The sequence below is a fragment of the Citrobacter sp. C13 genome (assembly GCF_014596815.2).
In the GTDB taxonomy this organism is placed as follows: Bacteria; Pseudomonadota; Gammaproteobacteria; order Enterobacterales; family Enterobacteriaceae; genus Citrobacter; species Citrobacter portucalensis.
On the sequence record NZ_CP115024.1, the window covers coordinates 1,319,825 to 1,377,495 of the forward strand.

Annotated in this window: 47 protein-coding genes and 1 pseudogene (1 of these 48 cut by a window edge); 31 read left to right on the forward strand and 17 right to left on the reverse strand. The window is 53.2% G+C overall.

What is annotated here, in order from left to right; translation table 11 throughout:
* Nucleotides 1–216: 216 nt before the first annotated feature.
* The 6 genes from IB222_RS06205 to IB222_RS06230 form a co-directional block, all read right to left on the reverse strand.
* Entirely contained in the window at nt 217–822 is a 606-nt protein-coding gene (locus IB222_RS06205; RefSeq protein ID WP_149384795.1) for an SIS domain-containing protein, read from the reverse strand.
* Nucleotides 819–2,456 carry an FGGY-family carbohydrate kinase gene (locus IB222_RS06210; RefSeq protein ID WP_003835250.1) on the reverse strand — a complete coding sequence of 546 codons (1,638 nt, stop codon included), beginning with the start codon at nt 2,454–2,456 and terminating at the stop codon, nt 819–821. The genes IB222_RS06205 and IB222_RS06210 overlap by 4 nt, the downstream gene beginning before the upstream one ends.
* 17 nt (nt 2,457–2,473) lie before the next feature.
* Nucleotides 2,474–3,427, reverse strand: coding sequence for an ABC transporter permease (locus tag IB222_RS06215; RefSeq protein ID WP_003835248.1), 954 nt, complete (start codon nt 3,425–3,427; stop codon nt 2,474–2,476).
* Nucleotide 3,428: 1 nt separating this feature from the next.
* The gene (locus tag IB222_RS06220; protein ID WP_071446845.1) at nt 3,429–4,418 is read right to left on the reverse strand and encodes an ABC transporter permease; all 990 of its coding nucleotides are present in this window, start codon (nt 4,416–4,418) and stop codon (nt 3,429–3,431) included.
* Nucleotides 4,411–5,919, reverse strand: coding sequence for a sugar ABC transporter ATP-binding protein (locus IB222_RS06225; protein ID WP_008785466.1), 1,509 nt, complete (start codon nt 5,917–5,919; stop codon nt 4,411–4,413). Before IB222_RS06225 ends, IB222_RS06220 begins: the two co-directional genes overlap by 8 nt.
* 103 nt (nt 5,920–6,022) lie before the next feature.
* The gene (locus tag IB222_RS06230) at nt 6,023–7,006 is read right to left on the reverse strand and encodes an autoinducer 2 ABC transporter substrate-binding protein (protein WP_003037665.1); all 984 of its coding nucleotides are present in this window, start codon (nt 7,004–7,006) and stop codon (nt 6,023–6,025) included.
* A 420-nt stretch (nt 7,007–7,426) separates the two neighbouring features.
* Between IB222_RS06230 and IB222_RS06235 the strand changes: the two genes are divergently transcribed.
* Nucleotides 7,427–8,065 (forward strand): DUF1007 family protein, encoded by a 639-nt coding sequence (locus tag IB222_RS06235; protein WP_032944224.1) that lies wholly within the window; start codon nt 7,427–7,429, stop codon nt 8,063–8,065.
* Nucleotides 8,056–9,036 carry a nickel/cobalt transporter gene (locus IB222_RS06240; protein WP_149384794.1) on the forward strand — a complete coding sequence of 327 codons (981 nt, stop codon included), beginning with the start codon at nt 8,056–8,058 and terminating at the stop codon, nt 9,034–9,036. Before IB222_RS06235 ends, IB222_RS06240 begins: the two co-directional genes overlap by 10 nt.
* A 106-nt stretch (nt 9,037–9,142) precedes the next feature.
* Here IB222_RS06240 and suhB read toward each other — a convergent pair whose 3' ends face one another.
* Nucleotides 9,143–9,946, reverse strand: a complete 804-nt coding sequence (gene suhB, locus IB222_RS06245; protein WP_003835237.1) for an inositol-1-monophosphatase — start codon at nt 9,944–9,946, stop codon at nt 9,143–9,145.
* A 118-nt stretch (nt 9,947–10,064) separates the two neighbouring features.
* Between suhB and trmJ the strand changes: the two genes are divergently transcribed.
* From trmJ to sseB, 11 genes are all read left to right on the forward strand, one after another.
* Complete coding sequence (trmJ, locus tag IB222_RS06250; RefSeq protein ID WP_079939502.1) at nt 10,065–10,796, forward strand: tRNA (cytosine(32)/uridine(32)-2'-O)-methyltransferase TrmJ; 732 nt, start codon at nt 10,065–10,067, stop codon at nt 10,794–10,796.
* A 239-nt stretch (nt 10,797–11,035) separates the two neighbouring features.
* Nucleotides 11,036–11,527 carry a Fe-S cluster assembly transcriptional regulator IscR gene (gene iscR / locus IB222_RS06255; RefSeq protein WP_003037674.1) on the forward strand — a complete coding sequence of 164 codons (492 nt, stop codon included), beginning with the start codon at nt 11,036–11,038 and terminating at the stop codon, nt 11,525–11,527.
* 112 nt (nt 11,528–11,639) lie between these two features.
* On the forward strand, nt 11,640–12,854 hold the full coding sequence (gene iscS / locus IB222_RS06260) for a cysteine desulfurase (RefSeq protein WP_003835233.1): 1,215 nt from the start codon (nt 11,640–11,642) through the stop codon (nt 12,852–12,854).
* A gap of 25 nt (nt 12,855–12,879) precedes the next feature.
* Nucleotides 12,880–13,266 carry a Fe-S cluster assembly scaffold IscU gene (gene iscU, locus IB222_RS06265; RefSeq protein ID WP_002913991.1) on the forward strand — a complete coding sequence of 129 codons (387 nt, stop codon included), beginning with the start codon at nt 12,880–12,882 and terminating at the stop codon, nt 13,264–13,266.
* 20 nt (nt 13,267–13,286) lie between these two features.
* Nucleotides 13,287–13,610: an iron-sulfur cluster assembly protein IscA gene (gene iscA / locus IB222_RS06270; protein WP_003835203.1), complete on the forward strand. Its 324-nt coding sequence runs from the start codon at nt 13,287–13,289 to the stop codon at nt 13,608–13,610.
* A gap of 108 nt (nt 13,611–13,718) precedes the next feature.
* A complete protein-coding gene (gene hscB / locus IB222_RS06275) occupies nt 13,719–14,234 on the forward strand; it encodes a co-chaperone HscB (protein ID WP_003835201.1) in 516 nt (171 codons plus the stop codon).
* Nucleotides 14,235–14,249: 15 nt separating this feature from the next.
* On the forward strand, nt 14,250–16,100 hold the full coding sequence (gene hscA, locus IB222_RS06280; protein ID WP_003838439.1) for a Fe-S protein assembly chaperone HscA: 1,851 nt from the start codon (nt 14,250–14,252) through the stop codon (nt 16,098–16,100).
* Between the two features lies 1 nt (nt 16,101).
* On the forward strand, nt 16,102–16,437 hold the full coding sequence (gene fdx, locus IB222_RS06285) for an ISC system 2Fe-2S type ferredoxin (RefSeq protein ID WP_003037690.1): 336 nt from the start codon (nt 16,102–16,104) through the stop codon (nt 16,435–16,437).
* 11 nt (nt 16,438–16,448) lie between these two features.
* Entirely contained in the window at nt 16,449–16,649 is a 201-nt protein-coding gene (iscX, locus tag IB222_RS06290; protein ID WP_003037694.1) for a Fe-S cluster assembly protein IscX, read from the forward strand.
* Nucleotides 16,650–16,710: 61 nt separating this feature from the next.
* Nucleotides 16,711–17,994, forward strand: coding sequence for an aminopeptidase PepB (pepB, locus tag IB222_RS06295; RefSeq protein WP_008785461.1), 1,284 nt, complete (start codon nt 16,711–16,713; stop codon nt 17,992–17,994).
* 70 nt (nt 17,995–18,064) lie between these two features.
* Complete coding sequence (sseB, locus tag IB222_RS06300) at nt 18,065–18,841, forward strand: enhanced serine sensitivity protein SseB (protein ID WP_149384793.1); 777 nt, start codon at nt 18,065–18,067, stop codon at nt 18,839–18,841.
* A 43-nt stretch (nt 18,842–18,884) separates the two neighbouring features.
* Here sseB and sseA read toward each other — a convergent pair whose 3' ends face one another.
* Nucleotides 18,885–19,730 (reverse strand): 3-mercaptopyruvate sulfurtransferase, encoded by an 846-nt coding sequence (sseA, locus tag IB222_RS06305; RefSeq protein ID WP_063941712.1) that lies wholly within the window; start codon nt 19,728–19,730, stop codon nt 18,885–18,887.
* Between the two features lie 206 nt (nt 19,731–19,936).
* Between sseA and IB222_RS06310 the strand changes: the two genes are divergently transcribed.
* From IB222_RS06310 to IB222_RS06370, 13 genes and pseudogenes are all read left to right on the forward strand, one after another.
* Entirely contained in the window at nt 19,937–24,871 is a 4,935-nt protein-coding gene (locus IB222_RS06310; protein ID WP_149384792.1) for an alpha-2-macroglobulin, read from the forward strand.
* A complete protein-coding gene (pbpC, locus tag IB222_RS06315; RefSeq protein ID WP_149384791.1) occupies nt 24,872–27,184 on the forward strand; it encodes a peptidoglycan glycosyltransferase PbpC in 2,313 nt (770 codons plus the stop codon).
* 148 nt (nt 27,185–27,332) lie between these two features.
* The gene (ndk, locus tag IB222_RS06320) at nt 27,333–27,764 is read left to right on the forward strand and encodes a nucleoside-diphosphate kinase (protein ID WP_003037710.1); all 432 of its coding nucleotides are present in this window, start codon (nt 27,333–27,335) and stop codon (nt 27,762–27,764) included.
* A 251-nt stretch (nt 27,765–28,015) separates the two neighbouring features.
* Nucleotides 28,016–29,182 carry a bifunctional tRNA (adenosine(37)-C2)-methyltransferase TrmG/ribosomal RNA large subunit methyltransferase RlmN gene (locus IB222_RS06325; RefSeq protein ID WP_003037713.1) on the forward strand — a complete coding sequence of 389 codons (1,167 nt, stop codon included), beginning with the start codon at nt 28,016–28,018 and terminating at the stop codon, nt 29,180–29,182.
* Nucleotides 29,183–29,465: 283 nt separating this feature from the next.
* Entirely contained in the window at nt 29,466–30,452 is a 987-nt protein-coding gene (gene rodZ, locus IB222_RS06330) for a cytoskeleton protein RodZ (protein ID WP_149281452.1), read from the forward strand.
* Between the two features lie 26 nt (nt 30,453–30,478).
* On the forward strand, nt 30,479–31,597 hold the full coding sequence (gene ispG, locus IB222_RS06335) for a flavodoxin-dependent (E)-4-hydroxy-3-methylbut-2-enyl-diphosphate synthase (RefSeq protein ID WP_003037720.1): 1,119 nt from the start codon (nt 30,479–30,481) through the stop codon (nt 31,595–31,597).
* A 110-nt stretch (nt 31,598–31,707) separates the two neighbouring features.
* A complete protein-coding gene (gene hisS, locus IB222_RS06340) occupies nt 31,708–32,982 on the forward strand; it encodes a histidine--tRNA ligase (protein ID WP_003835173.1) in 1,275 nt (424 codons plus the stop codon).
* A 13-nt stretch (nt 32,983–32,995) separates the two neighbouring features.
* Nucleotides 32,996–33,616, forward strand: a complete 621-nt coding sequence (locus IB222_RS06345; protein WP_003835172.1) for a YfgM family protein — start codon at nt 32,996–32,998, stop codon at nt 33,614–33,616.
* Between the two features lie 10 nt (nt 33,617–33,626).
* Nucleotides 33,627–34,805 carry an outer membrane protein assembly factor BamB gene (gene bamB / locus IB222_RS06350; RefSeq protein WP_149384790.1) on the forward strand — a complete coding sequence of 393 codons (1,179 nt, stop codon included), beginning with the start codon at nt 33,627–33,629 and terminating at the stop codon, nt 34,803–34,805.
* Between the two features lie 118 nt (nt 34,806–34,923).
* Nucleotides 34,924–36,396 (forward strand): ribosome biogenesis GTPase Der, encoded by a 1,473-nt coding sequence (gene der / locus IB222_RS06355; protein WP_003835168.1) that lies wholly within the window; start codon nt 34,924–34,926, stop codon nt 36,394–36,396.
* 299 nt (nt 36,397–36,695) lie between these two features.
* Nucleotides 36,696–38,237, forward strand: coding sequence for a peptide MFS transporter (locus tag IB222_RS06360; protein ID WP_003835166.1), 1,542 nt, complete (start codon nt 36,696–36,698; stop codon nt 38,235–38,237).
* A 63-nt stretch (nt 38,238–38,300) separates the two neighbouring features.
* Nucleotides 38,301–39,382 (forward strand): annotated as a pseudogene (locus tag IB222_RS06365) (Gfo/Idh/MocA family oxidoreductase).
* A 52-nt stretch (nt 39,383–39,434) separates the two neighbouring features.
* A complete protein-coding gene (locus IB222_RS06370) occupies nt 39,435–39,650 on the forward strand; it encodes a zinc ribbon domain-containing protein (protein ID WP_003835160.1) in 216 nt (71 codons plus the stop codon).
* Here the strand turns inward: IB222_RS06370 and xseA are convergent.
* Nucleotides 39,647–41,020 carry an exodeoxyribonuclease VII large subunit gene (gene xseA, locus IB222_RS06375; protein ID WP_149384789.1) on the reverse strand — a complete coding sequence of 458 codons (1,374 nt, stop codon included), beginning with the start codon at nt 41,018–41,020 and terminating at the stop codon, nt 39,647–39,649. The genes IB222_RS06370 and xseA overlap by 4 nt on opposite strands.
* 160 nt (nt 41,021–41,180) lie before the next feature.
* On the opposite strand from xseA, the gene guaB reads away from it, so the two are divergent.
* Together guaB and guaA are read left to right on the forward strand one after the other, a co-directional pair.
* Complete coding sequence (gene guaB, locus IB222_RS06380; protein WP_149384788.1) at nt 41,181–42,647, forward strand: IMP dehydrogenase; 1,467 nt, start codon at nt 41,181–41,183, stop codon at nt 42,645–42,647.
* Nucleotides 42,648–42,710: 63 nt separating this feature from the next.
* Nucleotides 42,711–44,288, forward strand: coding sequence for a glutamine-hydrolyzing GMP synthase (gene guaA, locus IB222_RS06385; protein ID WP_003835152.1), 1,578 nt, complete (start codon nt 42,711–42,713; stop codon nt 44,286–44,288).
* Between the two features lie 96 nt (nt 44,289–44,384).
* Here the strand turns inward: guaA and IB222_RS06390 are convergent, their stop codons facing one another.
* The 4 genes from IB222_RS06390 to IB222_RS06405 all read right to left on the reverse strand — a co-directional run bounded on the left by IB222_RS06390 (nt 44,385) and on the right by IB222_RS06405 (nt 47,186).
* Entirely contained in the window at nt 44,385–44,924 is a 540-nt protein-coding gene (locus IB222_RS06390) for a DUF5384 family protein (protein WP_126317567.1), read from the reverse strand.
* A 15-nt stretch (nt 44,925–44,939) separates the two neighbouring features.
* A complete protein-coding gene (locus IB222_RS06395) occupies nt 44,940–45,455 on the reverse strand; it encodes a glycine zipper 2TM domain-containing protein (RefSeq protein ID WP_126317568.1) in 516 nt (171 codons plus the stop codon).
* Between the two features lie 282 nt (nt 45,456–45,737).
* A complete protein-coding gene (gene mscS, locus IB222_RS06400; protein WP_148361654.1) occupies nt 45,738–46,616 on the reverse strand; it encodes a small-conductance mechanosensitive channel MscS in 879 nt (292 codons plus the stop codon).
* Between the two features lie 366 nt (nt 46,617–46,982).
* The gene (locus IB222_RS06405; protein WP_079939517.1) at nt 46,983–47,186 is read right to left on the reverse strand and encodes a YfgG family protein; all 204 of its coding nucleotides are present in this window, start codon (nt 47,184–47,186) and stop codon (nt 46,983–46,985) included.
* A gap of 350 nt (nt 47,187–47,536) precedes the next feature.
* On the opposite strand from IB222_RS06405, the gene IB222_RS06410 reads away from it, so the two are divergent.
* Nucleotides 47,537–49,807: a sensor domain-containing phosphodiesterase gene (locus tag IB222_RS06410; RefSeq protein WP_149384787.1), complete on the forward strand. Its 2,271-nt coding sequence runs from the start codon at nt 47,537–47,539 to the stop codon at nt 49,805–49,807.
* Here IB222_RS06410 and ppx read toward each other — a convergent pair.
* From ppx to purM, 4 genes are all read right to left on the reverse strand, one after another.
* Nucleotides 49,787–51,328: an exopolyphosphatase gene (ppx, locus tag IB222_RS06415; RefSeq protein WP_003835121.1), complete on the reverse strand. Its 1,542-nt coding sequence runs from the start codon at nt 51,326–51,328 to the stop codon at nt 49,787–49,789. The two genes, IB222_RS06410 and ppx, sit on opposite strands and share 21 nt — an antisense overlap.
* Before the next feature lie 4 nt (nt 51,329–51,332).
* A complete protein-coding gene (gene ppk1 / locus IB222_RS06420) occupies nt 51,333–53,399 on the reverse strand; it encodes a polyphosphate kinase 1 (RefSeq protein ID WP_149384786.1) in 2,067 nt (688 codons plus the stop codon).
* A gap of 214 nt (nt 53,400–53,613) precedes the next feature.
* Nucleotides 53,614–54,255: a phosphoribosylglycinamide formyltransferase gene (purN, locus tag IB222_RS06425; protein ID WP_126317573.1), complete on the reverse strand. Its 642-nt coding sequence runs from the start codon at nt 54,253–54,255 to the stop codon at nt 53,614–53,616.
* Nucleotides 54,252–55,289, reverse strand: coding sequence for a phosphoribosylformylglycinamidine cyclo-ligase (gene purM, locus IB222_RS06430; protein ID WP_020996702.1), 1,038 nt, complete (start codon nt 55,287–55,289; stop codon nt 54,252–54,254). The genes purN and purM overlap by 4 nt, the downstream gene beginning before the upstream one ends.
* Before the next feature lie 295 nt (nt 55,290–55,584).
* Here purM and IB222_RS06435 point away from each other — a divergent pair, with 295 nt between their 5' ends.
* Both IB222_RS06435 and upp read left to right on the forward strand, forming a co-directional pair.
* The gene (locus IB222_RS06435; protein WP_149384785.1) at nt 55,585–57,015 is read left to right on the forward strand and encodes a 6-phospho-beta-glucosidase; all 1,431 of its coding nucleotides are present in this window, start codon (nt 55,585–55,587) and stop codon (nt 57,013–57,015) included.
* 183 nt (nt 57,016–57,198) lie between these two features.
* Nucleotides 57,199–57,671 carry the 5' portion of a uracil phosphoribosyltransferase gene (gene upp, locus IB222_RS06440; RefSeq protein ID WP_003835110.1) on the forward strand. It continues 154 nt past the right edge of the window, so the window shows 473 of its 627 coding nt (coding positions 1–473); it begins with the start codon at nt 57,199–57,201; its stop codon lies beyond the right edge, outside the window.

Genomic DNA, 57,671 nt, shown 5'->3' on the forward strand with positions numbered 1-57,671 from the left:
GAAGGAATAAGCGGAGGGTATTGCGCAGCAACAATTTTCCCGCCGGGAGCCGGGATTGTTAAGGGTACGGCGATAGTACCCTTAACACGTTCACGGGTACTGTTATTTCAGAGAAGTGAAAAACATAAGGTGAACGTAGCAATACGCTGGAGGTAAAAAATTCAATGTCTACGGATGCTCCACTCTCAGTTATTACTATGATCAGTCTCCTTTAACTTACGGCATTTGCTCACGGCTCAACGTTAATCCCACGTCACCGCCAGGATGCACAGACAACAACGTCTCCTTTGAGTAACCGCTTTCGCTCATCAGACAGGCGCAGGCGGCGTCAAAGATAGCCAGCACCAGTAAAATAGAGGTGGTGGCTAACATGTTCAGCGGGTCGGCCTCACGCTGGACGCCGGTGGAAATCACCAATCTCGACGCTTTAGCAATGGCTGAATCGGCGTTTTCAGTCACGCTCAGAATCGGCACATTCCTCGCAGCCAGCCCGGGCAGTAGCCGGGTGAGTTCGTCCGAATTCCCCCCACGCGACAGCATAATCACCAGGTCGTTGTCGCGTAAAAAACCGAGATCGCCATGCGCCGCGTCCGTCGCGTTGAGGTAGATCGCCGGGCGTTCCACGCACGCAAGCATATGCGCCACTTTACGCGCCGCAATGCCGGAGGTACCGACGCCAGTGACAACGATTTTGCCCCGGCAACCGCGCAGCTCCGCCATTAGCGACTGCCAGAGCGGTTCATTCAGATGCTGCCCCAGACCCGCCAGGGCATCGCTATAGAGCTGAAATACGCCGGTAGCCTGAGACCAGGAGTTACTCATGCTTCCTCCTGCATCAACTGGCGATATTTCATATGATCCTGATACATCTCGTGGAATACCCGATATTTGCGATCGTAGTACTGCTTAATGCGATTTGTTTGCGGGGTAACCGTTTTACCAATCCGACTCATCGCCGACATCGCTTCCGGGAAGGTTTCGAATACGCCCGCGGCGATAGTTCCCATCATGGCGCCACCCAGCAGCATGGCCTCGCTCTCTTCAGGCAGCAGCATGGCGCAGCCGGTGGCGTTGGCATGTTCCTGAACGAAGATCGGGTTTTTCGTCCCGCCGCCGCTGGCCATTATCGTATCGATGGTGTAGCCGCTTTGATTCATCGTTTCAATGATATGGCGGGTTCCCAGCGCAATGGCCTGGATGGTCGCAAGGTACTGTAGCGCCATATCTTCCGGCGTACGTGACAGCTTCAGTCCGGTGATTGCGCCCGTGAGCGTTGGGTTAGCGCGCGGCGAGCGGTTGCCGTGGAAATAGGGCAGGATGTGCATGTCGCGGGTTAAAAACGCGATATCTTCCGGCTCACCGGCCATTTTACGCAACAGCGCATTCAGCACTTCGTAAATGGTTTGCCCCTGAGATTTAGCCTGCGCCAGCAGGGTTTCGTAGCAAGGATGCGACTGAATAACGTGGTCGATTAACGCCCCGGTTGCCGACTGCCCACCTTCGTTAAGCCAGTATTCTGGCAGTACGGCTGAGTAGTAAGGACCCCAGACGCCGCCGATAAAACGTGGCTCTTTGGAAATTGCCATGTGTCCGGTAGAGGTGCCGCCAATCAGCGCGATACGACGGTCAAAATCCGCCACCTCGCCGGAAACACCGCTTGCCCCGAGCGTGCCGAGGGTACCGGCGTGGGCATCGATGATCGAGACGCTGACAGCTGTCCCCGGAATCAGCCCCATTTCGCTGGCGGCGCGCGCAGACAGCCCGTGACCGAGCGGTTCGCCCATGGTTTTCACGTAGCGACCAATTTTGGCAGCATCATGCTCCAGCAAATCTTCCAGCCCAATCTGGCGGAAATAGCTGGCATCCCATTTGTCTTCATGGCCCATATAGGTCCATTTACACACCGTCGAACACAATGAGCGCGTGTCATCGCCCGTTGCGCGCCAGGTCAGGAAATCGGGCAGGTCAAAATAGTAGCCCGCATTAGCCCATGTATTGGGCATATGCTGCTTCAGCCACAGCAGTTTTGGCGTCTGCATTTCCGGGGAGATAATGCCGCCAACGTAGTCCAGCACCCGATGATGCAGGGCGTTGATGCGCTCGGCCTGAGTAATGGCGCGGTGATCCATCCACACAATGATGTTCTGTTCGCTGCGCCCGGACGGGCTGATGGTCAGCGGTTTACCTTCTTTATCCAGCACCACCAGTGAACAGGTCGCGTCAAAGCCGAGACCTTTCACCTGTATAGGGTTGATATCCGACTGGTTAATCGCATCGCGAACCGCGTTACACACCGCCTGCCAGATGTTATCGGAAGACTGCTCAACAAAATCGGCCTGCGGGCGGTAAATCTCGATGGCCCGACTGGCCTGACCGACCATTCTGCCGTTGAGATCAAACACGCCAGCACGGGCGCTTCCGGTTCCGACATCCACACCAATAAAGTAACTTGCCATAATTTTTTCTCCTGAAATCAGGCTTTACGATTCTGTAATGCGATAAAGAGGATCAGCACCGCGCCCCACAGCGCCATCGTCAGATAGCTGCTGACCCCCAGCAAGTTAAGGCCGCTTTCCAGCATTTGCAGCACAATCAGTGCCAGCACCAGGCCGATAATGCGCCCGAAGCCGCCATCCGGGTTGATACCGCCGAGGACGGAGGCAAGGATGGTGACCAGCAGGTAGGATTCACCGTATCCGGCTTTAGCTGAGTTGAATTTCGCCATCATCAAAATGGCGGCGACCCAGCCGAGCAGGGCAGAAATCACGTACACCGAAATTTGTACCCTCACGGTATTCACGCCGCTGTAGCGGGTAGCCTGTTCATTGGAACCAACGAGATACAGGCTGCGCCCAAGCGTGGTGTGTTCCAGCAGTACCCACAGCAGGATTGCCACCAGGAAAAAGAGCAGTAGCGCCACCGGAACACCGGCAATCGTGGCGTTACCAAGGTACTGAATGGCGGTCGGGAAACCGGAAATCACCGTCCCGTTGGAAAGCAGAATATTCAGCCCGGAGATAAGCGTCATCGTGCCGAGCGTGGCGAGAATAGGCGAGACCCCGACCCAGGCAATCAGCGCACCGTTGAGCGTGCCGATAGCCACCGCCACGGCAGCGCCTGCCAGCAGCGCCAGCACCAGAAACAGCGGGTTATCCGGATGGGTGACGATAATCGCCGCCATCACCAGCGAGCAGGCGTTCGCCCCGGCAATAATCGACAGGTTAATGCCGCCGGTCAGCATGGTCATGCCCATCCCGAGGGCCAGCATGCCGAGGATTGGTAGCTGTGAGCCAATCGACTGGAAGTTAGCGACGCTGAAAAAACGGCTGCCGAGCAGGGCCGAGAAGACCAGGGCGACGACCACAATAATCACGCATTGCAGACGAATGATGGCATCACCGGGTAAAAATCTGGCGATTGTTTTCATCTCAAAGCTCCCTTGCCAGTTTGCGTTTTTCGTTCCAGGCCGTGGCGCTAATGCTGACCAGGATAATGGCGCCGCTGAACACGGTGTGCCAGTAAGAGGAGACGCTGAGCAGCGTCAGTCCATTTTGTAAGAAGGCCAGCAGAACCACGCCGAGCAGGGTTCCGGTCAACGTACCGCGCCCGCCGCTCATGCTGGTTCCGCCGAGTACTACCGCCGCCAGCACCGTCAGCTCAAAGCCGAGCAGCGAATTGGGCGCAACTGACTGGGTGATTTGCGCCTGAACCACGGCGGCAACGCCTGCCAGAATGCCCATGTAGCCATAGACGTAAAAATGCAGCTTCAGCAGATTCAGCCCCAGGCGCGAGGCCGCGTCGCGGTTGCCGCCCATGGCGTAAACCTGACGGCCAAGACGGGTATAGTTCATCAGCACGGCGGTAAAGATGATCACCGCCGCCAGGCACAGCAGGGGCAGGGTCAAACCGTAGTCGTAGCCATCCGCCGCGGTGAACGAGAACCAGTTAATGCCGTTCATAAACCAGTCCGGGAAGCCATACAGCCAGGTGCCTTTGGTGGCGTAAACCAGCAGGCCGTAGTAGACGTTCAGCGTCGCGATGGTAATGATGATTGCCGGGACGCGCAGCCAGTAAACCAGAAAACCGTTGATCAGCCCCAGCAGCAGGCCTACCGCAATGGCAATGATTAACGCCAGCGCGAAGTTGCCGCCGTGACCGATAACCCAACTGGCCATTGCATACTGGGCTATCGCGGTCATCGCCGGAAATGAGATGTCGATCCCGCCGGAAATCAGCACCACAAAAAGTCCACAGGCCAGGATGCCGAGAATCGCGTAGCTGGTGGCCACATCCGTCAGGTTCCCCAAAGACAAGAACTCGTCGGTGCTGACGCTCAGCCCAACGGCAAGGGCTACAACCAGCAGGCCCAGCCAGAACTCATGTTGCCCGATTAAACGGGAGAGATGCATCTTATTCATTGATTACCTCGACCACTTCAGCAATCTCCTCTTCACGGCATTGATGAGGATTAAATTCCGCCACCAGCTTGCCGCGACGCATTACCAGCACGCGGTGGCTGTTGTAATACGCTTCCGGGATTTCATCGCAAATCATCAGCACCGCCATACCCTGTTCCGCCAAATCGCGGGCTATCTGGTAAATGCCCTCTTTGTTGGCGATATCCACGCCGACGGTAGGCGAGTCGAGGATCAGGATACGGGGATTGGTCGCCACCCATTTGGCAATGGCGATACGTTGGGCATTACCGCCGGAAAGGGTTTTGACCGGCAAGTGCGGATCGGACACTTTGATATTCAGTTCGCGGATTAAATCGGCGACCAACTTTTGCGCTTTACGGTGATCGAGCAGGCCGCTACCGGTGTGCAGTTGATCAAACACAGTGACGATGGTGTTGTCGTAGATCGACTGCTCCATGATCAGCCCCTGCGTCAGGCGATCTTCTGAGACATAGCCGATCCCGTGTTGGATGGCGTCATGGTTATTGCGCAGAGTAACCGGCTGACCGTTAATGCGAATCTCGCCGCTTTCCGGGTGCGTCATACCAAACAGGCTCAGACAAAGCTCAGTGCGCCCGGCACCCAGCAGACCAACAATGGAGACGATCTCGCCGCCGTGCAGCGACAGATTAATGTTCTGGTATTTACCTCTGCGGCTGAGATTGCGCAGCTCAAGCAGCGGCTCTTGCTCAATCGCGGGCCTTTCCGGCAACGGGCTGTAGTGGAAGCGTTGTCCGGTCATCAGGAAGGCCAGCTCGTGGCTGTCGAGTTCGCTGGCAGGGTATGTGCCCACCAGTTTACCGTCGCGCATTACGCTGATGCGGTCAGCCACTTCCATCACCTCATCCAGACGATGGCTGACAAACACGACGCAAATTCCGGCCGCTTTCAGTTCATTAACTACCCGCAGCAGGCCATTAACCTCCTGGCGGGTTAGCGAGGCGGTGGGCTCGTCCATAATCACCAGACGCGCATCGGCGGCAATCGCCCGGCAAATGGCGACCAGCTGTCGATCCGCAATTGAGAGTTTTTCAACTTTTTTATCGGGATCGATATTCACCCCGATACGTTTCATGGCTGCCAGCGCCTGCTGTTTCATGGCGCCACGACGCACCCAGATATCGCCACCAGGCAGATAGCGGTTGACCGCGATATTTTCTGCGACGCTAAAATTGGGGAACAACGACAGGTCCTGATAAATAACCTGAATGCCATAATGAGAAGAGAGCTGCGGCGTCAGGTGATGGAACAATTTTCCGTCGAGTAAAATCTGCGCGCCTTTTTCAGGGTGATAAACCCCGGAGATCACTTTAATAATGGTACTTTTACCACAGCCGTTTTGACCCGCCAGACAGTGAACTTCGCCTTTTCTCAGCGTCAGATTCACGTTATCCAGCGCCAGCACGCCCGGGAATTGTTTGCTGATATTCTCAAGAGTGATAAATGCGGTGGTGTCTGCCATGGACAATACCCCTGCGCACGTCCGGGGGGACGCTGAGTGTTAGTTTGGTTGATAGCGCCGACCAGACGGTCGGCGTTAAGGTTCCCTGGTGTTGGCTAAAGCCTTAGAAACCAAGTGATTGTGCGTTGTCTTTGGTGACTTCGAGGATCTTGTTAAAGCGGATCACTTTCTTCTCCGTGTCGATATCGGCTTTCCCTAAACCATCGATACTCAGATCGGCGTTCACTTCTTTGCCCTGCAACAGCTGATCGGCAACGGTGACCAGCGCGTAGCCCGCGTCTTTTGGATCCCACAGCAGCGCTTTTTTGATATCACCGCGCATCAGGTAAGGTGCTGCCTGCGCTGGCATAGCGATCCCGACGACGGCGATCTTATCTTTGGCGCGTTTTTTCTGCACAGCCTGACCCGCACCGATTGGACCCAGCGAGCCGAAGCCGATAATGCCCTTCATCTGCGGGTAGGTTTTCATCAGATCCAGCGTTGTGGCGTAGGATTTATCGATGCTTTCCGCGACCGGCAGACGTGAAGTGACCTCGAACATTTCCGGATATTTTTCTTTCTGGTACTTAATTGCATAATCCGCCCACGCGTTATGCAGTGGGACCGTCAGCGAACCAACATAGATGGCATACCCGCCTTTGCCGCCCATATTTTTCGCTAACTCATCGACGTTGGCCTGGGCGTATTTTTCACTGTCGATGGTTTCGATATCCCACTGGCCAATTTGCTCATCCGGGGATTCGTGCGTCAGCACCACGATGCCTTTATCGCGCGCTTTTTTCAGTACCGGCTCAAGGACCTTGGCATCATTCGGCACCACGATGATCGCATTAACGTTTTTGGCGATCAGATCCTCAATCACTTTCACCTGCTGCGCCGGGTCCGGCGTTGAAGGCCCGGTCTGGTAAGCATTCACATCCAGTTTTTTTGCTGCTTCATTTACGCCGGTTTCCATCCGGTTAAACCATGGGATCCCGGTGACTTTGGCAACCACAGCAATTTCATATTTTTCCGCCGCAAAGGACGTGCCGGACAACATGCATGCAGAAACCAGGGTTGCACTGAGTAATGCGAGTTTGAATTTCATAGTTGTACCTTTCGTAGGGGGCAGGACATGTCACGGCGTGAAGTTAACAATGAATGGAAGAGGGAATGAATCATAAGTTTAATGAATGTGATCTATGCCCATTATTGTGAATTTATAGAAATAAAATGGTTAATAATTAGTTAATTTTGCATGTTTTTACATTCAGATGCTCAAGTTTATTGTTAATAAAATATTAAAATGAAACTATAAATTAACAATTTATTATCATTTGACTTAGGTTGTGACGCCGAAAAGGTATTTGGGCGGAATTTCCTGAAGAAGAAATTATCGAAATTGAGAACTGAATCGATACCGGAAAAGGGTGCTCAATATTTTTTCGTTCAATGGTATCCTCAGCACTCTTTCGCCAAACCCGGCATCATTATTTGTGGCGGTGTGGATTTTCATCGTGGAGAACTCATGCAAGGCGTTAAACGTATCATTATCACGTTGTTTCTCGCTGTCCTGTCCTTTGGCGCAGGGGCGCATCCCCACAGCTTTATCCATCTGAAAACTGAGATAGTGAGCGAGAATGACCAGTTCGTCGCGCTGAAAATGCGCTGGACGATGGATGAAATTACCTCTGCGGATCTGCTTTACGATGCGGGGAATGCCAAACCTGGTGATGAGATCTGGAAGAAACTGGCGGCGGAAGTGATGGCCAACGTTCTCGGGCAGCACTATTTCACCGAAGTGTGGCACGACGGGAAAAAGGTAAAGTTTAAAAACAGGCCGACGGAATATGGCATGGCGCGGGAGGAACACCAGGCAGTGCTGACGTTCGTTTTGCCGCTGGCCGAAGCTCAGCCGCTGAGTGGTCAAAAATATACCATTTCAACCTTCGACCCGACCTACTACGTTGATATGAGCTATGACAAAGACAGCGACGCCAGGCTGGGGCAGGCCATAAGCCAGAAATGCCGGATTTCAGTACATACGCCGACGCCCAATGAACAAACGCTGAGCTTTGCGCAGTCGCTGGATAAAGAAGACGCACCGCCGGAGGATATGGAGTTGGGTAAACAGTTTGCACAGACGGTGACGCTGCAATGTCAGTAGTTTATCAACAACGTGCAGCCAGACGTCGCTGGCTGACGCTATGGCCGTTGGCTGTCTTTTTGCTGTTGGCGGCAGGCGGCATACTGTGGCTATGGCAGGCCTGGCCGCAGGTGATGATGAAAAGTGTCGTCTGGCAGCGCGACGTTAACCAACAGATGAGCGGGTTGATGAAAGCAGTTGCCGCCAATCCGGCCCAGGCCGGGGGATCGCTGCTGCTGTTTAGTTTTCTCTACGGCGTTCTGCACGCGCTGGGGCCGGGACATGGAAAAGTCGTCATTACCACCTGGCTCGCAACGCACCCCTCGAAGCTGAAGTCGAGTATTGGCCTGACGCTGGCCTCATCTTTATTACAGGGGCTGGTCGCCATCGGACTGGTGGTTGTGGTGCTTACCATCTTGCAGTTGCCCGCACGACAGCTACATATGAGTAGTTTCTGGCTGGAGAAAGGGAGTTATGCTCTGGTTGGCGTGTTGGGTGTTTTATTGTGCGTCCGTGCGCTGAAGAAATTGCGCCAGCTGCTGCGCCGCCCAAAATTCACTGCCTTCACGCCGCATCATGTGCATCACGAGGGTTGCGGCTGCGGGCATCAGCATTTGCCCGATCCTGAACAGTTGCGAAGCGGGGATGACTGGCGCGCCCGGCTGATGATCGTGCTGTCTATGGGGATGCGCCCGTGCTCGGGGGCAATCATGGTCTTACTGTTTAGCAAAGTGATTGGCGTGTTTAGCTGGGGTATGGCGTCAGCGCTGGCGATGGCGGCAGGAACCTCTTTGACGATTACGTCACTGGCTCTGCTGGTACACAGTTTCCGCTCGCTGGCGGTGAAACTTAGCGGGCATAAAGCGCCGGTATTGTGGCGACAGATTGGCTGGACGACGCTGGCATTAGCCGGTGGTGCGGTGCTGATCGCTGCTGCGGTAGTGATGTGGATGAGTGCGGTGCCGGTGGGGCGGGGGATAAGACCGTTTTAGCACTGTTGTAGGATGAATGCCTGATGGCGCTTCGCTTATCAGGCCTACGGGGAACTTCCCTGGTAGGCCGGATAAGGCGCTAGCCGCCATCCGGCACCACAGCAGATTAACGCTTCAGCGCGTCGCTCAGTTCGTCACGCATGTTCGCCAGCATGGCTTTCACTACGCGTGGGTTACCTGCAACGATGTTGCCGGTCGCCATGTAGTTATGACCGCCGGTGAAGTCGCAAACCAGTGCGCCAGCTTCACGAGCAATCAGTTCGCCTGCAGCGAAATCCCACGGGCGCAGGCCAATTTCGAAATACCCGTCAACTCGGGCTGCGGCAACGTAGGCCAGATCCAGTGCAGCAGAACCGGTGCGGCGGAAGTCCGCGCATTCGGTAAACATGTTGCCAAGAATTTTCATGTAAGAAGCGGCGTGCTGTTTGGCTTTGAACGGGAAACCGGTGGCGATGATGGTGCCATCCAGATCGCGGGCGGTGCTGCCACGCAGACGGTAGCCGTTCAGCTGTGCGCCCTGGCCACGGGTTGCGGTGAACAGTTCGTTACGCATTGGATCGTAAACAACGGCGACTTCAGTACGGCCTTTGATGCGTACTGCGATGGATACCGCGAAGTGCGGCAGACGTTTTACGAAGTTGGTGGTGCCATCCAGTGGATCGATAACCCATTGAACATCCAAATCTTCACCAACATGTTCACCGCTTTCTTCGGTGATGATGGTGTGCTGTGGGTAAGATTTGCGAATCGTTTCGATAATAATCGCTTCGGCGGCTTTATCGACGTTAGTCACGAAATCATTGCTGCCTTTCTGGCTGGTTTCTACAGAGTCTGGGGTTTCGTAGTGTTTGGCAATTACATTACCCGCCTTGCGCGCTGCGCGCACGGCGATGGTCAGCATCGGATGCATCGGTCTCTCTCACTGGATGTTAAAGAACGGGAAAACGGCGCAGAGTATAGCAGCGAGTTCGGAATATGTCTTCGTTTTATGATAATATGCCCGAATAATCTTTAGCCGAAGAAATACAATGCTGCAAAATATTCGAATCGTGCTGGTGGAAACCTCTCACACTGGCAACATGGGCTCTGTAGCCCGCGCAATGAAAACCATGGGTTTAACCAATCTGTGGCTGGTAAATCCACTGGTTAAACCGGACTCCCAGGCCATCGCCCTGGCAGCGGGTGCCAGTGATGTGATCGGCAGCGCGCAGATCGTCGATACGCTCGATGAAGCGCTGGCGGGCTGTAGCCTGGTGGTAGGCACCAGCGCGCGCTCCCGCACGCTGCCGTGGCCGATGCTGGATCCGCGTGAATGCGGTTTAAAAAGTGTCTCTGAAGCGACGAACTCGCCGGTGGCGCTGGTCTTTGGTCGTGAACGTGTTGGTCTGACCAACGAAGAGCTGCAGAAGTGCCATTATCACGTCGCCATTGCCGCGAACCCGGAATACAGTTCGCTCAACCTGGCGATGGCAGTGCAGGTCATCTCTTATGAAGTGCGCATGGCCTGGCTGGCAACGCAGGAAAGCGACAAGGCAGCAGAATACGAAGAAGCTGAGTATCCGCTGGTCGATGATTTAGAGCGTTTTTACGGTCATCTGGAGCAAACGCTGCTGTCGACCGGGTTTATCCGTGAAGGGCACCCGGGACAGGTGATGAATAAGCTGCGCCGTTTGTTTACCCGTGCGCGTCCAGAAAGCCAGGAGTTGAACATCCTGCGCGGGATTTTAGCTTCAATCGAGCAGCAGAATAAAAGCAAGTAACTGTACTAATGCCGGATGCGCTTCGCTTATCCGGTCTACAGGCCGCACGATTCGTAGGCCGGATAAGCGAAGCGCATCCGGCAAGCGAAAATGGCACTGAAGGTTAAATACCTGACTAAATTAGTCAAGTAAATAGTTGACTGATTTAGTCGGGAATGTCAGACTTGCCCCTGCTATGCAATACCCCCATTTTACAATAAAAAACCCCGGGCAGGGGCGAGTTTGAGGCTAAGTAAGACATGAGACTGACATCAAAAGGGCGTTATGCCGTGACCGCAATGTTGGACGTTGCGCTCAACTCCGAAACGGGCCCGGTACCGTTGGCTGATATTTCTGAACGTCAGGGAATTTCCCTGTCATATCTGGAGCAGCTGTTTTCCCGTTTGCGTAAAAACGGTCTGGTTTCCAGCGTACGTGGACCAGGCGGCGGGTATCTGCTGGGTAAAGATGCCGGCAGCATCGCAGTAGGTGAAGTGATTAGCGCTGTTGACGAGTCTGTAGATGCGACCCGTTGCCAGGGCAAAGGCGGTTGTCAGGGCGGCGATAAATGCCTGACCCACGCGCTGTGGCGCGATCTGAGCGATCGTCTGACCGGTTTCCTCAACAACATTACGTTGGGCGAACTGGTAAATAATCAGGAAGTCCTGGATGTGTCTGGTCGCCAGCATACCCATGACGCTCCACGCACTAATCGTGCTCAAGACGCGATCGACGTTAAGTTACGCGCATAATAAAAGTATTTTAGAATCAGGCCGGGGTGCTACACACCCCGTTAACTCGGTCGTACATCCAGCCGGTTGCCTGATTCCTTGCATTGAAGCGATGTACGGAGTTTATAGAGCAATGAAATTACCGATCTATCTCGATTACTCCGCAACCACGCCGGTGGACCCGCGTGTTGCCGAGAAAATGATGCAGTGTCTGACCCTGGACGGAAACTTTGGTAACCCAGCGTCTCGTTCACACCGTTTTGGCTGGCAGGCTGAAGAGGCGGTAGATATCGCCCGTAACCAGATTGCCGACCTCGTGGGCGCTGACCCGCGTGAAATCGTCTTTACTTCCGGTGCGACTGAATCCGATAACCTGGCGATTAAAGGTGCAGCCAACTTTTATCAGAAAAAAGGCAAGCACATCATCACCAGCAAAACCGAACACAAAGCCGTGCTGGACACCTGTCGTCAGCTGGAGCGCGAAGGGTTCGAAGTCACCTACCTCGCCCCGCAGCGTAACGGCATTATCGACCTGAAAGAACTTGAAGCGGCAATGCGTGACGACACTATCCTCGTGTCTATCATGCACGTGAACAACGAAATCGGCGTGGTGCAGGATATCGCGACTATCGGCGAAATGTGCCGTGCTCGCGGCATCATCTATCACGTTGATGCGACCCAGAGCGTGGGCAAACTGCCTATCGATCTGAGCCAACTGAAAGTTGACCTGATGTCCTTCTCCGGCCACAAAATCTATGGTCCGAAAGGTATCGGCGCGCTGTACGTTCGTCGTAAACCGCGTATTCGTATTGAAGCGCAGATGCACGGCGGCGGTCACGAGCGCGGTATGCGTTCCGGTACGCTGCCTGTGCACCAGATCGTCGGTATGGGTGAAGCTTACCGTATCGCTAAAGAAGAGATGGAAACCGAGATGGCGCGCCTGCGCAGTCTGCGTAACCGTCTGTGGAATGGCGTGAAAGATATGGAAGAGGTGTACCTCAACGGTGACCTCGAGCAGGGCGCACCAAACATTCTCAACGTCAGCTTCAACTTTGTTGAAGGCGAGTCGCTGATTATGGCGCTGAAAGACCTGGCGGTATCCTCCGGTTCTGCATGTACTTCTGCAAGCCTGGAGCCATCCTACGTGCTGCGCGCGCTGGGGATGACCGACGAGCTGGCACACAGCTCAATTCGTTTCTCTTTAGGTCGTTTCACTACCGAAGAAGAGATTGACTACGCCATCAATCTGGTTCGCAACTCCATCGGCCGCCTGCGCGACCTTTCTCCGCTGTGGGAAATGTTCAAACAGGGCGTGGATCTGAACAGCATTGAATGGTCACATCACTAATCGGTACCGATAAGGAGAATTCAGCATGGCTTACAGCGAAAAAGTAATCGATCATTACGAGAATCCACGTAACGTGGGCTCTTTTGACAACAGCGACGAGAACGTGGGCAGCGGCATGGTGGGTGCACCGGCCTGTGGCGACGTGATGAAGTTGCAGATCAAAGTCAACAATGAGGGTATCATTGAAGACGCGCGTTTCAAGACTTACGGCTGCGGTTCCGCTATTGCTTCCAGCTCTCTGGTTACCGAATGGGTAAAAGGGAAATCTCTGGACGAAGCACAGGCGATTAAAAACACCGATATCGCCGATGAGCTTGAACTGCCACCGGTGAAAATTCACTGCTCTATTCTGGCTGAAGACGCGATTAAAGCCGCGATTGCGGATTACAAAAGCAAACGTGAAGCAAAATAATTAAGAGTTGAGGTTTTATTATGTCGATTACCTTAAGCGACAGTGCAGCAGCGCGTGTAAATACCTTCCTGGCAAACCGCGGTAAAGGGTTTGGTCTGCGTCTGGGCGTGAGAACCTCCGGCTGCTCAGGTATGGCCTATGTACTGGAATTTGTTGACGAGCCGGCGGCTGAAGATACCGTGTTTGAAGACAAAGGCGTAAAAGTCGTGATCGACGGTAAGAGCCTGCAATTCCTCGACGGTACGCAGTTAGACTTCGTCAAAGAAGGTCTGAACGAAGGGTTTAAGTTCACTAACCCGAACGTGAAAGACGAATGTGGATGCGGCGAAAGCTTCCACGTGTAACGCGCTTACTGATAACCCCACCGTGGTCGCCTGCGCGTGGGGTTTGTTTTACCTGACTCTCTGGTTTTGCCTCATCGAACAACAGAGAATCGATGCCCTGAGAATGTTATGGACTACTTCACCCTCTTTGGCTTACCGGCCCGTTATCAGCTCGATACTCAGGCGCTGAGCCTACGTTTTCAGGATCTACAACGTCAGTATCATCCTGATAAATTCGCCAGCGGTTCCCAGGCGGAACAACTTGCTGCGGTTTCGCAGTCCGCCACTATCAACCAGGCCTGGCAAACGCTGCGTCATCCTTTGATGCGCGCCGAATACTTATTGTCTTTACACGGTTTTGATATCCGCAGCGAGCAGCACACGGTGCGCGATACCGCGTTCCTGATGGAGCAACTTGAGCTGCGTGAAGAGCTGGACGAGATTGAACAGGCAAAAGACAGTCAACGTTTAGATGCGTTTATGAAACGCGTCAGCGAAATGTATAACGTTCGCCATCAACTGATGGTGGAACAGCTGGATAGCGAGACGTGGGACGCAGCGGCAGATACCGTGCGTAAGCTGCGTTTTCTCGATAAACTGCGAAGCAGTGCAGAACAACTCGAAGAAAAACTGCTCGATTTTTAATTTCCGGAAGCGAAAATGGCCTTATTACAAATTAGTGAGCCTGGTCTGAGCGCCGCGCCGCACCAGCGTCGTCTGGCGGTAGGTATCGATTTAGGCACTACCAACTCCCTGGTTGCGACCGTACGCAGCGGCCAGGCCGAAACGCTGGCAGACCATGAAGGTCGCCACCTGTTGCCGTCAGTGGTTCACTATCAGCAGCAGGGCTACTCTGTCGGTTACGATGCCCGCGCCAATGCAGCGTTGGATACGGCAAACACCGTCAGCTCGGTAAAACGCATGATGGGCCGCTCTCTGGCGGATATCCAGGCGCGTTACCCGCATCTGCCATATACGTTCCAGGCGAGCGAAAACGGTCTGCCGATGATTGAAACCGCTGCCGGTTTGCTTAATCCGGTGCGCGTCTCCGCTGATATTCTGAAAGCGCTGGCCGCGCGGGCTACCGAATCGCTGTCCGGCGAACTGGACGGCGTGGTAATCACCGTTCCGGCTTACTTTGACGATGCACAGCGTCAGGGGACCAAAGACGCCGCGCGTCTGGCGGGCCTGCACGTATTGCGTCTGCTGAACGAACCGACCGCAGCGGCGATCGCGTATGGTCTGGACTCCGGTCAGGAAGGCGTGATCGCAGTCTACGATCTTGGCGGCGGTACGTTTGATATTTCTATTCTGCGCCTGAGCCGTGGCGTGTTTGAAGTGCTGGCGACCGGCGGTGATTCCGCGCTCGGCGGCGATGATTTTGACCATCTGCTGGCCGATTACATTCGCGAGCAGGCGGGCGTGGCCGATCGCAGCGATAACCGCGTTCAGCGTGAACTGCTGGATGCCGCGATTGCAGCGAAAATCGCACTTAGCGACGCTGATTCTGTAACGGTTAACGTGGCTGGATGGCAGGGTGAAATCACCCGTGAAACCTTTAATGAACTCATTTCCGCACTGGTCAAGCGTACGCTGCTGGCCTGTCGTCGCGCGCTGAAAGATGCGGGCGTGGAGCCGCAAGATGTGCTGGAAGTTGTGATGGTTGGCGGTTCAACGCGCGTGCCTCTGGTACGTGAACGCGTCGGTGAATTTTTTGGCCGCACGCCGCTGACCTCTATTGACCCGGACAAAGTGGTCGCTATCGGTGCGGCAATTCAGGCGGATATTCTGGTCGGGAATAAGCCGGACAGCGAAATGCTGCTGCTGGACGTTATCCCGCTGTCCCTGGGACTGGAAACCATGGGCGGTCTGGTGGAGAAAGTGATCCCGCGTAACACCACTATCCCAGTGGCGCGCGCGCAGGACTTTACCACCTTTAAAGATGGCCAGACCGCGATGTCCATTCACGTGATGCAAGGCGAGCGTGAACTGGTGCAGGACTGCCGTTCCCTGGCGCGTTTTGCGCTGCGCGGCATCCCGGCATTGCCAGCAGGCGGCGCGCATATCCGCGTGACCTTCCAGGTGGATGCCGATGGGCTGCTGAGCGTCACCGCCATGGAGAAATCCACAGGCGTTGAGTCCTCAATCCAGGTTAAACCGTCCTACGGTCTGACCGACAGTGAAATCGCCTCCATGATTCAGGATTCGATGAGTTTTGCCGAGCAGGACGTAAAAGCCCGTATGCTGGCAGAACAGAAAGTCGAAGCGGCACGCGTACTGGAGAGTTTATCCGGTGCGCTGAACGCTGATGCCGCGCTGTTAAGCGCCGCAGAACGTCAGGCTATCGACACCGCCGCCGCGCACTTGAGCGAGGTTGCACAGGGTGACGATGTTGACGCGATAGAACAAGCCATTAAAAACGTAGACAAACAAACCCAGGAATTCGCCGCTCGCCGCATGGACAAATCCGTCCGTAGCGCGCTGAAAGGCCATTCCGTGGACGAGGTTTAATATGCCAAAGATTGTTATTTTGCCTCATCAGGATCTCTGTCCCGATGGCGCAGTTCTGGAAGCTGAGACCGGCGAAACCATTCTCGACGTTGCCCTGCGTAACGGGATCGAGATTGAACACGCCTGTGAAAAATCCTGTGCCTGCACTACCTGCCACTGCATCGTGCGTGAAGGTTTTGATTCTTTGCCGGAAAGCACAGAAGAAGAAGACGACATGCTGGATAAAGCCTGGGGACTGGAGCCGGAGAGCCGTTTAAGCTGTCAGGCGCGGGTAACCGAGGACGATTTAGTGGTCGAAATCCCACGTTACACAATCAATCATGCGCGTGAGCATTAACAGAGGGTAGTATGGGACTGAAGTGGACCGATAGCCGCGAAATCGGCGAGGCGCTGTATGACGCTTTCCCCGATCTCGATCCCAAGACCGTTCGTTTCACCGATCTGCACCAGTGGATCTGTGACCTGGAAGAGTTCGATGATGATCCTCAGGCATCGAACGAAAAAATCCTTGAGGCCATTTTGCTGGTCTGGCTGGACGAAGCCGAATAAGTCAACGGGCTGCCCACGGGTGGCCCGTTTTCCTGTATGCGCGAAAATAAGGATAAATAAAATGACAGAAGCCATGAAAATTACGCTTTCCACGCAACCCGCCGATGCCCGCTGGGGTGAAAAGGCGACATACAGCATTAATAATGACGGCATTACCCTGCACCTGAACGGAAAAGATGACCTCGGCCTTATCCAGCGTGCCGCGCGTAAAATCGACGGCCTGGGCATTAAACACGTTCAACTGGATGGTGAAGGCTGGGATACCGAACGTAGCTGGGCGTTCTGGCAGGGCTACAAGGGACCAAAAGGCACCCGCAAAGTTGAGTGGGCCGCTCTGGACGAAGCGCAGCGCAAAGAGCTGGATAGCCGTCTGAAGATTATTGACTGGGTGCGCGATACCATTAACGCCCCGGCAGAAGAGCTGGGCCCTGAACAGCTGGCGCAGCGCGCTGTTGATCTGCTGTGCTCCGTCGCGTGCGATAACGTCTCTTACCGCATCACCAAAGGTGAAGATCTGCGCGAGCAGAACTACATGGGTCTGCATACTGTGGGTCGCGGCTCTGAACGTCCGCCAGTGCTGTTGGCGCTGGACTACAACCCAACAGGCGACAAAGAAGCCCCGGTTTATGCCTGCCTGGTTGGTAAGGGAATTACTTTTGATTCCGGTGGTTACAGCATCAAGCAAAGCGCATTTATGGACTCAATGAAGTCCGACATGGGCGGTGCGGCAACGGTCACCGGCGCGTTGGCATTTGCCATCACCCGTGGTCTGAACAAGCGCGTGAAGCTGTATCTGTGTTGCGCGGATAACCTGATTAGCGGCAACGCCTTTAAGCTCGGCGATATCATTCACTATCGCAACGGTAAAAAAGTTGAAGTGATGAATACCGATGCCGAAGGACGTCTGGTGCTGGCCGATGGCCTGATCGATGCCAGCGCGCAGAAACCGGAGCTGATTATTGATGCTGCCACGCTGACCGGCGCGGCGAAAACCGCGCTGGGCAATGATTACCACGCGCTGTTTAGCTTTGATGATCAGCTGGCTGCTCGCCTGCTGGCAAGTGCGGCGCAAGAAAACGAACCGTTCTGGCGTCTGCCGCTGGCAGAGTTCCACCGTAGTCAGTTGCCGTCTAACTTTGCCGAACTGAATAACACCGGCAGCGCGGCTTACCCGGCTGGTGCAAGCACCGCGGCGGGCTTCCTGTCCCATTTCGTGGAAAACTACCAGCAGGGCTGGCTGCACATCGACTGCTCCGCAACCTATCGCAAAGCGCCGGTTGAGCAGTGGTCTGCGGGCGCAACCGGTCTGGGTGTACGCACGATTGCGAATCTGCTGACCGCATAATTTATTACTGTATTGCCGGATGGCGCTACGCTTATCCGGCCTACATGTATTCATCCAATTTGTGATACTTATGTCCGAAACAAAAAACGAATTAGAAACGTTGCTGGAGCAAGCGGCAACAGAGCCTGCGCATCGTCCGGCATTTTTCCGTACTTTACTGGAATCCACAGTCTGGGTGCCGGGTACTGCCGCAGAAGGCGAGGCGGTGGTTGAAGACAGCGCTCTCGACCTGCAGCACTGGGAAAAAGAAGACGGCACGACCGTGATCCCGTTCTTCACCTCTCTGGAAGCCCTGCAGCAGGCGGTGGAAGATGAGCAAGCATTTGTCGTTATGCCGGTGCGTACGTTGTTTGAAATGACGCTCGGCGAAACGCTGTTTCTCAACGCGAAACTGCCGACCGGCAAAGAGTTTATGCCGCGTGAAATCAGCCTGCTGATGGGGGAAGAGGGGAATCCGCTCAGCACCCAGGAAGTACTGGAAGGCGGTGAATCGCTGATCCTCTCTGAAGTCGCTGAACCTCCGGCGCAAATGATTGACTCGCTGACTACGCTGTTTAAAACCATTAAGCCGGTAAAACGCGCGTTTCTCTGCTCAATCAAAGAAAGCGCGGAAGCCCAGCCGAATCTGCTGATTGGTATTGAAGCAGAAGGGGATATTGAAGAGATCATCCACGCTGCTGGCAGCGTCGCGACCGATACGCTGCCGAGCGATGAACCTATTGATATCTGCCAGGTGAAGAAGGGTGAGAAGGGCGTGAGCCACTTTATCACTGAGCATATCGCACCGTTCTACGAACGCCGCTGGGGCGGTTTCCTGCGCGACTTTAAACAGAACCGGATTATCTAAATTGTAGGCCGGATAAGCGAAGCGCTATCCGGCTTTTCCAGCTTTATAATTGCGGTTCTACCGGTAAATCGTTGCGTGCTCCCCATTCGCTCCATGCGCCGTCATACAATGCGACGTCAGAAACGCCCAGCGTGGCAAGTGCCAGCACGACGACGGCAGCCGTTACGCCGGAGCCGCAGCTGGCGATAATAGGGCGGTCAAAGCTCACGCCGTGGCTGAAGAAAATAGCATCCAGCTCATCGGTGGTTTTCAGTTCGCCGTCACGAACCAGTTCTGTCCACGGTACGTTAAGCGCACCCGGCACATGACCACGTTTCAGACCAGGACGCGGCTCGTCAACTTCGCCATTAAAACGCGCAGCCGGACGGGCATCGACGATCTGCGCCGTTTTTTCATGACTGGCCAGCAGTACATCGGTAACGCGCACAACTGCGTCAGGCGTAAAGGCCACGTTAAATTCACCTTCAGGTAAATCCTCATCGCCTTCCTTGAGCATTAGCTCATCGCGCTTCCAGCCTGCCAGACCTCCTGCCAGAATGGAGACATTTTCGACGCCAAATGTCCGCAGCATCCACCATGCGCGTGGCGCGGAAAACAGATTACCGTCATCGTAGATAACCAGATGCTTATCCTGATCAACGCCCAGCTCGCGCATCGCAACGGCAAAGGCTTCGGGGCGTGGCATCATATGCGGTAGCGGTGAGGTATGATCGGAAAGCGCTTCAATATCAAAAAATACTGCGCCAGGAATATGGCCCTCACGATACTCCTCGCCAACATCGCGATCTTCCTGTCCTGGAGGTGCCATCCGGGCATCAAGAATTTGTATTTCCGGGTCGTCAATGTGTTCGGCAAGCCAGTCGGCAGCGACAAAGAAGGCGGTGGTCATAGGCATCTCCATTTTTACCAGGTTTTGGCAAATTGTCGGATGTTTACCGTAAAGCGACAAGTAAAACAGGCTGATTTGTCAGGTGAATCCACATTAATCACTTAAATTAAGACAACGTTGTTCAGTTACTGACTTCCACAGCCGGAAATCTGACGCATAATAGTTGTTCTACGTAGCTAACGGGCCACTACGGCCAGGGATGAAAAATGAAACATTTACGCGTAGCGGCCTGCATGCTGATGCTGGCACTGGTCGGGTGCGATAATAATAACGAAAAATCACCGACGGCTGCGAAACCTGATGCACCTGCGCCACAGACTGCGCCAGCAAAAGATAAAGCTCAATTACAAAAGCTGGTGCAGCAAAGCCAGGGCAAGTCGCTGACGCTGCTGGATGCCTCAGAGGTCCAGCTCGACGGTGCGGCAACGCTCGTTTTGACCTTCTCCATTCCCCTCGATCCAGAACAAGATTTTTCCCGCGTCGTGCACGTTGTTGATAAAAAAAGCGGCAAAGTGGATGGTGCCTGGGAGCTGGCGCCAAATCTGAAAGAGCTGCGCTTACGCCATCTGGAACCTAACCGGGAACTGGTGGTGACCATTGAGCGTGATTTGCTGGCGCTGAATAAAGCGACGTTCGCTATCGATTATGAAAAAAACATTACCACTCGCGACGTCCAGCCAAGCGTAGGGTTTGCCAGTCGCGGCTCGCTGCTGCCGGGAAAAGTAATTGAAGGCCTGCCGGTAATGGCCCTCAACGTTAACAGCGTGGATGTGAACTTCTTTCGCGTGAAGCCTGAATCGCTCGGCGCATTTGTCAGCCAGTGGGAATACCGCAATTCGTTGACGAACTGGGAATCTGACAATCTGCTGAAAATGGCGGAACTGGTGTATACCGGACGCTTTGATCTCAATCCTGTGCGTAACACCCGTGAGAAGCTGCTGCTGCCGTTGAGCGATATCAAGCCGTTGCAGCAAGCAGGTGTTTACATCGCGGTGATGAATCAGGCTGGACAATACAACTACAGTAATGCCGCTACGCTGTTCACGCTCAGCGATATTGGTGTGTCTGCGCACCGTTACCATAATCAACTGGATGTCTTTACACAGAGTCTGGAAAATGGCGCTGCGCAGCAGGGTATTGAGGTCACGTTACTCAACGAAAAAGGACAGACGCTGGCGCAGGCTACCAGCGACGCGCAGGGTCATGTCAAACTGGAGACTGATAAAGACGCGGCTTTATTGCTGGCCCGCAAAGACGGGCAAACCACGCTGCTGGATTTGAAACTCCCGGCGTTGGATCTGGCTGAATTTGATATTGCCGGTGCACCGGGATACAGCAAACAGTTCTTTATGTTTGGTCCCCGTGACCTCTATCGTCCTGGCGAAACGGTGATCCTCAACGGATTACTGCGTGACAGCGACGGCAAAACGTTGCCCGACCAGCCGGTGAAGCTGGAGGTCGTAAAGCCCGACGGGCAAGTGTTACGTTCGGTGGTTAGCCAGCCGGAGAACGGTCTGTACCGCTTTAGCTGGCCGCTGGACACTAACGCGCCAACCGGTATGTGGCATATTCGTGCTAATACGGGCGACAACCAGTCACGGATGTGGGATTTCCACGTCGAAGATTTTATGCCTGAGCGGATGGCGCTCAATCTCTCCGCCAATAAGATTCCGGTAGCTCCGGCTGATGAAGTGAAGTTCTCGGTAGTGGGCTACTACCTGTACGGCGCGCCCGCTAACGGCAATGCTCTGCAAGGACAGCTTTTCCTGCGCCCGCTGCGCGAAGCGGTGCAGGCATTGCCGGGGTTCCAATTTGGTAATATTGCCGAAGAAAACCTGTCCCGCAGCCTCGATGAAGTTCAGCTTACGCTGGATGAACACGGTCGCGGCGAAGTGACCACCAACAGCCAATGGCAGGAGACGCATTCTCCGTTACAGGTGATCCTGCAAGCCAGCCTGCTGGAATCTGGTGGCCGCCCGGTGACGCGTCGGGCTGAACAAGCCATCTGGCCTGCGGACACGCTGCCGGGTATTCGTCCGCAGTTTGCGGCAAAAGCCGTCTATGACTACCGCACTGATACCACTGTGAATCAGCCTATCGTTGATGAAAACAGCAACGCCGCTTTCGACATTGTTTATGCCGATGCGCAGGGCGAGAAAAAAGCGGTGTCCGGTTTGCAGGTGCGTTTGATCCGCGAGCGCCGGGATTACTACTGGAACTGGTCTGAAGGCGAGGGCTGGCAATCACAGTTCGATCAAAAGGATCTGGTTGAAGGTGAGCAGACTCTGGATCTTAAGGCCGATGAAACCGGTAAAGTCAGCTTCCCGGTTGAGTGGGGTGCCTATCGTCTGGAAGTGAAAGCCCCGAATGATGCGGTGAGCAGCGTACGCTTCTGGGCAGGTTATAGCTGGCAGGATAACAGCGATGGCAGTGGGGCTGTGCGTCCCGATCGCGTGACTCTGAAACTGGACAAACCCAGCTATCGTCCTGGCGATACCATGAAGCTGCACGTTGCCGCTCCCGCTGCTGGCAAAGGTTATGCGATGGTGGAATCCAGCGAAGGCCCGCTGTGGTGGCAAGAAATAGACGTACCGGCGGATGGTCTCGATATCTCCATCCCAATCGATAAAACCTGGAATCGCCACGATTTGTATCTCAGTGCGCTGGTGGTTCGTCCTGGCGACAAGTCCCGTTCGGCCACGCCAAAACGGGCGGTCGGTTTACTGCATTTGCCGTTAGGTGATGAAAACCGTCGTCTGGCGCTGGCGCTGGAAAACCCGGCGAAAATACGGCCAAACCAGCCGTTGACCGTCAAGATTAAAGCCAGCGTCAAAAATGGCGACGTACCAAAACAGGTTAACGTGCTGGTCTCTGCCGTTGATAGCGGAGTGTTGAACATTACCGATTACGCCACGCCAGATCCGTGGCAGGCGTTTTTCGGGCAAAAACGCTATGGCGCGGATATTTATGATATTTACGGCCAGGTGATCGAAGGGCAAGGGCGGCTGGCGGCGCTGCGCTTTGGTGGAGATGGCGATGAATTAAAACGCGGCGGTAAGCCACCGGTTAATCACGTCAATATCGTGGCGCAACAGGCGCTGCCGGTCACGCTCAACGAGCAGGGCGAAGGTACGGTGACGCTACCGATTGGTGATTTCAACGGCGAGCTACGGGTAATGGCACAGGCCTGGACGGCGGATGACTTTGGCAGCAGTGAAAGCAAGGTGATTGTTGCCGCGCCGGTAATTGCTGAACTGAATATGCCGCGTTTTCTGGCGGGAGGCGATACCTCGCGCCTGACGCTGGACGTGACTAACCTGACTGACAAACCGCAAACGCTGAATATTAAGCTCGCGTCCAATGGCTTACTGGAGCTGATGGGGCAAGATCCTGCTCCGGTAAATCTGGCACCAGGCGTACGGACTACGTTGTTTATTCCGGTGCGTGCGCGGGAGGGGTTTGGCGATGGCGAAATTCAGGCAGAAATTAGCGGTCTGACTTTACCAGGTGAAACGCTGCCAGTTCAGCATAAACAGTGGAAGATTGGCGTGCGTCCGGCGTTCCCGGCGCAAACCGTTAATAACGGTGTCGCACTTCAGCCGGGCGCAACCTGGCAGCTTCCGGGCGAAGAACTGACCAATTTCTCCCCTGCAACGATGCAGGGACAACTGCTGTTCAGCGGTAAGCCGCCGCTAAATCTGGCGCGTTATATCCGCGAACTGAAGGCTTACCCTTACGGTTGCCTGGAGCAAACGGCGAGCGGGTTGTTCCCATCCTTATACACCAATGCTGCGCAATTGAAGGCGTTAGGTATTGTGGGCGACAGCGATGAAAAACGCCGTGCGGCAGTCGATATTGGGATTTCTCGTTTAGTGCAGATGCAGCGTGATAACGGCGGTTTCGCGCTGTGGGATAAAAACGGGTCGGAAGAGTACTGGCTGACCGCGTATGTCATGGATTTCCTCGTTCGGGCAAATGAACAGGGCTACAGCGTCCCGGTAGAGGTCATTAACCGTGGCAACGAGCGGCTGCTGCGCTATTTGCAGGATCCAGGAATGTTGTCGATTCGCTATACCGACGACTCTTCAGCAAGCCGGTTTGCCGTACAAGCCTACGCCGCGTTGGTTCTGGCGCGTCAGCAAAAAGCCCCGCTCGGCGCATTGCGTGAGATCTGGGAGCGTCGTGCGCAAGCGGCCTCTGGTTTACCGCTGTTACAACTGGGAATCGCGCTGAAAAATATGGGCGATGCTAACCGCAGTGAACAGGCGTTGACGCTGGCGCTGAATACGCCGCGCCGCGATACGCAACAGTGGATGGCGGATTACGGCAGTGCGTTACGGGATAATGCGTTGATGCTGGCCTTGCTCGAAGAGAACAAGCTCAAACCTGACGTGCAGAATACGCTGCTGAACACGTTGTCAGAACAGGCCTTTGGGCAGCGCTGGCTCTCGACTCAGGAAAATAATGCGTTGTTCCTTGCTGCGCGTACGTTACAGGATTTGCCAGGCACATGGCAGGCGCAAACGTCACTCTCTGAACAACCGTTAGCCGGGGAGAAATCACAGACGCGTAATCTGGATGCCGATGCGCTGTCTACGCTGAGCGTCACCAATACCGGTAATCAACCGCTGTGGCTGCGTCTGGATGTGAGCGGTTATCCGCAAACCTCACCGACGCCTGCCAGCAACGTTCTGCATATTGAGCGTCAAATTCTGGGGCTCGACGGAAACAGCAAATCGCTGGATTCGCTGCGCAGCGGCGAGCTGGTGCTGGTCTGGCTGGAGGTGAAAGCCAGCCAGAATGTGCCGGATGCACTGGTGGTTGACTTACTGCCAGCAGGACTGGAACTGGAAAACCAGAATCTGGCCAACGGCAGCGCCAGCCTGCAGGATAGCGGCAGCGAAGTGGCGAATCTGCTTAATCAGATGCAGCAGGCAGATATCCAGCACGTTGAGTTCCGTGACGATCGCTTTGTCGCTGCGGTGGCGGTCAATGAAGGACAACCGGTTACGCTGGTGTATCTGGCGCGAGCGGTGACGCCGGGGACCTACCAGGTTCCCGTCCCGCAGGTGGAATCAATGTATGTTCCGCAGTGGCGCGCGACCGGTGCGACAGAGGGACTTTTGATTGTCAGACCGTAAATGATGCGCGGGTTGGGTAAACGCGGCTGCTGGCTCTGGCTGGCAGCCGTTGCGCTATTGATTGTGGCGGCAGTTTGGGCGGCAGATAAAATCTGGCCGCTGCCCTTGCACGAAGTCGATCCTGCGCGGGTCGTCGTGGCACATGATGGTACGCCACTCTGGCGCTTTGCCGATGCCGAAGGTATCTGGCGGTATCCGGTAACGATTGATGAGGTGTCGCCCCGCTACCTTGAGGCGCTAATTAACTACGAAGACCGCTGGTTCTGGAAGCATCCCGGCGTCAATCCGTTTTCAGTACTGCGCGCAGCATGGCAGGACCTCTCCTCTGGGCGCGTGGTTTCGGGCGGCAGTACGCTCACCATGCAGGTCGCACGATTACTCGATCCTCATCCGCGAACCTTTGGCGGCAAGTTTCGCCAGCTCTGGCGCGCATTGCAGCTGGAATGGCATCTCTCCAAACGCGACATCCTGACACTGTATCTCAACCGTGCGCCGTTTGGCGGTACGCTGCAGGGTGTGGGGGCGGCAAGCTGGGCCTATCTTGGTAAATCACCCGCGCAATTGAGTTACTCCGATGCCGCGCTGCTGGCTGTTTTGCCACAGGCACCGAGTCGCCTGCGCCCGGACCGTTGGCCGGACCGTGCTGAAGCGGCGCGTAATAAAGTGCTCGAACGTATGGCGACCCAGGGCATTTGGCCTGCCAGACAGGTACAGGAGTCGCGTGAAGAGCCAGTCTGGCTGGCGCCCCGGCAAATGCCGCAGTTAGCGCCGTTATTCTCGCGCATGATGCTGGGAAAAAGCCGGAGCGATAAAATCGTGACTACCCTTGATGCCGGATTGCAGCGTCAACTGGAAGAGCTGGCGCAGAACTGGAAGGGGCGCTTACCTGCACGCAGTTCGCTGGCAATGATTGTGGTCGATCACACCGATATGAGCGTGCGTGGTTGGGTGGGGTCGGTAGATATGAATGACGACTCCCGCTTTGGTCATGTGGATATGGTGAATGCGATCCGTTCGCCAGGCTCGGTGCTGAAGCCGTTTGTTTACGGTCTGGCGCTGGATGACGGACTCATTCATCCCGCTTCGTTGTTGCAGGATGTCCCGCGGCGAACTGGGGACTATCGACCGGGGAATTTTGACAGCGGTTTTCATGGCCCGGTGAGCATGAGCGAAGCGCTGGTAAGGTCGTTGAATTTACCCGCCGTGCAGGTGCTCGAAGCCTATGGTCCGAAGCGCTTTGCCGCATCGTTACGTAACGTCGGCTTACCGCTGTATCTGCCCGCAGGGGCTGCGCCAAATCTGTCGCTGATTTTAGGTGGCGCGGGGGCAAGGCTTGGTGATATGGCCGCAGCGTACAGCGCCTTTGCCCGCCAGGGAAAAGCGGGAAAACTGCGTCTGCAGCCGGGTGACCCACTGCTTGAACGCCCGTTGATGTCGGCGGGCGCGGCGTGGATTATTCGCCGTATTATGGCCGACGAAGCGCAACCGCTGCCGGATAGCGCACTGAGCAGAGTGGTTCCGCTGGCGTGGAAAACGGGCACCAGCTATGGCTATCGCGATGCCTGGGCGATTGGCGTTAACGCCCGTTATGTGATCGGTATCTGGACTGGCAGACCAGACGGAACGCCGGTGGTGGGCCAGTTTGGATTTGCCAGCGCCGTGCCGCTGCTCACTCAGGTCAACAATCTTTTGCTCTCTCGCGGGACAAATCAGCCGGAAGATCCACGCCCTGGTTCCGTGAGTCGCGGCGTGGTGTGCTGGCCGGGCGGGCAATCCCTTGCCCCAGGAGACAGCAACTGCCGTCGCCGTCTGGCAACCTGGTTACTGGATGGCAGTCAGCCGCCAACGTTATTATTGCCCGAGCAGGAAGGGGTTAATGGCATTCGTTTTCCTGTCTGGCTGGATGATGAAGGCAAACATGTGGCGGCGGATTGCCCGCAGGCGCACGAGCAAACGTTAATCGTCTGGCCGTTGCCGCTGGAGCCATGGCTACCGGAATCAGAACGCCGTGGGGCGAGATTACCGCCAGTTTCTGCCACGTGTCCGCCGCTGGGACAAGGCGCTTCACAGCCGTTGCAGTTGACAGGTATTCGTGATGGCGCGATTGTGAAGCGTTTACCCGGTTCTGCTCAAGCCTCATTGCCGGTGCAAACCAGTGGTGGGAGCGGTGAACGCTGGTGGTTTCTTAACGGTGAAAGGCTGGAAGAACGTGGACGTCGTCTTACGCTACGGCTGGCGACTAAAGGGGATTATCAACTGCTGGTGATGGATGACGCTGGTCAGGTAGCGACGGTGAGATTTTCGATGCAGTAGATCAGTTGGTGACTGTTTGTTGCTAAAATTCATCTTATTTTAAAGAAATGTTACCTTCATCAATAGTCAATTGCCGGGATGCTCTTTATAATCCGCGCCAGGTCGTACATCTATATAGACAACAACAGAACACATTACAGAGGTTATCATGGCTATTGAACGTACTTTTTCCATCATCAAACCAAACGCGGTGGCAAAAAACGTTATTGGGAGCATCTTTGCGCGCTTTGAAGCAGCAGGGTTCAAAATTGTCGGCACTAAAATGCTGCACCTGACCGTTGAGCAGGCACGTGGCTTCTATGCTGAGCACGATGGCAAACCGTTCTTTGACGGTCTGGTTGAATTTATGACCTCCGGTCCGATCGTTGTTTCTGTTCTGGAAAGCGAAAATGCCGTACAGCGTCATCGCGATCTGCTGGGCGCAACCAACCCGGCGAATGCGCTGGCCGGTACTCTGCGTGCAGACTATGCTGACAGCTTCACCGAGAACGGTACTCACGGTTCCGACTCCGTTGAGTCAGCGGCGCGCGAAATCGCCTATTTCTTTGGTGAAGGCGAGGTTTGCCCGCGTACGCGCTAATAAGCTCGTCCTGTAGGCCGGATAAGCGTTTGCGCATCCGGCTCTGCTTTGCCTGGTGGCGACGCTGATGCGTCTTATCAGGCCTACGATCTTCCTTTACATATTATTTTCGCTAATGCTTCGTGCAAACGTGGCATCCCTGCGCCAGACTTTGTACAATGCAACGCCCCGGAAGAGCAGATCGCTTGCCGGGGCGTTTCTTTTTAACCCTCCATGGGCCACAACGTGTAACAACGAGGCCGGAAAAAATTATGTCTGAATTAGTTAACACCTCTGAAGTCGTCATTCCTGCGGTTCCAAATAAAAATGGAAAAATTAACTTGCTGGATCTGAACCGTCAGCAAATGCGCGAATTCTTCAAAGAGATGGGCGAAAAACCGTTTCGTGCCGATCAGGTCATGAAGTGGATGTACCACTATTGCAGCGACAACTTTGATGACATGACTGACATCAACAAGGTGCTGCGTAACAAGCTGAAAGAAGTGGCTGAAATTCGCGCCCCGGAAGTGGTGGAAGAGCAGCGTTCTTCTGACGGTACGATCAAATGGGCTATCGCGGTTGGCGATCAGCGCGTTGAAACGGTGTATATCCCGGAAGACGATCGTGCGACCCTGTGTGTTTCTTCACAGGTCGGGTGCGCATTAGAGTGTAAATTCTGCTCTACGGCGCAACAGGGCTTTAACCGTAACCTACGGGTATCGGAGATCATTGGTCAGGTCTGGCGCGCGGCGAAGATCGTCGGTGCTGTGAAGGCTACGGGCGTGCGTCCTATTACCAACGTGGTGATGATGGGGATGGGCGAGCCGTTGCTCAACCTGACCAACGTGGTTCCGGCGATGGAAATCATGCTCGATGACTTCGGTTTTGGGCTGTCCAAGCGTCGCGTCACGCTCTCCACCTCAGGCGTTGTCCCTGCGCTGGATAAGCTGGGTGATATGATTGACGTCGCGCTGGCGATTTCTCTGCATGCGCCGAACGATGAAATTCGTGACGAAATTGTACCTATCAACAAAAAGTACAATATCGAAACATTCCTTGGCGCGGTTCGTCGTTATCTGGAGAAGTCCAACGCTAACCAGGGTCGTGTAACCATTGAGTATGTGATGTTAGATCACATCAATGATGGCACTGAACACGCGCATCAGCTGGCAGAACTGCTGAAAGATACGCCGTGTAAGATCAACCTGATCCCGTGGAACCCGTTCCCGGGCGCGCCGTATGGCCGTAGTTCTAACAGCCGTATCGATCGTTTCTCCAAAGTGTTGATGAGCTATGGTTTCACTACCATCGTGCGTAAAACACGTGGTGATGACATCGATGCAGCCTGCGGTCAGCTGGCGGGCGACGTTATCGACCGTACCAAGCGTACTCTGCGTAAGCGTATGCAGGGCGACGCTATCGACATTAAGACCGTTTGATGTTGGCGCACTACGGTATAATTCCTGTACCGTAGTGCAACGTAAGCCATATGAGGTTTTCTGTTGTCGTCGTCAGGTCAATAATAACGGTGCGTTTTTGTCGACTTTAAGGCAGTATGTAACGGCGTAACAAGTGTTTAGCCCTCAGGTTTACGCCGTTTTGTCATTGATAGTCTGACCGTTTTATACTGTCTGACGAAGGTTAACTGACCAGATGTTTCGCGGTGTGGGTGAGCATTGTGGCTCGCCGGCATCAGAACCCAAATTTACGCAGCTGTAGCGAATGAATACTGAAGCCACGCACGACAAAAATGAAACACTATCCACCGGCGTTCGTCTGCGCAATGCCCGTGAACAACTCGGATTCAGCCAGCAGGCAGTCGCGGAGCGACTTTGCCTGAAGGTCTCCACGGTACGCGATATTGAAGAAGATAAGGCGCCAGCCGATCTTGCTTCAACATTCCTGCGCGGGTATATCCGTTCTTATGCGCGTCTGGTGCATATTCCTGAAGAAGAACTGTTGCCAGGGCTGGAAAAACAGGCTCCGATTCGACCAGCTAAAGTCGCACCGATGCAGAGCTTCTCGCTCGGTAAGCGTCGTAAGAAACGTGACGGCTGGTTAATGACCTTTACCTGGCTGGTGCTGTTTGTCGTTGTCGGACTAACAGGTGCCTGGTGGTGGCAGAACCATAAAGCGCAGCAGGAAGAGATCACCACCATGGCCGATCAATCCTCTGCTGAGCTGAATGCCGGTAAAGAGGGTGCGCAGAACGTACCGTTAGATACCAGCGCCGCAGCAGGGCAGGATACCCCTCCGGCTCCTGACGATGGTGCGGTGGCGGACGCAGCGCCAACGCCAGACGTTGCTGCGACCCCGGCACCCGCCGCTGATGCGCAACAGAACGCCGTTGTTGCCCCATCTCAGGCTAACGTCGATACCGCAACCGCGCCAGCTACAGCGGCCCCTCTGCCGACCGATCAGGCTGGTGTGACTACACCTGCAGCCGATCCTAACGCGCTGGTGATGAACTTTACCGCCGATTGCTGGCTGGAAGTAACTGATGCAACCGGTAAAAAACTGTTCAGCGGGATGCAGCGTAAAGACGGCAATCTAAACCTGACCGGTCAAGCGCCGTACAAACTGAAAATTGGCGCCCCGGCGGCAGTGCAGATTCAGTTCCAGGGTAAACCTGTCGATCTGAGTCGTTTTATCAGAACTAACCAGGTTGCGCGTCTGACCGTTAATGCCGAACAATCACCGGCTCAGTAACAGACGGCAATGCGGGAGATTTTTTAATGCATAACCAGGCTCCAATTCAACGTAGAAAATCGACACGCATTTACGTTGGGAACGTGCCGATCGGCGATGGTGCGCCCATCGCCGTACAGTCTATGACCAATACGCGTACCACGGATGTGGAAGCGACGGTTAATCAGATTAAAGCGCTGGAACGCGTAGGCGCAGACATTGTTCGTGTCTCTGTACCGACAATGGATGCCGCAGAAGCGTTCAAGCTTATCAAGCAGCAGGTTAACGTCCCGCTGGTTGCCGATATTCACTTCGACTATCGTATCGCGCTGAAGGTAGCGGAATACGGCGTTGATTGCCTGCGTATTAACCCAGGTAATATCGGCAGTGAAGAGCGTATTCGCATGGTGGTGGATTGCGCTCGTGATAAAAATATTCCTATCCGTATCGGCGTCAACGCCGGATCGCTGGAAAAAGATCTGCAGGAAAAATACGGTGAACCGACGCCGCAGGCGCTGCTGGAATCCGCTATGCGCCACGTGGATCACCTCGATCGTCTGAACTTCGATCAATTCAAAGTCAGTGTTAAAGCGTCTGACGTTTTCCTCGCCGTAGAATCCTATCGCCTGCTGGCGAAACAGATCGATCAACCGCTGCATCTGGGGATCACCGAAGCCGGTGGCCTGCGTAGTGGTTCGGTGAAGTCCGCGATCGGCCTTGGTCTGCTGTTATCTGAAGGGATTGGCGATACGCTGCGTGTTTCTCTGGCAGCCGATCCGGTGGAAGAGATCAAAGTTGGTTTCGATATCCTGAAATCGCTGCGCATTCGCGCGCGCGGGATCAACTTCATCGCTTGCCCAACCTGTTCGCGTCAGGAGTTTGACGTTATTGGTACGGTCAATGCGCTGGAGCAACGCCTGGAAGATATCATTACGCCAATGGACGTTTCGATCATCGGCTGCGTGGTAAACGGCCCTGGCGAAGCGCTGGTTTCTACGCTGGGCGTGACGGGCGGTAACAAGAAAAGCGGCCTGTATGAAGACGGCGTGCGTAAGGACAGACTCGATAACGACGACATGATTACGCAGCTTGAAGCCCGCATCCGCGCTAAAGCGAGTATTCTGGACGAAGCGCGTCGTATCGACGTGCAGCAGCTTGAAAAATAACAACGTGATGGGAAGCGGCGTGCTTCCCGTGTATGATTGAACCCGCATGGCGCCCGCATTGTTCGGGTTAGCGCTGAGGGTTCATTTTTATATTCATAAAGAGAATAAACGTGGCAAAAAACATTCAAGCCATTCGCGGCATGAACGATTATCTGCCTGGCGAAACCGCCATCTGGCAGCGCATTGAAGGCACTCTCAAAAACGTGCTCGGTAGCTACGGTTACAGTGAAATCCGCTTGCCGATTGTAGAGCAGACCCCGTTATTCAAACGCGCGATCGGTGAAGTCACCGACGTGGTTGAAAAAGAGATGTATACCTTTGAGGACCGTAATGGCGACAGCCTGACGTTGCGTCCTGAAGGGACTGCGGGCTGCGTACGCGCCGGCATCGAACATGGTCTCCTGTACAATCAGGAACAGCGTCTGTGGTATATCGGGCCGATGTTCCGCCACGAACGTCCGCAGAAAGGACGCTATCGTCAATTCCATCAGCTGGGTGTCGAAGTGTTTGGCCTGCAAGGCCCGGACATCGATGCGGAACTGATTATGCTGACCGCTCGCTGGTGGCGCGCGCTGGGTATTTCTCAGCATGTCAGCCTTGAGCTGAACTCAATCGGTTCGCTTGAAGCTCGCGCTAACTACCGTGATGCGCTGGTCGCCTACCTGGAACTGCACAAAGAGAAACTGGACGAAGACTGCAAGCGCCGTATGTACACCAACCCGCTGCGCGTTCTCGACTCCAAAAACCCGGAAGTACAGGCGCTGCTCAACGATGCGCCTGCACTGGGCGACTATCTTGATGACGACTCTCGCGAGCATTTCGCGGGCCTGTGCAAACTGCTGGAATCCGCAGGCATTGCCTACACCGTCAATCAGCGTCTGGTTCGTGGTCTTGATTACTACAACCGCACCGTATTTGAGTGGGTTACCAGCAGCCTGGGCTCTCAGGGTACCGTGTGTGCCGGCGGTCGTTACGACGGTCTGGTAGAGCAACTTGGTGGTCGTGCAACTCCGGCGGTGGGCTTTGCCATGGGTCTGGAACGACTTGTTTTGTTAGTTCAGGCAGTTAATCCGGAATTTAACGCAGATCCTGTTGTCGATATATACCTGGTCGCTTCGGGGGCGGACACGCAGTCGGCAGCAATGACGCTTGCAGAACGTCTGCGCGATGAAGTTCCTGGTGTGAAACTGATGACAAACCACGGTGGCGGCAACTTTAAGAAACAGTTTGCCCGTGCCGATAAGTGGGGCGCCCGCGTTGCACTGGTACTGGGCGAGTCCGAAGTGGCTGACGGTACTGTTGTAGTGAAGGATTTGCGCTCTGGTGAGCAAACGGCAGTAGCGCAGGATAGCGTTGCCGCGCATTTGCGCACTTTACTGGGCTAAGGAGAAGGACAGCGTGGAAATTTACGAGAACGAACACGACCAGGTTGATGCGGTAAAACGCTTCTTTGCTGAAAACGGCAAAGCGCTGGCTGTTGGGATCATTTTAGGGGTTGGCGCGCTGGTTGGCTGGCGCTACTGGACCAGCCATCAGACGGAGTCCGCACGCTCTGCTTCTCTGGCGTATCAAAATACGGTGACTGCGGTTAGCGCGGGTAAACCGGACAGCATTCCTGCCGCAGAGAAATTTGCCGCAGAAAACAAAAATACCTACGGCGCGCTGGCTTCACTGGAACTGGCGCAGCAGTTTGTTGACCAAAATGAACTTGAGAAAGCCGCAAGTCAGCTGCAACAGGGCTTGGCTGCAACCAGCGATGAGAATCTCAAAGCGGTGATTAACCTGCGTCTGGCTCGTGTTCAGGTTCAGCTTAAACAGGCTGATACCGCGCTGAAAACACTCGACACCATTAAAGGTGAAGGGTGGACGGCCATTGTTGCCGACCTGCGTGGTGAAGCGTTGCTGAGTAAAGGCGACAAACAAGGTGCGCGTAGCGCATGGGAAGCGGGTGTGAAAAGCGATGCCTCTCCTGCTCTGAGCGAAATGATGCAGATGAAAATCAATAATTTGTCCATCTGAGAGGGACCCGATGCAATTGCGTAAATTACTTCTGCCAGGGCTGCTTTCCGTTACCCTATTGAGCGGCTGTTCACTGTTTAGTGGCGAAGAAGATGTCGTTAAGATGTCCCCATTACCGGTGGTTGAAAACCAGTTTACTCCGTCTACGGAATGGAGCACCTCTGTAGGCAACGGTATTGGTGATTTCTATTCCAATCTTCATCCTGCACTGGCGGATAACGTTGTCTATGCAGCCGATCGCGCTGGTGTAGTGAAAGCGTTGAACGCAGGCGACGGCAAAGAAGTCTGGTCTGTGAATCTGGGTGAGAAAGACGGCTGGTTCTCCCGTGCATCTGCACAGCTTTCTGGCGGTGTAACTGTGGCCGGTGGTCATGTTTATATTGGCAGCGAAAAAGCGCAGGTTTATGCGTTGAATACCAGCGACGGTACCACCGCATGGCAGACGAAAGTCGCCGGTGAAGCGCTGTCTCGTCCTGTTGTGAGCGATGGCGTAGTACTGATCCACACCAGCAACGGCCAGTTGCAGGCATTAAACGAAGCTGATGGCGCCATCAAATGGACCGTTAACCTCGACATGCCTTCCCTGTCTCTGCGTGGTGAATCCGCTCCGGCAACTGCCTTTGGCGCAGCTATTGTCGGCGGTGATAACGGTCGCGTGAGCGCCGTGCTGATGCAGCAGGGCCAGATGATTTGGCAGCAGCGTATCTCTCAGGCGACAGGCCCAACGGAAATCGATCGTCTGAGCGACGTTGATACCACGCCGGTTATCGTCAATGGCGTTGTTTACGCGCTGGCTTATAATGGTAACCTGACGGCGCTGGATCTGCGCAGCGGTCAAATTATGTGGAAACGCGAACTAGGCTCGGTGAATGATTTCATCGTCGACGGTAACCGTATCTACCTGGTTGACCAGAATGACCGCGTACTGGCGCTGACCACCGATGGCGGCGTGACGCTGTGGACGCAAAGCGATCTGCTGCACCGTCTGCTGACGTCCCCGGTATTGTATAATGGCAATCTGGTCGTCGGTGATAGCGAAGGCTACCTGCACTGGATTAACGTTGACGATGGTCGTTTTGTTGCCCAGCAGAAAGTCGACAGCTCAGGTTTCCTGACCGAGCCGGTCTCTGCTGATGGTAAACTGCTGATCCAGGCGAAAGACGGTACGCTGTACTCTATTACGCGTTAATCGTCCCGGCCGCTCGCTTTGAAAAACGGCTCCTGGTGCAGGGGCCGTTTTACTGTTTTTAACAACGGAGCAAAAAATGTGCCCGTTGTCTGATGATTTTTTAAATGAGGCTTTAAACATGGTACCTGTGGTCGCGCTTGTCGGGCGCCCTAACGTTGGCAAATCCACGTTATTTAACCGTCTAACTCGCACCCGAGATGCGCTGGTTGCGGATTTCCCGGGTCTGACTCGTGACCGTAAGTACGGTCGTGCGGAAATTGAAGGCCGCGAGTTTATCTGTATTGATACCGGCGGTATTGATGGCACCGAAGACGGTGTGGAAACCCGTATGGCGGAACAGTCGCTGCTGGCTATCGAAGAAGCAGACGTTGTGCTGTTCATGGTGGACGCGCGTGCTGGCCTGATGCCAGCGGATGAAGCTATTGCGAAACATCTGCGCTCGCGCCAGAAACCGACGTTCCTGGTCGCTAACAAAACTGACGGACTCGATCCTGATCAGGCTGTTGTTGATTTCTACTCGCTGGGTCTGGGTGAAATTTATCCGATCGCGGCATCGCATGGTCGTGGCGTCCTTAGCCTGCTGGAGCATGTTCTGCTGCCGTGGATGGATGATGTCGCTCCTCAGGAAGAAGTGGATGAAGACGCAGAATACTGGGCGCAACTGGAAGCCAAAGAAAACGGCGAAGAAGAGCCTGAAGACGATTTCAACCCGCAGGATTTGCCGATCAAACTGGCAATTGTCGGCCGTCCGAACGTAGGTAAGTCCACACTTACTAACCGTATTCTCGGCGAAGACCGCGTAGTGGTTTACGACATGCCGGGAACCACGCGTGACAGTATTTATATTCCGATGCAGCGCGATGAGCGCGAATATGTGCTTATCGATACCGCGGGCGTGCGTAAGCGCGGCAAAATTACCGAAGCGGTAGAAAAATTCTCAGTGATCAAAACGTTGCAGGCGATTGAAGATGCCAACGTGGTGATGCTGGTGATTGACGCGCGCGAAGGGATTTCCGATCAGGACCTGTCGCTGCTGGGCTTTATCCTCAATAGTGGGCGCTCACTTGTTATCGTTGTGAACAAGTGGGATGGCCTGACGCAGGAAGTAAAAGAGCAGGTCAAAGAGACGCTGGACTTCCGTCTGGGCTTTATTGATTTTGCGCGCGTACACTTTATCTCTGCGCTGCACGGCAGCGGTGTGGGTAATCTGTTTGAATCGGTCCGCGAAGCGTATGACAGCTCCACCCGTCGCGTGAGCACCGCGATGCTGACGCGCATCATGACTATGGCAGTAGAAGATCATCAACCACCGCTGGTGCGTGGTCGTCGCGTGAAGCTGAAATATGCCCACGCTGGTGGTTATAACCCGCCAATCGTGGTGATTCACGGCAACCAGGTCAAAGACCTGCCGGATTCCTACAAGCGCTATCTGATGAACTATTTCCGCAAGTCTTTGGACGTGATGGGGACGCCGATCCGTATTCAGTTCAAAGAAGGGGAGAACCCGTTTGCGAACAAACGTAATACATTGACGCCGACTCAGATGCGTAAGCGTAAGCGCTTGATTAAGCACATCAAAAAAAGCAAGTAATCGTTGCTGATGCAGATGAAAACCCGCGCTTGTCGCGGGTTTTTTTTCGTTATTCCAACGCCAACCTCAGCCTGTGCGATGTCAATCACTATTCGTTTTTTACCAAGTTTAAATCTAAGAAAGTAGACATTTGTCGAGTTTTCATCTTAAAGTCCGGGGGCTGGTACTAGACAAAACTAGCCTCAGGTTATCAAATGGTTAAATAATTTTTCGCCGCATGTAAAAAATCGGTCAGATACGTAACTGGCTGGCGTACATCGCGGTGTTTACACGCACGACACATAACTTTCGGGAGAATTATGCAATCCTCTGTTAATCAAAAAGAAAGCCGAACTTTCTTCGGCCATCCTTATCCGCTCGGCTCGCTGTTCTTCACAGAGATGTGGGAGCGTTTTTCGTTTTATGGCATTCGCCCGTTACTGATCCTGTTTATGGCTGCTACCGTTTATGACGGCGGTATGGGGCTGGCGCGTGAAAACGCCTCGGCGATTGTAGGGATCTTTGCCGGTACGATGTACCTCGCTGCGCTGCCGGGTGGCTGGCTGGCAGATAACTGGCTCGGCCAACAGAAAGCGGTGTGGTACGGTTCCATTCTGATTGCCCTCGGTCACCTGTCGATTGCGCTCTCGGCCATTATGGGTAACAACCTGTTCTTTATCGGCCTGATGTTCATCGTGCTTGGTTCCGGTCTGTTTAAGACCTGTATCTCAGTGATGGTTGGCACGCTGTATAAAAAAGGCGATGCGCGTCGCGACGGCGGTTTCTCGCTGTTCTATATGGGCATCAATATGGGGTCGTTTATCGCGCCGCTGATCTCCGGCTGGCTGATTAAATCCCACGGTTGGCACTGGGGCTTTGGCATCGGTGGTATCGGGATGCTGGTGGCGTTGATCATCTTCCGCGTGTTTGCCGTTCCATCGATGAAACGTTATGACAGCGAAGTGGGTCTGGACTCAACCTGGAACAGCCCGGTAGTGAAACGTAACGGTGTGGGCGCGTGGCTGCTGGCGCTGGCCGTCGGCGTAGCCGTTATCGTTACGCTGATTGCGCAGGGCGTGATTGTGATAAATCCGGTCGCGGTTGCCAGTATGCTGGTGTATGTGATTGCCGCCTCTGTCGCGCTCTATTTTATCTACCTGTTTGTCTTTGCTGGTCTGAATCGCAAAGAGCGCGCCAGACTGCTGGTCTGCTTTATCCTGCTGGTTTCCGCCGCGTTCTTCTGGTCTGCGTTTGAGCAGAAGCCAACCTCGTTCAACCTGTTCGCTAACGACTACACTAACCGTATGATCGGCGATTTTGAAATCCCGGCGGTCTGGTTCCAGTCGATAAACGCGCTGTTTATCATTCTGCTGGCACCAGTATTCAGCTGGGCGTGGCCGAAACTGGCGAGCATGAACATTCGTCCGAGCAGCATCACCAAGTTCGTTATCGGTATTCTCTGTGCCGCTGCAGGCTTTGGTCTGATGATGCTGGCAGCGCAAAACGTTCTCAGTAACGGTGGTGCAGGTGTTTCCCCATTCTGGCTGGTGGGTAGTATCCTGATGCTGACACTTGGTGAGCTGTGCCTGAGCCCGATCGGTCTGGCGACCATGACGCTGCTGGCCCCGGAAAGAATGCGCGGGCAGATGATGGGCCTGTGGTTCTGCGCCAGCGCGCTGGGTAACCTGGCCGCAGGTCTGATTGGTGGTCATGTGAAGGCCGACCAACTGGATATGCTGCCGGATCTCTTCGCTCGCTGCTCGATTGCATTGCTTATCTGCGCCGCGGTACTGATCGTCCTCATTGTGCCGATCCGTCGCATGCTGGAGAATACGCAAACTAAACCGGCTACTAGCGCCTGATAACACCTCGATTGTGCCGGGGCAGACGTGATGTCCCGGCCAATTCATTTACGAGGTGAGAACATGCTGTTAGGGTTTGTTGGGCTTGGCGCAGTCGTTGAAACGGCATACTTGCCCGCATTGCGTAAACTTTACGGTGATTCCCTGTGCTGTGTGGGATTTGACGTGCAACCCGCAAAACAGCCCGCTGGTGTGACACGCTGTGCATCGCTCGCTGAACTTCTTGCAACACCGCTTGATACCCTGTTTATCACCACCGCATCCCTGCATCATCTCGATGTGCTTGAACAGGCGCTGGCCGCTCCCATCGCACGAATCGTGGTTGAAAAACCGATTGTTGCCACGCTTTCCCAAATTGAAAAACTGAAAACGCTGCTGGAGCAACCCGACGCTGCCGACCGTGTGCTGGCGCTCGACCACTGGATGGCGCGCAATGGCGAATGGAGCTGGCATTGGGAAAACTCGGTACGCAGTGGCAGGGCGATAACCCACAACAGGCACTTGTCTCTCACTTTTCAGACGTTGTTAAAATCGACGGTTTTTTGCAGGAGCCGAGCGGATTTAACGCTACAGGAGAGCCGATCGCGCTCAACTTTGCCACTGGTGAGCCAGATACGCGTGAGCTTCGCCACCCGGACGGTGTGATTCTGGACATTGGCGCACACGTACTGGCCATGCTGCGTGAAACGGTGCGTTACCTGGGTGGTAATGACAGCATGACCCTGCAGGTGAAGAGCGCTAAAGACCGTCTTGGACATAACATTATCCAGGGTGACCTGACCACGCCTGAAGGAGAGGCGCATCTGCAAGGGCTGATTAGCGGTGTACCGCTGGATATCTGGCTGAATAAATACGCGGGGCCCGCTGGCGGACAAAAAGGTCTGCGCCTTTATCTGCGTGATGGGCGTATCATCAGCTACGACCGACGGGGTGCCGACGATGTGCTCGAATTGATTGACGGTGATGTTGTGCAACGCTGGTGTCTGCCAGGTACGATTTATGCCCATTGTCTGGCGGAACATATTCTGGGGGCGCAAAGTCTGTTTGAGCGCAGCCCGCAGGAGGTGAGTCGCACGACGCAGCGCAGGCTGGAGGAGGTCGAACGATTACTGATCCTACAGCAACAGTTGCGTGGTTCACACTAAGCGTATCATGGTAAAATTAGCGCAGAATTGAACGCCATTTAAAGGAGTCACCATGTCGATGACCTGCCCGGATTGTCACGCAGAACTGGAACCACAAAACGGTGTGGCACACTGTGAAAACTGTAAAAAAGATATTCCGTTAGAAGCGCGCTGTCCGGAGTGCCATCAGCCGCTCCAGGTGTTAAAAGCCTGCGGAGCGGTGGATTACTTCTGTCAGAATGGCCATGGTCTGATTTCGAAGAAACGTGTGGAATTTGTGCCGGTTTAATCTGACTTTTTCTTCCGCGTTTTCTTTGCCGCCGTTACGCCTTTCACTTCGCTCTCTACCCAACCGTCTGACAGGCGGGTAGTGAGCACATCACCGGTTTTTACCTGTTTGGTCTGCTTCAGCACTTTGCCGTCCGTCGCGGTAGTGACGCTATAACCACGAGCGAGCGTCGAGAGAGGACTCACCGCTTCAAGATGCGTCACCACATTACCGAAGCGTTCTCGCTGTGCGCTTAAACGCGCGCGGATATTCTCTGCCAGACGGTACTCCAGTTGCTGAATACGGGTTTGCGCCCGATAAATGCGCGACTGTGGGTTTTGCTGGCTCAGGCGTTGATTTACTCGCTGTTGGCGCTGATTGGCCTGCTTAATTTTATTCTCAAGAGCGAAATTCATCCGCTGACGTAGCCGCTCCAGCACGGTCTGCTGACGGGCCAGACGCAGTTGCGGATGTTGCTGTTGCAAACGGTGATGAAGCTGGGTAAAGCGACGAGTACGGTTGGCGATGTAGTAGTCCATCGCCATCTCCAGACGCTGCTGGCCATGCTGAATTTGACGCAGCAGTTCCAGTTGATTGCGGCTGACAATTTCCGCCGCAGCTGATGGCGTAGGCGCCCGTAAATCTGCAATAAAATCGGCAATCGTGACATCTGTTTCGTGGCCGACGGCGCTTACTACCGGAATGCAGCTGGCAAAGATTGCCCGCGCTACGCGTTCGTCGTTAAAACTCCACAAATCTTCCAGAGAACCGCCGCCGCGCCCAACGATAAGCACATCGCACTCGCTCCGCGCGTTCGCCAGCTCAATGGCGCGAACGATCTGTCCTGGCGCATCGTCGCCCTGGACAGCGGTCGGGTAGATAATAACGGGCAGGGATGGGTCACGACGCTTCAGCACGTGGAGAATGTCGTGCAGCGCAGCCCCGGTTTTCGAGGTAATGACCCCAACGCAGTGAGCCGGAGAGGGTAGTGATTTTTTGAACTGCTGATCGAATAGCCCCTCAGCCTGCAGTTTGGCTTTGAGTTGCTCATATTTTTGCTGCAACAAGCCTTCACCAGCTGGCTGCATGCTCTCAACAATTATCTGGTAGTCGCCACGCGGTTCGTACAACGTAATGTTGGCGCGTACCAGGACCTGCTGACCGTGCTGTGGGCGGAACGTTACCCGTCGATTGCTGTTGCGAAACATCGCGCAGCGTACCTGGGCGGTGTCATCTTTGAGCGTGAAATACCAGTGACCGGAGGACGGCTGAGTGAAATTCGAGATTTCACCGCTGATCCAAACTTGTCCCATTTCCTGCTCAAGCAGCAAACGAACCGTCTGATTTAGGCGGCTTACGGTAAAAATTGAGGTGGTCTGAGAGGATAACATGTGAGCGGGATCAAATTCTAAATCAGCAAGTTATTCAGTCGAAAGTAACATGCTCACAGAGGAGCGCAAGGTTTTTTTGCAAAAAAGTGTGGATGCAATCGGTTACGCTCTGTATAATGCCGCGGCAATATTTAATAACCTCCCAGGTGAGATATTGCCCATGCTACGTATCGCAAAAGAAGCCCTGACGTTTGACGACGTCCTCCTCGTTCCCGCTCATTCTACCGTTCTGCCGAATACTGCTGACCTCAGCACCCAGTTGACGAAAACCATTCGCCTGAACATTCCTATGCTCTCCGCAGCAATGGACACCGTGACGGAAGCGCGCCTGGCAATTGCCCTGGCCCAGGAAGGCGGCATCGGTTTTATCCACAAAAACATGTCCATCGAGCGCCAGGCTGAAGAAGTTCGCCGCGTGAAGAAACACGAATCTGGCGTGGTAACTGACCCTCAGACCGTACTGCCAACCACTACTCTGCGCGAAGTGAAAGAACTGACCGAGCGTAACGGTTTTGCTGGCTACCCGGTAGTGACTGAAGATAACGAACTGGTCGGCATCATCACCGGCCGTGACGTGCGTTTTGTGACTGACCTGAACCAGCCGGTTAGCGTATATATGACGCCAAAAGAGCGTCTGGTGACCGTTCGTGAAGGCGAAGCGCGTGATGTTGTTTTTGCCAAAATGCACGAAAAACGCGTTGAGAAAGCGCTGGTTGTTGATGACAGCTTCCATCTGCTCGGTATGATCACCGTTAAAGATTTCCAGAAAGCAGAACGTAAACCTAACGCCTGTAAAGACGAGCATGGTCGTCTGCGCGTTGGTGCAGCGGTAGGCGCTGGCGCAGGTAACGAAGACCGTGTTGATGCGCTGGTTGCCGCTGGCGTTGACGTACTGCTGATTGACTCCTCTCACGGCCACTCTGAAGGCGTTCTGCAGCGTATCCGTGAAACTCGCGCTAAATATCCTGACCTGCAGATCATCGGCGGTAACGTTGCTACGGGCGCAGGTGCTCGCGCACTGGCTGAAGCCGGCTGCAGCGCTGTTAAAGTGGGTATCGGCCCTGGCTCCATCTGTACCACCCGTATCGTGACCGGCGTCGGTGTTCCGCAGATCACTGCCGTTTCTGATGCCGTTGAAGCGCTGGAAGGCACCGGTATTCCGGTTATCGCCGACGGCGGTATTCGTTTCTCCGGCGACATCGCTAAAGCGATTGCTGCTGGTGCTGCCGCAGTGATGGTTGGCTCCATGCTGGCGGGTACTGAAGAATCCCCGGGCGAAATCGAACTGTACCAGGGCCGTTCTTACAAATCTTACCGCGGTATGGGTTCTCTGGGCGCGATGTCCAAAGGGTCTTCTGACCGTTACTTCCAGAGCGATAACGCCGCTGACAAACTGGTCCCGGAAGGTATCGAAGGTCGCGTTGCCTATAAAGGTCGCCTGAAAGAGATCATTCACCAGCAGATGGGCGGCCTGCGCTCCTGTATGGGTCTGACCGGCTGTGGTACTATCGACGCGCTGCGAACGAAAGCAGAGTTTGTACGCATCAGCGGTGCGGGTATTCAGGAAAGTCACGTTCACGATGTGACCATCACCAAAGAGTCCCCTAACTACCGCATGGGCTCCTGATAAGTTTCCGCGCCCGGCTATATGCCGGGCGAATTTGTTTCACTTGCCTCGGAATTAGCGTCAATGACAGACAATATTCATAAACATCGCATTCTCATCCTCGATTTCGGCTCGCAGTACACTCAACTGGTTGCACGTCGCGTACGTGAACTGGGCGTCTACTGTGAACTGTGGGCATGGGATGTTACGGAAGCACAAATTCGCGAATTCAACCCAAGCGGTATCATTCTTTCTGGTGGTCCGGAAAGTACCACCGAAGAAAACAGCCCGCGTGCGCCGGAATACGTTTTCAATGCGGGCGTGCCGGTGTTCGGCGTGTGCTACGGCATGCAGACCATGGCAATGCAGCTCGGTGGTCATGTTGAAGGTTCTAACGAACGTGAATTCGGCTATGCGCAGGTTGAAGTTCAGACCGACAGCGCGCTTGTCCGCGGTATTGAAGACTCCCTGACCGCAGACGGCAAACCGTTGCTGGACGTGTGGATGAGCCATGGCGACAAAGTGACCGCCATTCCGGAAGGTTTCGTGACCGTTGCCAGCACCGACAGCTGCCCGTTCGCTATCATGGCGCACGAAGAAAAACGCTTCTACGGCGTGCAGTTCCACCCGGAAGTTACCCACACCCGTCAGGGTATGCGCATGCTGGAGCGTTTTGTGCGCGACATCTGCCAGTGTGAAGCGCTGTGGACGCCGGCAAAAATTATCGATGACGCCGTTGCCCGCATTCGTGAGCAGGTTGGCAATGATAAAGTTATCCTCGGCCTGTCCGGCGGCGTTGACTCCTCCGTCACCGCGATGCTGCTGCACCGTGCTATCGGCAAAAACCTGACCTGCGTGTTCGTTGACAACGGTCTGCTGCGTCTCAACGAAGCTCAGCAGGTGATGGATATGTTCGGCGACCACTTTGGCCTGAACATCATTCACGTGGAAGGCGAGCAGCGTTTCCTGGACGCGCTGAAAGGCGAGAACGACCCAGAAGCTAAACGTAAAATCATCGGCCGCGTATTCGTGGAAGTATTCGATGAAGAAGCGCTGAAGCTGGAAGACGTTAAGTGGCTGGCGCAGGGCACCATCTACCCGGACGTGATCGAATCCGCGGCATCTGCCACGGGTAAAGCGCACGTTATCAAATCTCACCACAACGTGGGCGGTTTGCCGAAAGAGATGAAGATGGGTCTGGTTGAGCCGCTGCGTGAGCTGTTCAAAGACGAAGTGCGTAAGATTGGTCTGGAGCTGGGCCTGCCGTACGACATGCTGTACCGTCACCCGTTCCCGGGACCGGGGCTGGGTGTACGTGTGCTTGGCGAAGTGAAGAAAGAGTACTGTGACCTGCTGCGTCGCGCGGATGCTATCTTCATTGAAGAGCTGCACAAAGCTGACCTGTACAACAAGGTAAGCCAGGCGTTCACCGTGTTCCTGCCGGTTCGTTCCGTTGGTGTGATGGGCGATGGCCGCAAGTACGACTGGGTTGTTTCCCTGCGTGCGGTAGAAACCATCGACTTTATGACCGCGCACTGGGCACACCTGCCGTATGACTTCTTAGGCCGCGTATCCAACCGCATTATCAACGAAGTGAACGGTATTTCCCGTGTCGTATATGACATCAGCGGTAAGCCACCGGCTACGATTGAGTGGGAATAATCGCGCCATATTCTACCTTAATTTGAATTGGTAAATACTAAAAGCCCTCTATATGACAGAGGGCTTTTGTTTAGGCAAGAGCGGTTAAGGTAAAAATCAGTTAAACCAACTATCAGCTTTATCTTCGCGAGCTTTACCTTCACTCTTCATGAGATCGCGTCCGCCTTCAGAAATGTTTCTGTTGGCATCAGCTTCAGACTGTGTCACGTCGGTTTGCGCAGCCTTGTTTTTCAATTCCTGATCGATAAATTCGTTTTCCCTTTTGACCCGCGCTTCTTCCTTAGCCAGAGCCAGTTTCTGCTTCTGAATTTCCAGACTGCGAAGTTCATCTTCATAACCCTGATCTCTTTTCTTATCCTGCAAGGCTTCGGTGTCGCGCTTATCCTGTCGGGCTTGCCTTTCAGCGGCAGCGGCCGCGGCTTTTTTATTGGCGGCTGCCTGGGCATTAGCGCGTCGCTGTTTATCTTGCTGGATCTGCTTATTGCGCTCAGCTACCCAGTCATCGTGCTGTTTTTTTTCCTCGTTAGCCCCTTGCTGTTCAGCCTGAGCGACTGCCGAAAGCTGATCCTGCAAAGAAGATGAATAAACGGTGCTGCTTAACGTGGATAAAAAAGTAACCAGAATGATTTTTTTCATGATTACCCCTGATAATTAACTTTTTTCAGGGCATTTAGCGTTTGGCTGAATTCGAGTCTCGTTGTAGCTGGTAGATATTACGACTGCCAGACCGGTACTAAACTGACAAGCCTTACCTACCTGCGTTGAAGTGTAAACCTTCGTACCTTCTTTATAGGTTAAAGATACGCCTTCAACTAACGTTTTATCATTGACCATTGAGCCTGCCGCAGCACCAGCGGTACCTCCGACAACGGCACCAGTCGTAGTGTTGGTATTACTACGCGATCCTACATTATGGCCGATGACACCACCTGCGACTGCGCCAAGAATAGCGCCAGTAGCCTGTGCTGCGCGTTTATTTGCCGTATTGTCTACTGCCACTTTTGCGGGTAAAACCGAGATGATGTTGACCGTTTTTGTCTCTTGCTTTGAGTTAAGCTGGTCGGTTTGATAAACATCAGCCGCATGTTCGTCAGCATTAGATTGGCAGCCAGCAATAGAGAAGCAGGCAATGAGGGCTAAAGGTAGGGCGCATTTTTTAAAGTTCATTACTGTTCCTTGTTAATCACATCGAAAAAGCAATGCATTTAATCTTGCCAGTTAATAAAAGTAAACCTATCGGTTTTTATCAATTTAAGGCTATTTTTTTGTTATATCACAATGTGATATATGATTTTAATTATGTCTATTTTTGAAGGTGTAAATGCGCCCCGTGTATTTTATAGATGTGTTTTATGATCGAGGGTGAATGGGCGGAAATGGTGGGTGGTATTTGATTCAATCCAATTGTTGTGTCAATGCTTTCTCTACTTAAATAGAGAAAGCAATGGATTAATCAACTAGTTGAAGCTGAGGCTGCTGCGGAGATGTGACATTCTCAACGCGAATATCCATCTGCGGATAGGGTAGGTCGATATGGTTGGCGTCCAGCGCCTCTTTAATGTTTTCCAGCAGATCGTAATAGGTGTTCCAGTACTCGATGTTGGGCACCCATACGCGCACGTAAAAATTTAACGCTGAAGCGCCCAGTTCGCCCAGGCGAACGGTTACCCCACGTTGCTTATCGATACGGCTGTCCTGCTCGATAATGTGATTAATAACTTGCTTAACCTCTGCAATCCGACTCTGATAACCCACGCCAATTACCAGATCGATACGGCGAAAAGGGTGACGGGAATAGTTAATGATGTTGTCAGCGATGATCTTACCATTTGGAATCACCACTTCTTTGCTGTCGGCGGTGAGCAGGGTGGTGGAGAAAATGTGCACCTTTTCCACTGTTCCGGTGACTGCACCAATCTGTACCACTTCCCCGGCGCGAAAGGGCCGCAGAGAAACCAGTAATACACCAGCGGCAAAGTTGGAAAGCGAGCCTTGTAGCGCGAGGCCAATAGCGAGTCCGGCGGCACCGATGACGGCAATAATGGAGGATGTTTCAATACCGATGCGGCCCAACGCAGCGACGACGAAAAAAGCGAGGGTGATGTAACGTACCAGCGCGGTGAAGAACTGAATGATGGTTCTGTCGACTTTACGTTTAAGCAGTAACTTTTCCAGCCCACGAGAGAGCAGGCGAGCGATAAATTTACCGACAAACAATAAGATCACGGCGGCAACGATATTCCAGCCGAATTGAATGACTGCATCGCTGTGCCCGGCGATCCACTCAAGACCGCTTCTTATTTTCGGGAATAATAAAAAACCACTCATGGTATTACCCTATTTCATTTAAAATGATAACAATTCAAATAACTATTTAATTTCATGCGAAATATAAATATTTTCGTCAGTGATATTTGCTGATGATATTAATTAGCATTTATTTGAGCACTGTTTGTCTTTTTTATGTTCGTTAAACCGGAACGTAAAAAAATCAGCGCGAATGGTGCGGTGAAGTGGGATGAAAAGATTGTGTATTTGTGCGAAAAATACGGCCGATTATCCGATAATTCAGCGAGAGTGGTAGGGGACGTGTGTTAAGTTTCATCACTCAAATCCCTTACCGGATGGTTAAATGCCAGGCGATTAGCCATCCGGTAAGGAATCTTAATGCTGGGATATCACAGGCGCGAGCGATCAATGTACGTCGGTTTGTGCAGGAGATGTCTGTTGCGGCTGAGTGATCTGCTGAGATTCTTTTTTGTCCTGGTGGTGATGCCACGCACCAATGGCGGAGTAGACGAAGCGTCCGAAGAAGAAGAGAAAGCTGATAAGCAGTACGATCCGGATCATGCGACTGTTAAATCGGTGTCGTTTGCGTAGGCTGGTAACCTGGCTCACAAAAGGTTCCTTGTAGTGTACCCAACTGAGGGCGATACTCACATTAAGGCACATTGGGAGGGAATGGTCAATTCTTCCTTATGTAAAATTGCTTCAGTTGTTTTATCTTCTTATGTTATGGAAATTAATATTATTATTTGCATGAATAATGTATTAACGATAAAAAATAATGAAAAGAGTAATAATTGATGAATGAGGGCTATTTTTTTTGATATGTATCAAACATCACACTTTGTTGACAACTAAAATCGATGAATCATTGTGATGTATTTTATTCTATCGTTTTAAGGTCAGGTGGGATGCCTGTCTGAATACCCCCTACAGGATGTGCGGGATTCTACTGAGCATCTATGAAACTCAATAAAAATTATATTGGTATTAGAGACAGATGGTGGGCATTACCTCTCATCTTACCTTCTTTGTTGTTGCCTGTATTGAGCACTGCTACTACCTACGCCCATATTAGTACGGGGACCGTAATTCTTTTCTATCTGCCTTTAGCGCTGATGATTAGCCTGATGCTTTTTTTTGGCTGGGCGGCATTGCCAGGAATTATCATTTCCATTATCTGGTACAAATATCCGCAGGTCGGGTTATTTGAAACACTTTCAATAATTTCGCACTTTATAGTTACGATCGTGCTTAGCTGGGGAGGATATAAAGTATTTTCTCCCCGACGAAACAATGTTTCCCACGGCGACTCTCACCTGCTTTTTCAGCGTATGTTCTGGCAGGTCTTCTGCCCGGCTACGCTGTTTCTGATACTCTTCCAGTTTGCCGCATTTGTGGGTGTTTATGAAAGCAAATCTGGCATGGTGGGCGTTATGCCTTTCAATACAGGCACATTAATCAACTATCAGTCCATACTCGCGGGGAATCTTGTAGGTGTGCCGCTGTGTTATTTCATCATTCGAACAATTCGCAACCCCTTGCATCTGAGAGGCTATTTTTCTCAGTTAAAGCAGCAGTTTGATACGAAAGTGACTAAAACAGAGTTTGCGGTCTGGTTGATTATATTGACCGTGCTTATGGCGATGCTGTGTATGCCGCTAAATGAACAAAGCTCAATATTCAGCACGAATTATACACTGTCACTGTTACTGCCTGTCATGCTGTGGGGGGCAATGCGTTACGGTTATAAATTTATTTCGTTGATATGGGCGGTCGTACTTATTACCGCAATTCATTATTATCAGCGCTATATGCCATGGTATTCGGGTTACGATACGCAGCTTGCCATTACCTCATCAAGTTATCTGGTTTTTTCTTTCATTGTGAATTTCATTGCTGTACTGGCAACACGTCAACGGTTTGTTACCCGGCGCAACCATCGTCTGGCCTTCTTTGACCCTATGGTACATATTCCGAATTTGCGCGCTTTGAACCGGGATTTGAAAAACTCGCCATGGTCAGTGCTTTGCTTTTTGGGGGTTCCGGGCATGGAGCTGCTGGTGAAAAATTACGGCATTATGCTGCGTATCCAGTACAAGCAAAAACTGGCTCAGTGGATAACACCGTTGCTTGAACAGGATGAGCATGTCTATCAATTATCGGGTAATGATCTAATCCTGCGTTTTAACACTGAGCTACACCAGGAACGCATTGAAGCACTGGACAGGCATATCAAGCAGTTTCGTTTTGTCTGGGACGGTATGCCTTTGCAACCGCAGGTTGGGATCAGCTTTTGCTATGTCCGTTCTCCTGTTAACCATATCTATTTGTTGCTGGGAGAGTTAAGTACCATTGCCGAATTATCGCTGGCAACCAATTCACCAGAGAATTTGCAGCGGCGTGGTGTGATGCACCTGCAACGTGACCTGAAAGATAAAGTTGCGATGATGAACCGTATTCAGCAGGCGCTGGAGAACAATCGCTTTTTCCTGAAGGCGCAGCCGATTTTTGGCGTACGTGGCGACGTTTATCACGAAATCCTGCTGCGGCTTGAGGGGGATGACGGTGAAACTATCGCCCCTGATAGCTTCTTGCCGGTAGCCCATGAGTTTGGTTTGTCCTCCCGTATCGATCTGTGGGTGATTGAAAATACGCTGAAATTTATGGCGCAGAATCGGGAAAAAATGCCCGCCCACCGGTTTGCTATCAACTTATCACCCACCTCAGTATGTCGCGCGCGACTTCCTAATGACATCAATCAGTTACTGAATAAGTACAAGGTTGAAGCATGGCAACTTATCTTTGAAGTGACGGAAAGCAATGCCTTGACCAATGCGGAACAGGCACAGGCAACGTTGCTGCAGCTGCAATCACTGGGCTGTCAGATTGCGATTGATGATTTTGGTACTGGATATGCCAGCTATGCGCGGCTGAAAAATGTGAATGCCGATATCCTGAAAATTGACGGTAGCTTTATTCGCAATATTGTTTCGAACAGCCTCGACTACCAAATCGTGGCCTCTATTTGCCATCTGGCGCGGATGAAAAGAATGCTGGTGGTTGCGGAGTACGTCGAAAGCGAGGAAATACGCAGTGCGGTGATTTCGCTGGGGATTGATTACATGCAGGGGTATCTGATTGGTAAGCCACTGCCGTTGAGTGAAACTCTGGAAAAGCAGGTGCCAGATGAACTGACACCTGCTGAGATCTTATGCGGCGATATCGGGTGAGCTCTCTTCTTCAATTTTGAGTCGCCAGCCTGTTACGGCTTCCCAGTATTGCTGCTCTTTCTCCAGATCGAGCAGCACCAGCGCATTTTGGCTAAACCAGTCATGCGGGAAGCGTAAGGTCCAGTGGCTGTCGTCGGTAATCAGGGTCAAAGTCGGCGGTGTGGTGGTCGCCTGACGCTGATTATTCAACAGCACGCCCAGGCGCAGCAGCTGAATTAACGGCAGAAACTGTTTCTTCTTAAACAGCGTAAAGCGGGGCAAGTCGTCGAGCTTAATCGCTTTGCGATGATAACGAACTAATGTTGCCATCATCAGCTGTTGTTCCTGATTGAAACCAGGTAGATCGCTGTTTTGTAAGATATACGCAGAGTGGCGATGCAGACCGCTGTGGTTGATGTTCAGCCCAACCTCATGCAGCATTGCTGCCCAACGCAGTAACGCTTCCAGTTGGGGATTGGCCAGCTTTGGCTGCTGCGTATGCCACTGGTCGTACATTTGCATCGTCGTTTCCAGTACGCGCCGGGCCTGTTCGCTGTCAATGTTGTACTGGTTTGCCAGGCTGCTGGCGGTACGGCTACGAACGTCCTGGTGGCGAAAACGGCCTTCCATCTCGTACAGCACGCCTTCACGTAACGCACCATCAGAAAGGCGAAGTTCGCGAATAGCTAACGCGTCAAAAACGCCGCACAGAATCGCGAGTCCGGGTACAAACACTGCTTTTCTTTCTTCTGACAACCCCGGCAAGCTGAGCGCATCAAATGACGCGTGCTTCAGCACTTCAGATGTCAGCTTGTCCAGACGTTCGGGGGTGATAAAACCGTCTTTTTCACCCATCTCCAGCAGCACTTCATGGGCTGCTTTAATGGTGCCCGATGCGCCCAGCGCAACGTTCCAGCCCTGAATGCGAAACTGCCAGGTTAAGGTTTCGAGCTTTTGCGCAGCCGCCATGCGGGCACGCTGGAAATTTTCACGGTTAATTACACCGCCTGGGAAATACATCTGAGCAAAACTGACGCAGCCCATGCGGCGGCTTTCGACCAGTTTAGGCTCGAAATCCTCGCCGATCACTAATTCGGTTGAGCCGCCGCCGATATCGATAACCAGCTTGCGACCTTTTTCCGGCTGCGTATGTTCAACGCCCATAAAGATCAATCGGGCTTCTTCGTTGCCGGAAATAATCTCAATTGGGTAGGGGATGACTTTTTCCGCTCGCTTGAGAAAATCAGTCGCATTCAGTGCCTGACGCAAAGTATGGGTTCCCACGATACATACGCTTGATGGAGGAAAACCCTGCAAACGTTCGGCGAACAGTGATAAACAGCTTAGCCCGCGCTCCATGGCCTCTTCGCTCAGCTTGTTATCTTCGCCGAGGCCATCCGCCAGATGTACGCGTTGTTTCAGTCGCCCAATAATTTGCATTGCGCCATCAACCACGCGGGCAATGACCATATGGAAACTGTTTGAACCAAGGTCGACCGCAGCAAATTCCTGCGGTCGTGGAGTCTTGTCGTGTATTGGCATATCTTTAGTCAGGTTGCTCGAGTGATTTGATGTAATCGTAAATCGCCAATTGTGACTGAACCTTACGGCGGTTTCCGCGCGGTACGTAGCGATTACTCAGTTCTTTATCAATAAAGCGGGCTTTCACCGTGTCGCTGAACAGGATATCGATAATATCCAGCACGCGTTGCTTAAGGTGCGGGTCAAGAAGCGGTGTGGCAACTTCGATACGATAGTCGATGTTTCTTGTCATCCAGTCAGCGGAGGAGAGATACACCTGCTTGTCACCCCCGTTCTCGAAAATATAAACCCGGTCGTGTTCAAGGTAGCGGTCAACGATGCTGATAACGCGAATATTGTCGCTAATACCTTCCAGATTCGGGATGAGCGAGCACATTCCGCGAATCAACAAATTGACTGGTACGCCTGAACTTGAGGCCGCATAGAGGCGGTCAACCAGACCTTTATCGACCAGGTTATTCAGTTTTAGCGTAATGCCGGAAGGCTGTCCTTGTTGCGCGTTGGCGATTTCTTTGTCGATCATCGCGTACAGCAGACGGCGTGAGTTCTGCGGGGAAACCAGCAGATAATCGAACGTCACCGGGCGATACGGATTCTCGATGAAGTTAAACACCCGACGCACTTCGTTGGTAATGCGCGAATCGGCGGTCAGCAACGAGTAGTCGGTATACAGGCGTGCCGTTTTTTCGTTGAAGTTCCCCGTCCCGATATGCGCATAGCGCACGACTTCATCACCTTCTTTACGCGAGATAAGGAACAGTTTGGCGTGAATTTTCAGGCCTGGCGCGGAGAAGATGACGTGAACGCCTGCTTCGGTTAGACGCTTGGCCCAATGGATGTTGGCTTCTTCATCGAAGCGGGCCTGCAATTCCACCACAACGGTAACTTTCTTACCGTTGTGCGCGGCATGGATCATTGAATCAATAATGCGTGAATCTTTTGCCACACGGTAGATGTTGATCTTTATAGCCAGCACGCTCGGGTCGAAAGAGGCCTGGCGCAGCAGTTCAAGAACGTGCTCAAAGGTGTGATAGGGGTAATACAGCAGCACGTCGCGTTCACGAACGGCGTCAAAGCCGTTACGAAACTTCTCGTTGTCGAACCAGATATGGCGCAGACGCGGCAGCGGTTTGTTCACCAGGTTAGCTTTGCCAACGTTAGGGAAGTTAATAAAGTCTTTGAAGTTATGATAACGCCCGCCGGGAACAATCGAGTCATAGCGAGAAATTGTCAGTTTTTCACGCAGTACTTCGACCAGCGCATTGGGCATGTCTCGCTGATAGACAAAACGTACAGGTTCTGCGGTCAGACGCTGTTTCAGGCTGGATGACATCAGCTCCATCAGGCTCGATTCCATCTCATGCACCAAATCGTATTCGGCGTCACGGGTCATTTTCATCGAATAGGCGTTCAGTGCGTCGTAGTCAAAGAACCCTTTGAAAATGTCGTCAAGGCAGTAACGTAAGATGTTGTCCAGCAGGATCATCGGTTTGCGACGGCGCGGGGTTTCCGGCGGCAGATTCACAAAACGGGGAACCTTGTCGGAAGGGATTTCCAGCAGCGCGTAGCGTATCGTATCACCACGGATAATTTCTACCGCCAGATAGGTGTAGTCATCTTTTAAAAACTGGACTAAATCCGTCTCGCGGTTAATCAGGATCGGCGTGATGTGCTGGCGAAGATATTGCTTGAAGTAATGACGCAACCAGCTTTGCTGATTGACCGACAACTGGCGTTCGTTGATTAAGAAAATCTGATTGCGCGCCATTTCCAACAGCAACTCGTTGTACAGGCCGTCAAATTCCTGATCGGCTTTTAATACGCGGGCCTGGATTTTGCCTAACAAATGGCGGGAGTGAGAGTTTGAACCCTGTTCTTCGCTAATAATGATTCGGCGCTTCAGTTCGGCAAAACGAACCTTATAAAACTCGTCGAGATTATTGGAATAGATGCCTAAGAAACGCATCCGTTCGATCAACGGGTTTGACTTATCAGCAGCTTCCTGGAGTACACGTTCGTTGAACGCTAACCAGCTGAGTTCTTTCTCGATGTATAGCTTTTCCTGACCCATTACCACTTTTACTCCGTTTCATTCACGGGACACTACCTATTTATTATGGCGAGCATTGCTCTCAGATGTCCAACTGTGCCAGAAAAATATGACAATAAACCGTCTGATAGCAAAGAGAAAGGGGGAGCGTAGATGAATACCGGTAGTATTAACCGGAAAAGGTAGTTATGCCTGTAGACCGGATGATGAGATCCGGCTTACAGGTTGAATTTTATTATTCGTCGGCGGCGTAGCCTTGTGGCGGCAGACGAACGCCGTCCAGCCATGCAGCGTTATCACGCATCTTCAGGCGACCATCGGTAAACCAGCTTACCACCAGTGGGTAAATGGTATGCTCCTGAGCCTGGACTCGTGCCGTGACATCATCTTCGCTGTCGCCTTCAAATACCGGAACCTTGGCCTGGAGAATAACCGGTCCGCCGTCCAGTTCATCGGTGACGAAGTGGACGGAGGTGCCATGTTCTTCATCGCCGTTTTCCAGAACCTGACGGTGCGTGTGCAGGCCGGGATATTTCGGCAATAAAGACGGGTGGATATTCAGCAATCGTTCAGCATAGTGAGCGACAAACGCCGGGCTGAGGATGCGCATATAACCGGCCAGCACCACGACATCGGGTACATAGGCGTCAATCTCTTGAATCAGTTGGCGGTCGAATGTTTCGCGACTGGCAAACTGGGCGGCTTCCAGCGAGTGCGCCGGAATATTCGCTTCGCGTGCGCGTTCAAGGCCGAACGCATCGGCCTTGTTACTGAATACTGCACGTATGGTGCCATTGATTTTTTTCTGTTCGCAGGCGTCGATTATCGCCTGCAAATTGCTTCCGTTGCCGGAAATGAGCACCACAATGTTTTTCATTCAATGACCACACGCTGTTCGGAATCAGATGCTTTGATGATACCGATTTTCCAGGCGTTTTCACCTTTCTCATTGAGCAAAGCAAGGGCTTTGTCCACTTCCGGAGCTGGCAGGGCGATAACCATACCTACACCGCAGTTAAAGGTGCGATACATCTCATGCTGGCTGACGTTACCCGCCGTTTGCAGCCAGTTGAAGACGGCTGGCCACTGCCATGAAGATTCGTCGATCACTGCCTGCGTGTTGTCCGGCAGAACGCGCGGAATATTTTCCCAGAAGCCGCCGCCGGTCAGGTGGGCAATGGCGTGCACATCAACCTTCTCGATCAGTTCCAGAATGGATTTCACGTAAATGCGGGTAGGGGCCAGTAAGTGATCGGCCAGCGGCTTGCCTTCAAGCTCGGTGGTTTCTGGGTCACAACCGCTGACTTCTACAATTTTACGCACCAGAGAGTAGCCGTTGGAGTGCGGGCCGCTGGAGCCGAGCGCAATCAGTACGTCACCGTCGGCCACTTTTGAACCGTCGATAATCTCTGATTTTTCGACGACGCCAACGCAGAAACCTGCCACGTCGTAATCTTCGCCGTGGTACATCCCCGGCATTTCAGCTGTTTCCCCACCGACCAGCGCACAGCCAGACTGCAGGCAGCCTTCGGCAATCCCGTTAATGACGCTGGCTGCGGTGTCCACATCCAGTTTGCCGGTCGCATAGTAGTCGAGGAAGAACAGCGGCTCAGCGCCCTGAACCACGAGGTCGTTGACGCACATTGCGACGAGGTCAATGCCGATAGTGTCGTGGCGTTTCAGATCCATCGCCAGACGCAGTTTTGTACCAACGCCATCAGTGCCGGAAACCAGTACCGGTTCACGATATTTTTGCGGCAATGCGCACAGCGCACCGAAGCCACCCAGACCACCCATAACTTCCGGACGACGCGTTTTCTTTACTACGCCTTTGATTCGATCAACCAGAGCATTACCTGCATCAATATCAACACCGGCATCTTTGTAGCTAAGAGAGGTTTTATCGGTCACTGCCTGCTTCCCCACATGTTTACTTGCAGTAAAAGTTAAATTCGGCGCAATTCTAACAGGGAAAGCAAACGTTTGCGAGCCTGCTCTGCATCAAGTTTTATCTGCTGGTTTTTTCAGCATTTTACAATCATTTATCTATTTGTTTGAGCTGCGCCACGAAAATGAAACCGGGTACAGTCTTGTGCTTGAATCCTGTTAGCCGAATGCACAGTATCGTACTGAAACCGGTTTCTGTTTTCTGTTGCGGACCTCATCAACAGTGTTTTGCGCAGAGTCATCATGATAGGGGAAGGGTATGTCAGGATTTAAAGCAGATTTCATGTGGGGTGGCGCTGTCGCGGCTCATCAACTGGAAGGTGGCTGGCAGGAGGGCGGAAAAGGCATTAGCGTTGCCGATGTCATGACCGCGGGAGCGCATGGTGTGGCGCGTGAGATTACCGACGGTGTGATTGCCGGTAAAAATTACCCTAACCACGAGGCCATCGATTTTTATCATCGCTATAAAGACGACATAAAGCTGTTTGCCGAAATGGGGTTTAAATGTTTTCGCACCTCTATTGCCTGGACACGTATTTTCCCCTTAGGCGATGAAGAACAACCCAATGAGGCTGGCCTACAGTTCTATGATGACCTGTTTGACGAATGCCTGAAATATGGCATTGAGCCGGTGATTACGCTGTCGCATTTTGAGATGCCTTACCATCTGGTGATGGAGTACGGCGGCTGGCGCAACCGCAAGCTTATCGATTTCTTTGTCCGTTTTGCCAGGGTGGTATTCACTCGTTACCAGCACAAAGTGAAGTACTGGATGACGTTTAATGAGATTAACAACCAGGCAAATTATCACGAAGATTTCGCGCCCTTTACTAACTCAGGTCTGAAATACCAGCCCGGCGAAGACCGCGAGCCGGTCATGTACCAGGCGGCGCACTATGAGCTGGTGGCAAGCGCGCTGGCGGTAAAGGTCGCGCGTGAGATTAACCCGGAATTACAGATAGGGTGCATGATTGCCATGTGTCCAATCTATCCGCTGACCTGCGCGCCAGACGATATGATGATGGCGATGAATGCCATGCACCGGCGTTACTGGTTTACTGACGTCCATGTGCGCGGCAAATACCCGCAGCATCTTCTCAACTACTTTGCCCGTCGTGGCTTTGAACTGGATATCACCGAGGAAGACCGTCAGGCGCTGACCGAGGGCTGCGTTGATTACATCGGCTTTAGCTATTATATGTCTTTCGCGACCCAGGCAACGGCGGACAACCCACAGCTGGATTACGACGAGTCGAAAAGCCTGGTTTCCAACCCGTACGTGCAGAAATCGGACTGGGGCTGGCAGATTGACCCTGTCGGCCTGCGCTATTCACTAAACTGGTTCTGGGATCATTATCAGTTGCCGCTATTCATTGTGGAGAATGGATTTGGCGCCATCGACGTGCGCGAGGACGATGGTACAGTTAACGACCAGTATCGTATCGACTACCTTGCCGCCCACATACGTGAGATGAAAAAAGCGGTGTTGGAAGATGGCGTGGATCTGATGGGATATACACCGTGGGGCTGCATTGATTTAGTCTCGGCCGGGACGGGAGAGATGAAAAAACGCTACGGGTTTATCTATGTCGATAAAAATAATGATGGTAGCGGGACATTAACGCGCTCGCCTAAAAAATCTTTTTCGTGGTATCAAAAAGTCATCCAGACCAATGCTGAATATCTTTAAAATTCATGGTATTGACAGCAAGCCCCGCCATCAGTGCGGGGCTTGTTTTATACTCATCATTCAGACGCAAATGACTTTGGTTGATCCATATCAAGCGTATGCAGTGTTGCGCCAGAGAGGAAAAGCGGTATAATCCGGCGATTTTTTTTGTGGTTGCCATTCGTCTGAGGAAAGGAGAAGAGTATGAAGATCGTGGAAGTCAAACACCCACTCGTCAAACACAAGCTGGGACTGATGCGTGAAAACGACATCAGCACTAAACGCTTTCGTGAACTCGCCTCGGAAGTTGGCAGCCTGCTGACTTATGAAGCAACCGCTGGTCTGGAAACCGAAAAGGTGACCATTGAAGGCTGGAACGGTCCAGTTGAAGTTGACCAAATCAAAGGCAAAAAAATCACCGTTGTGCCTATCCTGCGTGCGGGCCTGGGCATGATGGAAGGTGTTCTGGAAAACGTTCCGAGCGCGCGTATCAGCGTTGTTGGTATGTACCGTAACGAAGAGACGCTGGAGCCGGTTCCGTATTTCCAGAAGCTGGTTTCTAACATCGATGAGCGTATGGCGCTGATCGTTGACCCAATGCTGGCAACCGGCGGCTCTGTTATCGCCACTATCGATCTGCTGAAAAATGCAGGCTGCACCAGCATTAAAGTGCTGGT

Bases quoted from the DNA above. Each gene is read 5' to 3' on its own strand.
- guaA (WP_003835152.1), top strand. From the start codon at position 42,711: ATGACAGACAATATTCATAAACATCGCATTCTCATCCTCGATTTCGGC.
- fdx (WP_003037690.1), top strand. From the start codon at position 16,102: ATGCCAAAGATTGTTATTTTGCCTCATCAGGATCTCTGTCCCGATGGC.
- IB222_RS06360 (WP_003835166.1), top strand. From the start codon at position 36,696: ATGCAATCCTCTGTTAATCAAAAAGAAAGCCGAACTTTCTTCGGCCAT.
- pbpC (WP_149384791.1), top strand. From the start codon at position 24,872: ATGATGCGCGGGTTGGGTAAACGCGGCTGCTGGCTCTGGCTGGCAGCC.
- trmJ (WP_079939502.1), top strand. From the start codon at position 10,065: ATGCTGCAAAATATTCGAATCGTGCTGGTGGAAACCTCTCACACTGGC.
- suhB (WP_003835237.1), bottom strand. From the start codon at position 9,946: ATGCATCCGATGCTGACCATCGCCGTGCGCGCAGCGCGCAAGGCGGGT.
- pepB (WP_008785461.1), top strand. From the start codon at position 16,711: ATGACAGAAGCCATGAAAATTACGCTTTCCACGCAACCCGCCGATGCC.
- ndk (WP_003037710.1), top strand. From the start codon at position 27,333: ATGGCTATTGAACGTACTTTTTCCATCATCAAACCAAACGCGGTGGCA.
- sseA (WP_063941712.1), bottom strand. From the start codon at position 19,730: ATGACCACCGCCTTCTTTGTCGCTGCCGACTGGCTTGCCGAACACATT.
- IB222_RS06220 (WP_071446845.1), bottom strand. From the start codon at position 4,418: ATGAATAAGATGCATCTCTCCCGTTTAATCGGGCAACATGAGTTCTGG.
- guaB (WP_149384788.1), top strand. From the start codon at position 41,181: ATGCTACGTATCGCAAAAGAAGCCCTGACGTTTGACGACGTCCTCCTC.
- IB222_RS06310 (WP_149384792.1), top strand. From the start codon at position 19,937: ATGAAACATTTACGCGTAGCGGCCTGCATGCTGATGCTGGCACTGGTC.
- IB222_RS06210 (WP_003835250.1), bottom strand. From the start codon at position 2,456: ATGGCAAGTTACTTTATTGGTGTGGATGTCGGAACCGGAAGCGCCCGT.
- der (WP_003835168.1), top strand. From the start codon at position 34,924: ATGGTACCTGTGGTCGCGCTTGTCGGGCGCCCTAACGTTGGCAAATCC.
- IB222_RS06235 (WP_032944224.1), top strand. From the start codon at position 7,427: ATGCAAGGCGTTAAACGTATCATTATCACGTTGTTTCTCGCTGTCCTG.
- rodZ (WP_149281452.1), top strand. From the start codon at position 29,466: ATGAATACTGAAGCCACGCACGACAAAAATGAAACACTATCCACCGGC.
- ppk1 (WP_149384786.1), bottom strand. From the start codon at position 53,399: ATGGGTCAGGAAAAGCTATACATCGAGAAAGAACTCAGCTGGTTAGCG.
- IB222_RS06435 (WP_149384785.1), top strand. From the start codon at position 55,585: ATGTCAGGATTTAAAGCAGATTTCATGTGGGGTGGCGCTGTCGCGGCT.
- iscS (WP_003835233.1), top strand. From the start codon at position 11,640: ATGAAATTACCGATCTATCTCGATTACTCCGCAACCACGCCGGTGGAC.
- iscU (WP_002913991.1), top strand. From the start codon at position 12,880: ATGGCTTACAGCGAAAAAGTAATCGATCATTACGAGAATCCACGTAAC.
- ppx (WP_003835121.1), bottom strand. From the start codon at position 51,328: ATGCCAATACACGACAAGACTCCACGACCGCAGGAATTTGCTGCGGTC.
- ispG (WP_003037720.1), top strand. From the start codon at position 30,479: ATGCATAACCAGGCTCCAATTCAACGTAGAAAATCGACACGCATTTAC.
- IB222_RS06410 (WP_149384787.1), top strand. From the start codon at position 47,537: ATGAAACTCAATAAAAATTATATTGGTATTAGAGACAGATGGTGGGCA.
- IB222_RS06225 (WP_008785466.1), bottom strand. From the start codon at position 5,919: ATGGCAGACACCACCGCATTTATCACTCTTGAGAATATCAGCAAACAA.
- hscB (WP_003835201.1), top strand. From the start codon at position 13,719: ATGGACTACTTCACCCTCTTTGGCTTACCGGCCCGTTATCAGCTCGAT.
- iscX (WP_003037694.1), top strand. From the start codon at position 16,449: ATGGGACTGAAGTGGACCGATAGCCGCGAAATCGGCGAGGCGCTGTAT.
- sseB (WP_149384793.1), top strand. From the start codon at position 18,065: ATGTCCGAAACAAAAAACGAATTAGAAACGTTGCTGGAGCAAGCGGCA.
- bamB (WP_149384790.1), top strand. From the start codon at position 33,627: ATGCAATTGCGTAAATTACTTCTGCCAGGGCTGCTTTCCGTTACCCTA.
- IB222_RS06230 (WP_003037665.1), bottom strand. From the start codon at position 7,006: ATGAAATTCAAACTCGCATTACTCAGTGCAACCCTGGTTTCTGCATGC.
- IB222_RS06215 (WP_003835248.1), bottom strand. From the start codon at position 3,427: ATGAAAACAATCGCCAGATTTTTACCCGGTGATGCCATCATTCGTCTG.
- xseA (WP_149384789.1), bottom strand. From the start codon at position 41,020: ATGTTATCCTCTCAGACCACCTCAATTTTTACCGTAAGCCGCCTAAAT.
- hscA (WP_003838439.1), top strand. From the start codon at position 14,250: ATGGCCTTATTACAAATTAGTGAGCCTGGTCTGAGCGCCGCGCCGCAC.
- IB222_RS06325 (WP_003037713.1), top strand. From the start codon at position 28,016: ATGTCTGAATTAGTTAACACCTCTGAAGTCGTCATTCCTGCGGTTCCA.
- IB222_RS06205 (WP_149384795.1), bottom strand. From the start codon at position 822: ATGAGTAACTCCTGGTCTCAGGCTACCGGCGTATTTCAGCTCTATAGC.
- purN (WP_126317573.1), bottom strand. From the start codon at position 54,255: ATGAAAAACATTGTGGTGCTCATTTCCGGCAACGGAAGCAATTTGCAG.
- iscR (WP_003037674.1), top strand. From the start codon at position 11,036: ATGAGACTGACATCAAAAGGGCGTTATGCCGTGACCGCAATGTTGGAC.
- mscS (WP_148361654.1), bottom strand. From the start codon at position 46,616: ATGAGTGGTTTTTTATTATTCCCGAAAATAAGAAGCGGTCTTGAGTGG.
- IB222_RS06395 (WP_126317568.1), bottom strand. From the start codon at position 45,455: ATGAACTTTAAAAAATGCGCCCTACCTTTAGCCCTCATTGCCTGCTTC.
- IB222_RS06390 (WP_126317567.1), bottom strand. From the start codon at position 44,924: ATGAAAAAAATCATTCTGGTTACTTTTTTATCCACGTTAAGCAGCACC.
- iscA (WP_003835203.1), top strand. From the start codon at position 13,287: ATGTCGATTACCTTAAGCGACAGTGCAGCAGCGCGTGTAAATACCTTC.
- IB222_RS06240 (WP_149384794.1), top strand. From the start codon at position 8,056: ATGTCAGTAGTTTATCAACAACGTGCAGCCAGACGTCGCTGGCTGACG.
- IB222_RS06370 (WP_003835160.1), top strand. From the start codon at position 39,435: ATGTCGATGACCTGCCCGGATTGTCACGCAGAACTGGAACCACAAAAC.